This window comes from Streptomyces sp. NPDC092369 (assembly GCF_044755245.1).
Lineage (GTDB): Bacteria > Actinomycetota > Actinomycetes > Streptomycetales > Streptomycetaceae > Streptomyces.
On sequence record NZ_JBIVQP010000010.1, the window covers coordinates 1 to 55,815 of the forward strand.

Annotated in this window: 54 protein-coding genes and 5 pseudogenes; 34 read left to right on the forward strand and 25 right to left on the reverse strand. The window is 68.0% G+C overall.

Going from position 1 to position 55,815, the window contains the following annotated elements:
* Together ACIQI8_RS41975 and ACIQI8_RS41980 are read left to right on the forward strand one after the other, a co-directional pair.
* Positions 1–216: hypothetical protein (locus tag ACIQI8_RS41975; protein ID WP_402363448.1), on the forward strand; the 216-nt coding region annotated here is incomplete at its 5' end.
* A 616-nt stretch (positions 217–832) separates the two neighbouring features.
* Positions 833–2,758 carry a pentapeptide repeat-containing protein gene (locus ACIQI8_RS41980; protein WP_402363451.1) on the forward strand — a complete coding sequence of 642 codons (1,926 nt, stop codon included), beginning with the start codon at positions 833–835 and terminating at the stop codon, positions 2,756–2,758.
* Positions 2,759–2,932: 174 nt separating this feature from the next.
* On the opposite strand, the gene ACIQI8_RS41985 is transcribed toward ACIQI8_RS41980, so the two are convergent.
* The 3 genes from ACIQI8_RS41985 to ACIQI8_RS41995 all read right to left on the reverse strand — a co-directional run bounded on the left by ACIQI8_RS41985 (position 2,933) and on the right by ACIQI8_RS41995 (position 5,238).
* Positions 2,933–3,103: a hypothetical protein gene (locus ACIQI8_RS41985; protein ID WP_402363453.1), complete on the reverse strand. Its 171-nt coding sequence runs from the start codon at positions 3,101–3,103 to the stop codon at positions 2,933–2,935.
* A 127-nt stretch (positions 3,104–3,230) separates the two neighbouring features.
* Positions 3,231–4,190, reverse strand: a complete 960-nt coding sequence (locus ACIQI8_RS41990; protein WP_402363456.1) for a pentapeptide repeat-containing protein — start codon at positions 4,188–4,190, stop codon at positions 3,231–3,233.
* Between the two features lie 913 nt (positions 4,191–5,103).
* Positions 5,104–5,238, reverse strand: coding sequence for a hypothetical protein (locus ACIQI8_RS41995; RefSeq protein WP_402363458.1), 135 nt, complete (start codon positions 5,236–5,238; stop codon positions 5,104–5,106).
* A 640-nt stretch (positions 5,239–5,878) separates the two neighbouring features.
* Between ACIQI8_RS41995 and ACIQI8_RS42000 the strand changes: the two genes are divergently transcribed.
* The 9 genes and pseudogenes from ACIQI8_RS42000 to ACIQI8_RS42040 all read left to right on the forward strand — a co-directional run bounded on the left by ACIQI8_RS42000 (position 5,879) and on the right by ACIQI8_RS42040 (position 11,806).
* Positions 5,879–6,202, forward strand: a complete 324-nt coding sequence (locus ACIQI8_RS42000; RefSeq protein WP_402363460.1) for a hypothetical protein — start codon at positions 5,879–5,881, stop codon at positions 6,200–6,202.
* Entirely contained in the window at positions 6,199–6,780 is a 582-nt protein-coding gene (locus ACIQI8_RS42005; RefSeq protein ID WP_402363463.1) for an RNA polymerase sigma factor, read from the forward strand. Before ACIQI8_RS42000 ends, ACIQI8_RS42005 begins: the two co-directional genes overlap by 4 nt.
* Positions 6,777–7,781, forward strand: coding sequence for a hypothetical protein (locus tag ACIQI8_RS42010; protein ID WP_402363466.1), 1,005 nt, complete (start codon positions 6,777–6,779; stop codon positions 7,779–7,781). Before ACIQI8_RS42005 ends, ACIQI8_RS42010 begins: the two co-directional genes overlap by 4 nt.
* Before the next feature lie 55 nt (positions 7,782–7,836).
* A pseudogene (locus ACIQI8_RS42015) lies at positions 7,837–7,893 on the forward strand (hypothetical protein); the annotation flags it as partial.
* 15 nt (positions 7,894–7,908) lie between these two features.
* Positions 7,909–8,622 carry a helicase associated domain-containing protein gene (locus ACIQI8_RS42020; protein ID WP_402364060.1) on the forward strand — a complete coding sequence of 238 codons (714 nt, stop codon included), beginning with the start codon at positions 7,909–7,911 and terminating at the stop codon, positions 8,620–8,622.
* Positions 8,623–9,025: 403 nt separating this feature from the next.
* Entirely contained in the window at positions 9,026–9,223 is a 198-nt protein-coding gene (locus ACIQI8_RS42025; protein ID WP_402363468.1) for a hypothetical protein, read from the forward strand.
* Between the two features lie 239 nt (positions 9,224–9,462).
* On the forward strand, positions 9,463–10,755 hold the full coding sequence (locus ACIQI8_RS42030) for a pentapeptide repeat-containing protein (RefSeq protein WP_402363471.1): 1,293 nt from the start codon (positions 9,463–9,465) through the stop codon (positions 10,753–10,755).
* Positions 10,754–10,951, forward strand: a pseudogene (locus tag ACIQI8_RS42035) (Helicase associated domain protein); the annotation flags it as partial. The gene ACIQI8_RS42030 and the pseudogene ACIQI8_RS42035, both read left to right, overlap by 2 nt.
* A 66-nt stretch (positions 10,952–11,017) precedes the next feature.
* Positions 11,018–11,806 carry a hypothetical protein gene (locus tag ACIQI8_RS42040; RefSeq protein WP_402363474.1) on the forward strand — a complete coding sequence of 263 codons (789 nt, stop codon included), beginning with the start codon at positions 11,018–11,020 and terminating at the stop codon, positions 11,804–11,806.
* Between the two features lie 52 nt (positions 11,807–11,858).
* On the opposite strand, the gene ACIQI8_RS42045 is transcribed toward ACIQI8_RS42040, so the two are convergent.
* Positions 11,859–13,043 (reverse strand): pentapeptide repeat-containing protein, encoded by a 1,185-nt coding sequence (locus ACIQI8_RS42045; protein WP_402363477.1) that lies wholly within the window; start codon positions 13,041–13,043, stop codon positions 11,859–11,861.
* Positions 13,044–14,002: 959 nt separating this feature from the next.
* Between ACIQI8_RS42045 and ACIQI8_RS42050 the strand changes: the two genes are divergently transcribed.
* Complete coding sequence (locus tag ACIQI8_RS42050; protein ID WP_402363479.1) at positions 14,003–14,287, forward strand: hypothetical protein; 285 nt, start codon at positions 14,003–14,005, stop codon at positions 14,285–14,287.
* Positions 14,288–14,351: 64 nt separating this feature from the next.
* Here ACIQI8_RS42050 and ACIQI8_RS42055 read toward each other — a convergent pair whose 3' ends face one another.
* Positions 14,352–14,525, reverse strand: a complete 174-nt coding sequence (locus tag ACIQI8_RS42055; protein WP_402363482.1) for a hypothetical protein — start codon at positions 14,523–14,525, stop codon at positions 14,352–14,354.
* Between the two features lie 115 nt (positions 14,526–14,640).
* Complete coding sequence (locus ACIQI8_RS42060; protein WP_402363485.1) at positions 14,641–15,132, reverse strand: hypothetical protein; 492 nt, start codon at positions 15,130–15,132, stop codon at positions 14,641–14,643.
* A gap of 267 nt (positions 15,133–15,399) precedes the next feature.
* Between ACIQI8_RS42060 and tpg the strand changes: the two genes are divergently transcribed.
* A complete protein-coding gene (gene tpg, locus ACIQI8_RS42065; protein ID WP_402363488.1) occupies positions 15,400–15,954 on the forward strand; it encodes a telomere-protecting terminal protein Tpg in 555 nt (184 codons plus the stop codon).
* 68 nt (positions 15,955–16,022) lie between these two features.
* On the opposite strand, the gene ACIQI8_RS42070 is transcribed toward tpg, so the two are convergent.
* The 4 genes from ACIQI8_RS42070 to ACIQI8_RS42085 all read right to left on the reverse strand — a co-directional run bounded on the left by ACIQI8_RS42070 (position 16,023) and on the right by ACIQI8_RS42085 (position 21,116).
* Positions 16,023–17,132, reverse strand: a complete 1,110-nt coding sequence (locus tag ACIQI8_RS42070; protein WP_402363491.1) for a hypothetical protein — start codon at positions 17,130–17,132, stop codon at positions 16,023–16,025.
* A gap of 13 nt (positions 17,133–17,145) precedes the next feature.
* Entirely contained in the window at positions 17,146–17,889 is a 744-nt protein-coding gene (locus ACIQI8_RS42075) for an AAA family ATPase (protein WP_402363494.1), read from the reverse strand.
* Entirely contained in the window at positions 17,889–19,712 is a 1,824-nt protein-coding gene (locus ACIQI8_RS42080) for a Mu transposase C-terminal domain-containing protein (RefSeq protein WP_402363497.1), read from the reverse strand. The genes ACIQI8_RS42075 and ACIQI8_RS42080 overlap by 1 nt, the downstream gene beginning before the upstream one ends.
* A 78-nt stretch (positions 19,713–19,790) precedes the next feature.
* Positions 19,791–21,116 carry an AAA family ATPase gene (locus ACIQI8_RS42085; protein WP_402363500.1) on the reverse strand — a complete coding sequence of 442 codons (1,326 nt, stop codon included), beginning with the start codon at positions 21,114–21,116 and terminating at the stop codon, positions 19,791–19,793.
* Positions 21,117–21,317: 201 nt separating this feature from the next.
* On the opposite strand from ACIQI8_RS42085, the gene ACIQI8_RS42090 reads away from it, so the two are divergent.
* The 3 genes from ACIQI8_RS42090 to ACIQI8_RS42100 all read left to right on the forward strand — a co-directional run bounded on the left by ACIQI8_RS42090 (position 21,318) and on the right by ACIQI8_RS42100 (position 27,375).
* On the forward strand, positions 21,318–23,456 hold the full coding sequence (locus ACIQI8_RS42090; protein WP_402363503.1) for a P-loop NTPase fold protein: 2,139 nt from the start codon (positions 21,318–21,320) through the stop codon (positions 23,454–23,456).
* Positions 23,457–23,827: 371 nt separating this feature from the next.
* Positions 23,828–25,900: a DUF2637 domain-containing protein gene (locus ACIQI8_RS42095; protein WP_402363506.1), complete on the forward strand. Its 2,073-nt coding sequence runs from the start codon at positions 23,828–23,830 to the stop codon at positions 25,898–25,900.
* A gap of 1,265 nt (positions 25,901–27,165) precedes the next feature.
* The gene (locus tag ACIQI8_RS42100) at positions 27,166–27,375 is read left to right on the forward strand and encodes a hypothetical protein (RefSeq protein WP_402363509.1); all 210 of its coding nucleotides are present in this window, start codon (positions 27,166–27,168) and stop codon (positions 27,373–27,375) included.
* A 236-nt stretch (positions 27,376–27,611) separates the two neighbouring features.
* On the opposite strand, the gene ACIQI8_RS42105 is transcribed toward ACIQI8_RS42100, so the two are convergent.
* The 3 genes from ACIQI8_RS42105 to ACIQI8_RS42115 are packed head-to-tail and all read right to left on the reverse strand — an operon-like array spanning position 27,612 to position 28,315.
* Positions 27,612–27,830, reverse strand: coding sequence for a transposase (locus ACIQI8_RS42105; protein WP_402363511.1), 219 nt, complete (start codon positions 27,828–27,830; stop codon positions 27,612–27,614).
* 8 nt (positions 27,831–27,838) lie between these two features.
* Positions 27,839–27,970, reverse strand: a complete 132-nt coding sequence (locus ACIQI8_RS42110) for a hypothetical protein (protein WP_402363514.1) — start codon at positions 27,968–27,970, stop codon at positions 27,839–27,841.
* Positions 27,971–28,030: 60 nt separating this feature from the next.
* Entirely contained in the window at positions 28,031–28,315 is a 285-nt protein-coding gene (locus ACIQI8_RS42115) for a hypothetical protein (protein WP_402363517.1), read from the reverse strand.
* 523 nt (positions 28,316–28,838) lie between these two features.
* On the opposite strand from ACIQI8_RS42115, the gene ACIQI8_RS42120 reads away from it, so the two are divergent.
* A complete protein-coding gene (locus tag ACIQI8_RS42120) occupies positions 28,839–29,351 on the forward strand; it encodes a hypothetical protein (RefSeq protein WP_402363520.1) in 513 nt (170 codons plus the stop codon).
* Positions 29,352–29,470: 119 nt separating this feature from the next.
* Positions 29,471–30,279, forward strand: a protein-coding gene (locus tag ACIQI8_RS42125; RefSeq protein ID WP_402363522.1) for an IS5 family transposase whose coding sequence is annotated in 2 segments (ribosomal slippage) — positions 29,471–29,960 and positions 29,960–30,279 — 810 coding nt in all. Because the reading frame shifts where the segments join, the coding sequence is not laid out codon by codon here.
* Between the two features lie 242 nt (positions 30,280–30,521).
* On the opposite strand, the gene ACIQI8_RS42130 is transcribed toward ACIQI8_RS42125, so the two are convergent.
* Together ACIQI8_RS42130 and ACIQI8_RS42135 are read right to left on the reverse strand one after the other, a co-directional pair.
* The gene (locus ACIQI8_RS42130) at positions 30,522–30,983 is read right to left on the reverse strand and encodes a DUF6924 domain-containing protein (protein ID WP_402363525.1); all 462 of its coding nucleotides are present in this window, start codon (positions 30,981–30,983) and stop codon (positions 30,522–30,524) included.
* Positions 30,984–31,024: 41 nt separating this feature from the next.
* Positions 31,025–31,450: pseudogene (locus ACIQI8_RS42135) on the reverse strand (lipid II flippase MurJ); the annotation flags it as partial.
* A gap of 676 nt (positions 31,451–32,126) precedes the next feature.
* Between ACIQI8_RS42135 and ACIQI8_RS42140 the strand changes: the two are divergent.
* Both ACIQI8_RS42140 and ACIQI8_RS42145 read left to right on the forward strand, forming a co-directional pair.
* Complete coding sequence (locus tag ACIQI8_RS42140; RefSeq protein ID WP_402363528.1) at positions 32,127–34,139, forward strand: hypothetical protein; 2,013 nt, start codon at positions 32,127–32,129, stop codon at positions 34,137–34,139.
* A 185-nt stretch (positions 34,140–34,324) separates the two neighbouring features.
* A complete protein-coding gene (locus ACIQI8_RS42145; RefSeq protein WP_402363531.1) occupies positions 34,325–34,609 on the forward strand; it encodes a hypothetical protein in 285 nt (94 codons plus the stop codon).
* A gap of 323 nt (positions 34,610–34,932) precedes the next feature.
* Here the strand turns inward: ACIQI8_RS42145 and ACIQI8_RS42150 are convergent, their stop codons facing one another.
* On the reverse strand, positions 34,933–35,226 hold the full coding sequence (locus tag ACIQI8_RS42150; RefSeq protein ID WP_402364063.1) for a DUF2283 domain-containing protein: 294 nt from the start codon (positions 35,224–35,226) through the stop codon (positions 34,933–34,935).
* A 24-nt stretch (positions 35,227–35,250) separates the two neighbouring features.
* Positions 35,251–36,009: pseudogene (locus tag ACIQI8_RS42155) on the reverse strand (transposase family protein); the annotation flags it as partial.
* 293 nt (positions 36,010–36,302) lie between these two features.
* Between ACIQI8_RS42155 and ACIQI8_RS42160 the strand changes: the two are divergent.
* Both ACIQI8_RS42160 and ACIQI8_RS42165 read left to right on the forward strand, forming a co-directional pair.
* Positions 36,303–37,004 (forward strand): 2-phosphosulfolactate phosphatase, encoded by a 702-nt coding sequence (locus tag ACIQI8_RS42160; RefSeq protein ID WP_402364066.1) that lies wholly within the window; start codon positions 36,303–36,305, stop codon positions 37,002–37,004.
* On the forward strand, positions 36,965–37,282 hold the full coding sequence (locus ACIQI8_RS42165) for a hypothetical protein (protein ID WP_402363534.1): 318 nt from the start codon (positions 36,965–36,967) through the stop codon (positions 37,280–37,282). The genes ACIQI8_RS42160 and ACIQI8_RS42165 overlap by 40 nt, the downstream gene beginning before the upstream one ends.
* A gap of 596 nt (positions 37,283–37,878) precedes the next feature.
* Here the strand turns inward: ACIQI8_RS42165 and ACIQI8_RS42170 are convergent.
* Complete coding sequence (locus ACIQI8_RS42170) at positions 37,879–38,289, reverse strand: hypothetical protein (protein WP_402363537.1); 411 nt, start codon at positions 38,287–38,289, stop codon at positions 37,879–37,881.
* 650 nt (positions 38,290–38,939) lie between these two features.
* On the opposite strand from ACIQI8_RS42170, the gene ACIQI8_RS42175 reads away from it, so the two are divergent.
* From ACIQI8_RS42175 to ACIQI8_RS42210, 8 genes and pseudogenes are all read left to right on the forward strand, one after another.
* Positions 38,940–40,697, forward strand: coding sequence for an ankyrin repeat domain-containing protein (locus tag ACIQI8_RS42175; RefSeq protein ID WP_402363540.1), 1,758 nt, complete (start codon positions 38,940–38,942; stop codon positions 40,695–40,697).
* Positions 40,698–41,193: 496 nt separating this feature from the next.
* Complete coding sequence (locus ACIQI8_RS42180) at positions 41,194–41,403, forward strand: hypothetical protein (protein WP_402363543.1); 210 nt, start codon at positions 41,194–41,196, stop codon at positions 41,401–41,403.
* Between the two features lie 245 nt (positions 41,404–41,648).
* Positions 41,649–42,893, forward strand: a complete 1,245-nt coding sequence (locus ACIQI8_RS42185) for a hypothetical protein (protein ID WP_402363546.1) — start codon at positions 41,649–41,651, stop codon at positions 42,891–42,893.
* Between the two features lie 287 nt (positions 42,894–43,180).
* Positions 43,181–43,747 carry a Ku protein gene (locus tag ACIQI8_RS42190; RefSeq protein WP_402363549.1) on the forward strand — a complete coding sequence of 189 codons (567 nt, stop codon included), beginning with the start codon at positions 43,181–43,183 and terminating at the stop codon, positions 43,745–43,747.
* A 129-nt stretch (positions 43,748–43,876) separates the two neighbouring features.
* The gene (locus ACIQI8_RS42195) at positions 43,877–44,332 is read left to right on the forward strand and encodes a hypothetical protein (protein ID WP_402363552.1); all 456 of its coding nucleotides are present in this window, start codon (positions 43,877–43,879) and stop codon (positions 44,330–44,332) included.
* Positions 44,333–44,478: 146 nt separating this feature from the next.
* Positions 44,479–44,759, forward strand: a pseudogene (locus ACIQI8_RS42200) (IS5/IS1182 family transposase); the annotation flags it as partial.
* 188 nt (positions 44,760–44,947) lie between these two features.
* Entirely contained in the window at positions 44,948–45,091 is a 144-nt protein-coding gene (locus tag ACIQI8_RS42205; protein ID WP_402363555.1) for a hypothetical protein, read from the forward strand.
* Positions 45,092–45,407: 316 nt separating this feature from the next.
* Positions 45,408–45,668, forward strand: coding sequence for an ANTAR domain-containing protein (locus tag ACIQI8_RS42210; RefSeq protein WP_402363558.1), 261 nt, complete (start codon positions 45,408–45,410; stop codon positions 45,666–45,668).
* On the opposite strand, the gene ACIQI8_RS42215 is transcribed toward ACIQI8_RS42210, so the two are convergent.
* On the reverse strand, positions 45,628–46,080 hold the full coding sequence (locus ACIQI8_RS42215; protein WP_402363561.1) for an ATP-binding protein: 453 nt from the start codon (positions 46,078–46,080) through the stop codon (positions 45,628–45,630). The genes ACIQI8_RS42210 and ACIQI8_RS42215 overlap by 41 nt on opposite strands.
* A gap of 226 nt (positions 46,081–46,306) precedes the next feature.
* Here ACIQI8_RS42215 and ACIQI8_RS42220 point away from each other — a divergent pair, with 226 nt between their 5' ends.
* A complete protein-coding gene (locus ACIQI8_RS42220; protein ID WP_402363564.1) occupies positions 46,307–46,669 on the forward strand; it encodes an STAS domain-containing protein in 363 nt (120 codons plus the stop codon).
* Between the two features lie 518 nt (positions 46,670–47,187).
* On the opposite strand, the gene ACIQI8_RS42225 is transcribed toward ACIQI8_RS42220, so the two are convergent.
* Both ACIQI8_RS42225 and ACIQI8_RS42230 read right to left on the reverse strand, forming a co-directional pair.
* On the reverse strand, positions 47,188–48,027 hold the full coding sequence (locus tag ACIQI8_RS42225) for an SDR family NAD(P)-dependent oxidoreductase (protein WP_402363567.1): 840 nt from the start codon (positions 48,025–48,027) through the stop codon (positions 47,188–47,190).
* A gap of 75 nt (positions 48,028–48,102) precedes the next feature.
* A complete protein-coding gene (locus ACIQI8_RS42230) occupies positions 48,103–48,456 on the reverse strand; it encodes a nuclear transport factor 2 family protein (RefSeq protein ID WP_402363570.1) in 354 nt (117 codons plus the stop codon).
* A 278-nt stretch (positions 48,457–48,734) separates the two neighbouring features.
* Between ACIQI8_RS42230 and ACIQI8_RS42235 the strand changes: the two genes are divergently transcribed.
* Positions 48,735–49,841 (forward strand): DNA alkylation repair protein, encoded by a 1,107-nt coding sequence (locus tag ACIQI8_RS42235; RefSeq protein ID WP_402363573.1) that lies wholly within the window; start codon positions 48,735–48,737, stop codon positions 49,839–49,841.
* Here the strand turns inward: ACIQI8_RS42235 and ACIQI8_RS42240 are convergent.
* The gene (locus ACIQI8_RS42240; RefSeq protein WP_402363576.1) at positions 49,836–50,336 is read right to left on the reverse strand and encodes a winged helix-turn-helix transcriptional regulator; all 501 of its coding nucleotides are present in this window, start codon (positions 50,334–50,336) and stop codon (positions 49,836–49,838) included. The genes ACIQI8_RS42235 and ACIQI8_RS42240 overlap by 6 nt on opposite strands.
* 725 nt (positions 50,337–51,061) lie before the next feature.
* Here ACIQI8_RS42240 and ACIQI8_RS42245 point away from each other — a divergent pair.
* On the forward strand, positions 51,062–52,801 hold the full coding sequence (locus ACIQI8_RS42245; protein ID WP_402363579.1) for an MFS transporter: 1,740 nt from the start codon (positions 51,062–51,064) through the stop codon (positions 52,799–52,801).
* Between the two features lie 163 nt (positions 52,802–52,964).
* Entirely contained in the window at positions 52,965–53,591 is a 627-nt protein-coding gene (locus ACIQI8_RS42250) for a TetR/AcrR family transcriptional regulator (RefSeq protein ID WP_402363582.1), read from the forward strand.
* Positions 53,592–53,973: 382 nt separating this feature from the next.
* Here the strand turns inward: ACIQI8_RS42250 and ACIQI8_RS42255 are convergent, their stop codons facing one another.
* The 3 genes from ACIQI8_RS42255 to ACIQI8_RS42265 form a co-directional block, all read right to left on the reverse strand.
* On the reverse strand, positions 53,974–54,099 hold the full coding sequence (locus ACIQI8_RS42255; RefSeq protein WP_402363585.1) for a hypothetical protein: 126 nt from the start codon (positions 54,097–54,099) through the stop codon (positions 53,974–53,976).
* Positions 54,100–54,133: 34 nt separating this feature from the next.
* The gene (locus tag ACIQI8_RS42260) at positions 54,134–55,054 is read right to left on the reverse strand and encodes a ferric reductase-like transmembrane domain-containing protein (RefSeq protein WP_402363588.1); all 921 of its coding nucleotides are present in this window, start codon (positions 55,052–55,054) and stop codon (positions 54,134–54,136) included.
* Between the two features lie 339 nt (positions 55,055–55,393).
* Positions 55,394–55,663: a DoxX family protein gene (locus ACIQI8_RS42265; protein ID WP_402363591.1), complete on the reverse strand. Its 270-nt coding sequence runs from the start codon at positions 55,661–55,663 to the stop codon at positions 55,394–55,396.
* Positions 55,664–55,815: the final 152 nt, after the last annotated feature.

Sequence of the window (55,815 nt, forward strand, 5' to 3'; positions counted from 1 at the left end):
AAAGATCAGCCAGAAAAGAAATTAAGAACAAACTCAACTACAATCAATTTCGCAAGCGCAATTCAAATTCCGGCGCAAGCGCCGGAATGGAATTCCGCAAGCGGAATTCTAAAGGCAAGACAATTCGCGCAAGCGCGAATTGCAGGCACCCGCGCAAGCGCGGTCGCCAAGGCTGGCAGCAAGAGGGGGTGCATCACGCGCGGGCCTGTGTGGTGACTGGGATTCCCAGTCACCACACCCGCAACGGATGTGACGGGCCGTCGGTCCGTCACGCGCCGGCCCCGCCATGGTGAACGGGCTCCGCTGCGCTCCACCCGAACCGCTCCCCGGCATCCTGGCCCGCTCCGATACGTCCATCAGACCGGATCGACATACACCACAACCAGCCACAGCAAGGCGAGAATCGGTCGTGCGTCATCCTGGAGGACGGAAGTTGCGGCAAGGGCTATGCATCATGGAATCAAACTGTGTAACTCCTGGGCCATGACAGCACACCCCAGGGGCTCACCTCATTGCGCCGGGAATCTCTTTCTCATTGCGTGCCGCATTACGCGAAAAGGAGAACACGGGAATGGCCGGGAAACTGCGTGACCATCAAATCGAGGCTGTCAGTGCCATCGTGCGCGGTCTCGATGTCCCGCCGGGTGGTATTCCGCGGGTGGCAGGTTCGTACGCCTCAGCGCCCCGTGCCTGACAGATCTGCGGGTTGTACGGGCACGTTCGCAAACACGAGAGCCGATCCTCTGGCGCTGCCCTTTCTTCATCGAGCCTGAACCGTTCGCGGCCCCGGGGCGTCCCTTACGAGGACCTGACACCGTGGAGTCGCCGCGTCATGAGCACATCTGAACCGCCGGCCTGGCCGCACTGCGCGCGGGGCGCAGACCCTGTTGTCGACCCCGTCGGCTGTCGCGGCATCCACGTCCCCGGGCACACTGCGTGCCTCGCTCACCTGGCCGAAGTCCATCGTGACGCCTACCTGGCCAGCCTGGCTCCCGGCGCCAGGATCGACCACCGGGGCACCACGTTCACCGAGTCCCTCCTGGCTGCCCTACTCAACGCCCTCCGTGACCTCGCGACAGGCCACGCCCGCTTAGGCGACGCCGGGTTCGGGTCGGCGACCTTCGAGAGCGACGCCTGGTTCAGGTCGGCGACCTTCGAGGGCAACGCCTGGTTCGAGTCGGCGACCTTCAAGAAATACGCCGAGTTCGGGTCGGCGACCTTCGAGGGCGACGCCCGGTTCGAGTCGGTGACCTTCGAGGGCGACGCCCGGTTCGAGTCGGTGACCTTCGAGGGCGACGCCTGGTTCGACTCGGTGACCTTCGAGAGCGACGCCTGGTTCAGGTCGGCGACCTTCGAGAGCGACGCCTGGTTCGACTCGGTGACCTTCAGGGGTTATGCCGGGTTCGAAGCGGCGACCTTCAAGGCCAACGCCATGTTCGGGTCGGCGACCTTCGAGGGTTACGCCGTGTTCCGGGTGGCGTTCTTCGAGGCCAACACCTGGTTCGGGCTGGCGACCTTCGAGGCCGAGGCCGAGTTCGAGGCGGCAACCTTCGAGGCCGGCACCCGGTTCGAGTCGGCGACCTTCAAGGGTTATGCCGGGTTCGAGTCGGCGACCTTCAAGGCCGACGTCAGGTTCACAGCAGCCACGTTCTCGAATGCCACCGCCGTGGGGCCTCTCGTGTGTGCTGGGCGAATTTGGCTGTCCGGGGCGGTGTTCGGTGGCCCGGTGACCCTGTCGTTCGCCGCGCGCCGTCTGGAGTGCCGCCGGACTCGCTGGTCGGCCACGGCGGAGATACGTCTTCGCTACGCCACGGTCGACTTCGCCCACGCGGTGTTCGAGTACCCCCTCACAATCGCTGCGGAGCCGGACCCGTTCGTGCTCACCGACGGTTCCGAGGTGGCGGATGCCGCCCTCGCGGGCGCGGCCGGCCCGGGTGTGAGGCTGGCGTCGCTGCGCGGTGTGGACGCGGCGCATCTGGTCCTGGCCGACGTCGACCTGTCGGGCTGTCTGTTCGCCGGCACCGTGCACCTGGACCAGCTGCGCCTGGAGGGCGCCTGCACCTTCGACACCGCCCCGTCCACGGTGCGCTGGCGGCGCTGGCCGCCCGTGCGGTTCACCCAGCGCCGTGTCCTGGCCGAGGAGCACCACTGGCGGGCCAGTCAGCCGGGAGCGGTGCGGGGCTGGAATGTGGCGGTCCTGGGCGCGGGCCGGGTGGGGCCGTTGCAGCTGGCTCCGGTCTACCGGGCGCTGCGCAAGGCCTTCGAGGACGGGAAGCACGAGCCGGGGGCTGCGGACTTTTACTACGGGGAGATGGAGATGCGTCGCCAGGCCGGCGACATCCCCCGCAGTGAGCGGGGGCTGCTGAGCGTGTACTGGGCGTTGTCCGGGTACGGTCTGCGCGCCTCTCGGGCCCTGGCCTGGCTCGGGGCGGCCATGCTCCTCACCGTCGTCCTGTTGATGGCTTTCGGCCTCGCGCAGGACACCCCGAAGCAGACCGCGACCGGCACCGTCCCGGCCGGCGGGGGCACGGTCACCTTCGAGATCGACCAGGACGATCCCCGCAACCCCACCGGCAACCGGTTCACCGGCGTGCGCTTCGAGAAAGCTGTAAACGTCACCCTCAACTCGGTGGTGTTCCGCGCCTCCGGCCAGGACCTGACCACCGCCGGCACCTACATCGAGATGACCTCCCGCCTGACCGAACCCGTCCTGCTGGGCCTGGCCGTCCTCGCCGTCCGCAACCGCGTCAAACGCTGACGACCCCGCCCCGGCCAGACCGAGTCGACGACTTCGCCGGCGCCGACCCCGTCGACGACTTCGGGTTGATGTCACTGCCGTCGACTCCCCACGGCGGTGCCGACCAGCGGATGATCACAGGGGGCACGTGGCGGGCCGCTGCGCGTCCGACGGACACCGCCGTGCTGCACGTGCTCAGGTCAGCGCCGGGTGCGTGGCCAGGGCGCGCAGGAGGGTGTTGGGGGTGGGGGTGGTGCCGGTGGCGAGGTGGTGTGTCTCTGCGCCGTCCGCGGGCCATGCTGCGCCCCGTCCCAGCGGGTGTCGGCGCGAGGTGGCGGTGCGCCAGCTGTAAGCAGTCGTTCCCATGACAGCCGATCAGCTATATGCCGGTCGATGAGCTACTTGGTCATCTCATGACAGCGGACCAGGCTGGCCTCCACACACATGACCAGGAAATCGACAACAGAACGCGGCTGACGCGCAGCCGCTGCCATCAGCACGCCCGCTCACACCCTCGCACACTCGTCATGGTTGCGCCGGTCAGGTTCGTTCCGAATAGAAGCGCGCCGGTCAGGTTCGCGTTGCTCAAGTCCGCGTATCTCAAGTCCGCGCCGGTCAGGATTGCCGCGCTCAGATCCGCGTATCTCAAGTCCGCGCCGGTCAGGTGTACGTAGCCCAGGTCCGCGTAGCTCAGGTCTGAGTTTTCCAAGACCGCGTAGCGCAGATTCGCGGTGCGCAGATGCGCGTGCCTCAGCTGCGCTCTGTCTAGGTGTGCGTTGCTGAGATTCACGTCGAGTAGGAGAACCTGGTTGAGGTTCGCGCCCTCCAGATCTGCATTGGACAGGTTTGTGTAGGCCAGACCCGCGTTGCGCAGGTCTGCTTGGTGCAAGTACGCGCCGTGCAGGTTTGCGTTTAACAGGTTCGCACCGGTCAAGTCCGCGTTGTTCAGGTCCGCGTTGCGCAGGTACGCGCCGTGCAGGTACGCGCCGTGCAGATCTGCGCCGTGCAGGTCCAACCCACTGGTGTGATCGGCGCTGAACAGGACGGTCAGGGCGGCGGCGACGTCGTTGGCCGGACCGTCCTGTTCAGTACTTTTGGAACCTCTTTTGGAAAAGGGTGCGTGGCTGCGGATGTAGGCGCAGACGATGCTGATGATGGTGGTCTGATCGCGCGGGGAATCCTGCATGATGCGCTGCAGGGCGTAGAGGCCGCCGAGTCGGACGTCTTCGCTGTCATCTCCGAGGTTGGTGACTGCTGCGGTGTAACGGTCGGTGATTTGCCCTTCGCGAGTCAGCTGCTGATCACTGTTGACCTGCCGGATGGACACCGAGGTGAACCCGAGAGCCGCCAGGGTGGAGATGCTGACCAGCAGCGCTATGGATCGCTCGAATCTCGCCCACCACCCGGTCCGCTCAGCAGACTGCGGCGTATCCGCCGCAGCGATCTGGGCCATCGTGGTGGAGGAAGTGGGAAAGGCCGTACGTATCCGCTGAGTGGCGCCCTGCCGAGTTCCTGGCCTACGTGAACCAAGCGGCCACTGTTCGCGCCGCGCGCGTCGCCGGCGTCCGACAACCCGATGCAACTGCCTGATGCGCGCGCCCGCTCTGGGCATTCCCCTCGCCATGGCCCCATTTCAACCCGATTACCCAATGACGGCGGGGCGCTGCACTGGTTTGTGACCATTCCGCTACAGGTAGTACGGCGGTGAGCGTGGGCGCAATGCCGCAGCCAGGACACGCCTGCATGGGTGGCTATCCGAGCCAGACGACTGGTGAAGAGGCAGTGTTCCCACCCTGCACTATTCGGGCTGAAACAGCGCACTACCTCGTCCTCACCTCAGGCGAGACCTTGAGGATCACTGGCCGCCGGGTTAGCGTTCGGAGACCTGCCAGCACCAGCACCTTCAGGAAGTCGACATGCCTCGCCGGACACCGGGCGAGATCAGGTCTCAGCTGCCGCTTCGGGACACAAGGCACGCCAGACGGACCGTCATACCAGGGCTGTCTGCGTCGGCGAACCGACAGATCCTCCAGTTCGAGCGCGAGCGCGGCCTGTCCAGGGGTGATGTCGCTCTCGCATTCCGACGCTGGACCCTGCGGGCTGGCCGACCCCGTGGTGCCGACGAGTGGCACTACGGGTATTCAGACGTCCCAACCGGGCATATCCGCACACTGCTCGAAGTGGCGACATGGAACCTGCGGGCCCGGGCTCGACGAGAACTGCGAGCCGCGCTGGACCCTGTCGACGCACGCGTCCTCAGGCGAACGGTTAACGACCCTTTCGCCCCAGAACATCTGCACTGGTGGCTCCGGCGTATCGAAATCTGAGGCAGCCCGGAGGCGGCTGGCCCGCCGAGCGCTCTCGGACTATCCGTCTCCGTCTTCCTGGCAGGCGGCGAGGTAGTCCGCCCAACTGTCCTGCGCGAACCGAGCCCACTTGTGCGCCGTGCCCGGGTCGATGCCGAGGAGATCACTGACGACGATCGGGGGCAGTTCCGTCATGAACTCGATCATGGCAGTGTTCCGCGCGCTCAAGCTCGGCCGGATGCGAGCCAGAGGCGCCGCCCGTCAGGCCGGCGCCCTCGCCGTTGACCCACGGCGGTTACCCGATGCGGGTCTCGCCCATCTTCAGGCTCATGGTGATGTTCTGAGGCCGGATGTCGGGTGTCTTCTCGGTGGCGGCGATGTTCGCCATCTCCGTCATGATGCGTCCGAAGTCGACCTCGGCTGTACGCCTTCTCCGTCCTCGTCGCTTCCTACCTGAGTTGCTCGGCAGTTTGACCAGGCGGCGTCTGCCTGTGAGGTCGTCGATCACCACGACGCGGTTGCCGTCGATGCTCGCGACACCTGGGAGGTTCGACCCCACGACTCGTACGTACTCGGCCGCCGGCGGGAAGGACGTGGGGTTGTCCTGCTCTTTTTCGTGACGCCAGGCCCGGGTCCACGCCGACTCCCAGGCCGGCCAGTCCGCTTCTGGGACCTCGCAGGCCTTCAGGTACGCCTGGAACTACTGCAGGCTGTGCGGCACCGCCTGCTTGTTCACTATGCGGTGCGCGGTGCTGCGCGGCAGTATCCCGAACCGCCCGCTCGCTGCTCCATCGTGCGCAGGGAGGGAAGTTCCTGCCGCCGGGAGTTCACGATCATGGCCCTGTCCGCCTCTTCACTGCACAAGACTCGTCCGGGGGACCCCGGCGACGCAGGGGAAGGGCAGGAGATGGACACGACCACGGCCGTCATCACCATCGGCTCGGTCATCACCACCAAGGCTTTCGCGCTGCTGGGACTCTGGCTGCGCCTGCGCTGGCGTGCACGCCGCGAGCGGGACCGCCACGGCTACCTTCTCCGCGTCGCTGAGAAGCTAGCTGGCACTGGCCTCGTGGAGATCGACGACCAGCACCGTGACGGCCACCGACTGCGGCTGAAGCTCTCCCGCACCCCAGAAGAGGCGAAAGAGAAGGCAGCATGAGCAGCAGCCCGGAACCGGCGGACGGCATCGACCATTCCGCTACCGCACCCGCGCCACCGGACCAGCCGGACGTGCAGCAGTTGTTACGGCAGGCGAAGGACGCTCAGTTCAGCGCCTTCTACCAGACCACCGTCGGCCGCCTGGTGGGCTTCCTCGTCAACCAGGGAGCCGGTGTGGAGGTCGCCGCGGACATCGCCCAGGACACCATGACCGCCGCCTACCGGAGCTGGGACGACATCAGAGAGCCCCGGGCATGGGTGCACACGGTCGCCTCCCGCTCACTGGTCCGCAGGATCGCCTCCACCAGTGAGCAGAGCGTGGAACAAGTGCCGGAGCCGACATCGCTGCTGGCCTGCCCGGATGACGTCGCGGAATTCGAGACCCGCCATGATCTGCTGCCCCTGCTGCGCCGCCTGCCACCCCGGCAGCGCCAGATCCTGGCCTGGACCCTGGCCGACTTCACTCCTGCCGAGGTCGCCGGAGAACTCGACCTGACCGACGAGGCCGTACGCGCCAGCCTCTACAAAGCCCGCCGCACTATAGCCGCAGCCCTCAAGGAACGGGAGGGAGAACAGTGACCGACCACCACACCGGCAACTCCTGCGACCAGGCCGTCACCAACCGGATCGAGCGGCATCAGCAGGCTCTGGAGAGTGCTCTCGATGGCGTCCTCGACATCGAGGCGGGTCTGCGGGAGATCCTCATCCACTCTCGCCACGACAGCGCTGTCGATCGGCTCGGCACCCTCCTGGGCACCGAGGCCGGACTCGCCGCGATCCTTCCCCCCGCCGCTTCCCGGCTCCCAGCCCCCGACACGGGTGATCCCGCCAGTGCGGAGGAAATCCCGCTCGCTCTCAGTCCGGCAGGCCGCATGACCCTGCGTAACAACCCCGACGTCAAAGCAGCCAGCCTCGCCCTCACCCGCGCCCTCACCCGCGACCTCAACCTCGACCTCAGCCTCGACCTCGCCCTTGACCTTGCCCGCGCCCTCGACCGCGCCCTCGACCTCCACCGCGACCTCAACCTCGCCCGTACCATCGCCCGCGACCTCGGCCGTGACCTCGACCGCGCCCTCGCTCTCGCCGGTGACCTCGACCTCGGCCTCCACGTCGGCCGCGACCTCGACCACGCCCTCAACCAAGCCCTCAACCACGCCCGCACCCTCAGCCGCGCCCTCAACCACGACCACGGCCTGGACCTCGCCCGCGACCTCGACCGCGCCCTCACCCTCACCCTCACCCCCGCCCGCGACCTCAACCGCGACGTCGTCCTCCAAATCCGCGCCAGAGAGGTCTGCCGGGCCATCGGTTGGGTACTGCGCCGGGAGCCACCCGTGCTCGACACGGACTCGGTGCACACACTCCTGGACGACTTCACCAACGCCGACCTCCGCACCGCCGACCTGACCGGCATCGACCTCAGCGGGGTCCACTGGTCAGAACACACCACACAGTGGCCGCCAGCCGTAGACATCGAAGATCTCAAAAGCCACTCCGCCGAAACACCACCCGGCAGCGGAACCTGGATCATCCGCTCCGGCACCGCAACCATCCGCGACCACGCCGCGTACCTGAAATGAACCTCTCGCAGATCCACGCGAAAGACCGGCCTGCCGTAGCCCCGTGCGCCGTACGGTGCGCAGCGGAAGCGGGACTCCACTCGGGCAGTGGATCGCGGAACAGCGACGGGCATACGGTGCGGGGCAGATGACCGGTCAGCGAGCCTGGCGGCTGGAGAAGCTGGGCATGGTCTGGTCGGTGGCCGATGAGAAGTTCCAGGAGAACCTGGACGCCGCGAAGGCCTACTACGACCAGCACTGGACGCTGTGCGCTCCCCGCACGGCCACCATGCTGGACCGGCCGGTGGGGCAGTGGCTGTCCAACCTGCGACGTCCCGGCACCCTGGACGGCCACCCCGAGTGGGAGACCGCGCTACGGGAGGTCGACCCGGACTGGAACCCGGTGTGGCCGGCGGATTGGCAGCGGCACTACGCGGCCGTGCGTGAGCTGCTGCGCGATGAGGACCGGGCCGACGTCCTGCCGGGCGTCACCGTGCACGGCCAGGACGTCGGACGGTGGCTCAACAAACAGCGCCAGCACGCCACTTGGGCCGGGCTGACGGACAGGCAGCGCGAGCGCCTGGAGGCGATCGGCGTCGCCCCGCTGCCACCAGAACCGGAGGCACCCGCGAAGACCCCCCAGGGCGCCCTGAGCGCCTTCGAACGGGGCGTTGCAGCTCTGGCGCAGTACAAGGCCCGCACCGGCTCTGTGGCGGTTCCCCGGGGCCACGTAGAGGTGCTGGAGGACGGGTCGGAGGTGAAGCTCGGGGTGTTCCTGTCCAACACGAAGACCAGGCGCACCAAGCTCGGTGCCGACAAACTCCAGCAGCTCGCTGCCCTCGGACTGACGTGGGCCCGGTAGGCGTTCGGCCACCCCACGCCCCGCGAAGGCCGCCTGTCCGCCACGAAAGCATGTCGAGACGACCGGACGGCCTGGGGCGGGGACGGCAGAACAATGAGAGACCGTCAGGCTCCAGGGCTCGGCTGGCTGGTGCCTGCCGTATGGCCGCGGGAGATTCGCGAGTAGCACGGCGGGGAGATGGATGTGCTGGTAGGCGCCTGGGCGCCTGGTGGTGGCACGCCTCGCGATCGGTGTGTGCGGGGCGCCAGACTACCGCGTACGGCATTGTCATGCAATGTCTTTGCGCAGGTCAGAGGGGGTGTAAGGCTGTTTGATGCGCTACTGTGACGGTCGTCGATGCACGTCTCTGGCGTGGTGTGTGGGCCCTGCTTGCATGCCCCTGAGCCATGAAGGACCCATTCCGGTGACCTCACGCCCGAACCGCGATCCGAACGTGCTTGCCTTACTCGGCTTGATGGCTGTGTTGGTCATCCTGGCTATCAGCGGCATCGTCATGTACGTGACGTACCAACACCCCGCCCTTGCTGAGCCGTTCAGTGTGGCAGTGGGCGTCGCAGCGGTGCTGCTCACGGCTGTAGGGCTTGCCGTCACACGCCGTTGACGTTGCACGTTCATCACTGTCGCCGTCCGGGGCCGGATATTGGCGGGCCGCCGGGTCGGACCTCGATGTAGGCGAGGACGATCACAGTGCGCGGGGCGGTGACGAAGTACAGGACGCGGACCTGGTCGGCGTTGTCGGTGTACTCCCTCAGCTGCGGGCCGGAGTCGGTTATGGAGCTGTTTTCAGCTTCCCAGTGAGGGGCCGGAACCGGTGGTGGGGCTGGGTTGTCTTGAGGGAGCATGAGCGCATTTCTGCCCCGGCGCCGTGCGGAGCGGCGTGGTCTGCGGTTGTGGCCGGTCGGCCCGGTGTTGGCCGTGACCTTCGCCGCGGCGATCGTGGTGGCGGCCGTGGTGTTCTACGCCGGCTGGGATCTGCTGGGTGCGCGGGGGTTGAAGGCTGAGCGGCGCCTGGATTCCCAGACGCTCTTCGATCTGGTGAAGCTGTCTTTCGGTGTGGTAGCCGGTGCCGGCGCGCTGGTTGCTCTGGTGGTGGCTTACCGACGTCAGCGGGTGGATGAGGACGGTGCTTTGCGGGAGGCCACGCGGCTGCACACGGAGCGTTTCACCACGGCGGTCGCGCAGCTCGGGGATGACTCCGCCGCGGTCCGGCTGGGTGGGGTGCACGCGCTGGCCGGCCTCGCCGACGACGCCCCCACCCGTGGCCTGCGGCAGACCAGCATCGACGTGCTGTGTGCCTATCTGCGGCTGCCCTACACCGCGCAGGCCGACCTCCCGGACGACGATGCTCCGGCCCGGCACGCCTACCTGGCACTGCGGGAGGTACGGCACACGATCATCCGCCTCATCCGCGACCACCTTCGCCTGGCGGCCGACCACCCCCACTCCTGGCAGGGACACGACTTCGACCTCACCGAAGTCGTCTTCGATGGCGGCGACCTCTCGAAGGCGCAGTTTTCAGACGGCACGGTCAGCTTCGGCGGGGCGCAGTTCTCCGGCGGCACGGTCAGCTTCTACGGGGCGACGTTCTCCGGCGGCACGGTCAACTTCAGCGGGGCGCAGTTCTCCGGCACGGTCAACTTCAGCGGGGCGACGTTCTCCGGCACGGTCAGCTTCGGCAGGGCGGCGTTCTCCGGCGGCATGGTCGACTTCTACGGGGCGACGTTCTCCGGCGGCACGGTCAGCTACAGCTCGGCGAGATTCTCCGGCAGTACGGTCAGCTTCCGCGATGGGCAGTTCTCCTCCGGCTGCCAAGTCCACTTCATCCAGGTGCAGTTCGACGGCGGAACGGTCGACTTCACCGGGGCTCAGTTCTCCGGCAGACCGCTGCTCACGGGCGCCGTGGCCGACTTCCGGCTGGCGCGATTCGACGGCGGAACGGTCGACTTCAGCGGGGCGCAGTTCTCCGCCGGCGCAGCCGCCGACTTCAGCGGGACGGCGTTCGCCGGCGGCACAGTCTGCTTCGACGGCGCGAATGGCGTGGCGCCGGCCGGCCTGGTTCCGTCCGACAGGGCGGCCCTGCCTTCCGGGGTGAGCCTGCCCGCCGCATGGTATCCGGGTGAGGGTACGTCTTGAGCGGCGCGTTGCTCTCCTAGCGCAGTACAAGGCCCGCACGGGTTGTGTGACGGTCCCCAGGGGCCACGTGGAATAGCTGAAAGACGGGACCAGGGTCAAGCTTGGGGTGTTCCTGTCCAACACGAAGACCAGACGCGCCAAGCTCGGTGCCGAAAGACTCGCTGCCCTCGCCGCACTCGGGCTCGACTGGGCATAGTGGGCGCCGAAGTGGACTTGATGTGAGCTGGCCCGAGATTCGGTTGGATCACCTTACGCTGGGCGGGTGACAGAGTGTGTTGATAACCCGGCTGAACGACTTCACGCGGTCCTCGTTGCGTTCTGCGTCGCGGGCAAAGAGCTAGGCCCAAACCAAAGCAACTGGCACGCATGGGCCAAAGCGCTCAGCTATGAAGACTCGGTAGTGGCTTCAGGAGATGCAGAGTTCTTTCGTCGTCTCGCTGAAGTGAAAGATCTACCGGGCAAGGTACGCCAGGCTATTTCCCTCGTTGTGACCGACGTCCAGCATCGGGAGTACCTGCTAAAACCGCTGCTCGGAGTCGATGCGGGGCTGGAGGCAGCGTGGCAACCCAGCCACAATATCGCCCAGGTGTGGCAGCACTTCAGCGACGGCGGTAACACGGACAGCAGTGCCGCGATCTACAGCCTGCAAGGTTGCGCCGGTGAACTTCGCAGAGCGCAAGTGGAGGCTGGCCTGACCGAGGCTGAAGGGCGGGATCTCACCGCTCTCATCAACGAGCTTACGGAAGCGGTGATCGCTTCCGAGCTTGATGAGACAGACAAACAGTTCCTGCTCGCTCGCCTGAACGAGATGCTTGCAACTGTCCAGCAGGCACGACTGCGAGGCCGCTACTCAGTCGAGTCGGCTACTGATGCAGCTATGGGGGCCCTGTCACGCCGCCCGAACCTCATCCAACGGATGATCGACGCGAGCTTCTTTGACCGTGTCACCGCCTTCTTTACCAAGGTCAACGCTCTGCTGGTCCTCGTGAATCAGAGCGAGCAGTTGACGCAGGAAACGGTACGCGCGATCGAACGCGGTGTCGGCGGCTAGAGCAGGTCACCCTGACTGTCAGCGGCATCGGGGCGGTCTTTGTGAAGGGCCTTCAGCGGCGGAGCGCGGAGGTCGATCCGACAGTGGGGTAGAGCCAGGCAGGCATCCTGGTTGATTTGTTCGTGACTGCCGACACCGCTTGTTCCACCGTGAGACCGCGTACGCGCGAAAGATCCGTCATCCGCAGGTCAGTCTCCGTGAGGATCGCCTCGGACAGGTTGGCCTCCGTGAGCGCCGCACCGCACAAGCGGGCCCGTGTAAGCGTTGCCTCGGACAGGTCGGCCCGTGTGAGCGTCGCACCGAGCAGATCGGCGTCCGTGAGCGTCGCACCGGACAAGTCGGCCCGTGTGAGCTTCGTCTGGAACAAGTCGGTCCGTGTGAGCCGCGCCCCGCGCAGATCGGCACTCATGAGCATCGCCTCGGACAGGTTGGCCTCCGTGAGTGTCGTCTCGGACAGGTTGACCTCGGTGAGATCGGCCTTGTTGAGTTTGGCGCGGGCGAGGTGGAGCTCGCGGAGGTCGAGTTGTTCGCGGGGGTCGACGTGGGGGCGTGATTCGGTGCGGGTGAGAGCGGTGAGGGCCGCCTGGACGTCGGCGGGAAGTTCGTCGGCCCGGTCGTCGCTGTCCGGAGTCGAGACATCCGAGCTGGAGGTCGGGGGGTCTGGGCTGCCGGTGGGAGGGTGGGTGGGGAGGGCTTTGGGTGTGCGGTCGCGGATGAAATGACCAAGGACGCGGGCGGCGTCGGTGGCGGCCTGTTCGGGGGCGTCCTGGACGATCTGTTCGAGGGCGAGGATCCCGCCGATCCGGACGTAGATTTCGGTGGAGCCGAGGCGTTCGAGGGCTTTGGTGAAGCGGTCGGTGATCTGGCCGCGCCGGGTCAGGCGGTAGGTGCGGGCCGTGTATAGCAGAGCGATACTGGCGCCCAAGGCAGCGGCGAACGCGACGACCGCAGTGCGCAGGCCCGTCACTAGGGCCGCCGATCCCTTGGCCAACTCCCCCTTGTCGATGTACTTACCGTCGATGACATAGGGACCGCGCACCAGGAGCCAGGGCAGCCCGACCAGCAACACTCCCACCCCGGCCACGATCAGCCCGCGCATAGCCCATCTGCGGGCGCGGTCCCTCCGCTGGACCCGCGCCCGGCGTACGTCCAACGCGTCTGAGGGCTGCGGGCCCTGCAAGAACTTCAGCCCGACGTAGGTCCGCCAGAGAGCGCGCAGCGGGTGTGGTCGTCTCATGCTCCGTACATGCCGCTCCGGTGATGGTTGGTTGCAGACACTCGTTGGCCGGCACGAGTGCCACGGCGACACCCCTCAGGGCTGTGCCGTGCGGCGCCAGCCGGGCGGCACGCCGACCCGGCGCCCCGATCCCCTCGCCGGCCGCCCGCGCTCCCGCCCCACCTCCCTTATTTCTTCCTGGTGTCTTGGGCGGGCGGGGGTGGCGTAGAGGGGATGTCAGCCCAACCGGAAGCCCGCGACCACGATGCCTGACCTGGCATGACAGCAGGCCGCGGAATCTGGTCTGCGCAGGAGAAGGCGCAACCGATGACGCAAGAGATGGTGCGCCCTGACCACGGGTAGCCGCGTGTACCGGGGCTCCCCCGTCACATCCTCGCTCGATTACGACATAACGATGTAGGGGCGCAGCGGCGGCGCAGCGTCAGACGTGCGAGGCGAGGCCCGCACCACCGCCATGGTCCGGGCCTCGCTCACGCCGAAGAACAGGCAGCACCCTCCGGCTAACCGACTCGACAGACCCCTCCTGCCGCGCAGGAAGTCGCAGGTCGCCGCCCACTGTCGCCGCCCGCAGCTGTGATAGCTGGTTCTTCACCCCAGGGGGTTGCGCCGCTAACCCCGCCTTCGCCGACGCCTCGCGCGACAACAGGTCTCTTCGCCGACGGCTCTTTCGTGCCGTGCTGCGGCCCCGACCGTCTATGTGGTCGGGGCCGCAGCACGGCATGCCCGAGGAGGGGACCTGACATGCCGGACGTCATGGGTGGCCGCAGAAAGTCGCAGGTCACCACCCAGTTCAAAGCCTCGCAGCCGTGGTGGAGTTCTCCGCAGCCGGCAGTTGCGCCGCTAACCCCCGCCCGGGTGAAGGTGCCAACCAAAGAAGGTCCGCCGCCCCTGCTGCTGTCCTGCCCCGCCGTCCCGCAGCAAGGGGCGAAAGAACCCTGACCAGAAACCCGGAGTCGGCCGTGACCACCTCTGCCTTCGACGTCCTGATGACGCTCTCCAGCGGGCCCGCTTTCGTCGGGGTCATCCTCTGGCGTCTCTTCCCGGATGGAATCGCAGGCGTGCTCAGGGAGTGGTCGGCCAGCCGCACCGCGGTATGGGCACGCAAGCTGCCCGACACCCGCCCCGACGACCAGACCGCACTCGCCGTCCTTCGGCTCCTGCTCCCTTCGGGCGGGGCACCTGCGGATCAGACCGGCCCGGACCCGCAAGAACGACCGCCGACCCCGGCCGAACCTCCGCCCTGAACGGCCAGGCAGCACAGACGTGGTCGTGGCAGCCGGGGGCGCGCTGGTCACGGAGCCGCGGTGTTCACAGCCAGTGCTCCGCCCACAGGAAGATCAGGCCCGCGGCTCCGGTGCCGGCGCCGTAGCAGGCGCCGCGCAGCACCTGCGTGAGGGCAGTGCGCCGCCGTCGCGTGATCCACTTCCACGTAGCGGTGAGCTGTTCCCGCCCTGTGCGGGGCGTGTCGGGACCAGGGTTCATGGCAGACGTACCTTTCTGGATGGCGTCCTGACGGGGAGTCCGTCCGGCCGGTGGCCTCGGAACCGGTGGCCGGTGAGGGACTCCCCTTCGTCGTATCGCGGATGGAGGGTCCGGGTCAGCGGCCTTCGGTGAACTCCTGCAACCGGGCCACGAGTTGGCCATCGGGCCGGGCGACGATGACGGAGCAGTGGGGGGCGCGGGCGGCGAGCCGTTCGATCTCGCTCTCCAGGCGGCCGGTGGGCGGATGCGCGCGGGAGCCGTTGACGCGCACGTACCGGGCGAAGATCTCCAGGCCGTCCAGGAACGCGGCGTCCGGCGGGGCGGTGTCGGCCATGGAGTGGGTGAGCTGGTGGAACCAGTGCCGTGCCCGCCGTGATTCGCCCAGGCACAGGTGGTGCAGGTGCAGGCAGTAGGCGGCAGCCCGGCTGCTGGCACCGGCGGCGAGCTGCCACCAGAACTGCGCGGACTCGGGGTGCCCGGTCAGGTGAAGCAGGCAGGCGAACACCAGGGCGCCGTCGACATCGAGTTCGTCCTCGGTCATCGGCCCGTGGTCGGGGCCTTCGGCGATCTTCGCGACATGCGCGGCGGCGTCGGGTTCATTCAGCACCCACCGGCACACCACGCTCAGGCGCTGCCCGGCCTGGGCGGCGCGGGTGACGCCGGTGGCGGGGGTGCGGCGGGCCGCATCGGACAGCAGTTGGCCTGTAACCGGCCCGTCGAGGCGTAAACGACCTCATGAGATGGCGCACCTAGCCCAGTATCTGCGGGGGTGTCCCGAAGATGCCGGAAGTGGGCGGAGCGAGCGAGTGAGCGTGAGAGAACCAGAGGGCGCAGGCGGCCGCTGGGGCAGCGTTGGAACGGCTCGGGAGCAGGTATGGGCGGGATCGCTGAGGGGCTTGAGCGAGCGTTGCTGACCCGTCCCGTACCCACCGGTGACGCAGCTGTGCGTTTCCTGTTCCGGGTGGAGCAGGGCTCAACGAAGCGCGTGGCTGCCCTCCTTGGTGTCTCCCAGCGCACGGTGCAGCGGTGGGTCACCGCCCGGGCGGGAATGCGCCGCCGGCCCAGTGCCGTGCACTCGGGGCTGATCGATATGGCCGTCAGGGCCCGGTGGCAGCCCCGGGTGCGTGCCCGTCTGCGGGCCCGGGCCGAGGCCGACGGCTTTGTCCTGCACACCAGGGCGCGGTTCGGATTCGCCGCCCCGGCAGGCTCGTCGGACGACCCGCGCACCCGGCTGATCACCCAGCACCTGTCGGGAGAAGTGGCCCGCGAGCTGTTCGCCGCCCGGGACGCCGACGCGGGCGAGCAGCAGCAGATGGTGATCCTCGCCCGCGCGCTGGGGCATGCCTACTTCCGGGACGGAGGCCGTCATGCCCACGGTCTCGGGATCGCCTTCACCGACGTGGAGTTCGCCGATTTCTCCATCGGCTGACCGCATCGCCGGCCCGTCGTAGCGCGGCACTACCTCCTCGTGCGGGCTTGAGGTGTCGGAGTCCGGGCTCAGGGGGCGGGCGGGGTCTGGTGCGGTGTCAGCATCGTGTCGTAGCGCTGTGCTTCCTGGCGTTCGCGCCAGTCCCACTGGATGCGGCCGGCAGGACCGCGCTGGCCGGTGGGCGGCTGGGGTGGACGCAGCCTGGCAGCCTCCGCTACGCGCAACAGGTGGGCGCGGTCGTAAGGGCCGGTCAGCAGGTACTCGTCCTGGCCGGGCGCGAGCCGGGCAAAACAGACGGTGGCTGTCAGGAAGACGCGTGCCCACGGCGGCACGCGGTAGGTGGCGCAGCCGTCGGTGTAGCGGGCGCGGTCGTGCAGGGCCAGGGTGGCCGCGGCATCGTCGTAGTCGCCGGGGCGGGCGGTGGCCAGCTGCTGGAGGGAGGCGCCGGTGAACAGCGCGGCCGCGAGAGCGGCGGCCAGGCGGGGATGGGCGGTCACGGCGGCCAGACGCCGGACGGCTTCCCTGGCTGCCCGCTCAATGAGGGGTGCGGGTGGCAGGCGGTGCCGGAAGATGATCGCTGGCGGCGTGCACGGGGCGGTACAGGGAGCGGGACTGTCGTAGGAAACGAGGCGGTCCAGCACGGGCAGGGTGAGCCACCGGTTGGCCGAAGGGGCGGGTTCGTCGACAAACTCGGCTACGGGAGCGGTCGTGCCGTAGTAGTGGCGGCGGGCGGCCTGGAAGTCGGCGGTGAGGGTGTAGTCGGCCGTCTGCAGCGCCTGGTGCAGGGCGGCGGGCAGATGGGGGCGGTGGCAGACCAGGGTCAGGTGGATGCCGGTGAGGGCGCGCAGCTGCAGGAGACGCATCGTGCGGCGGGCGGTGAGGCGGTGGGCACGCAGGACGGTCAGCCGGGTGACGGGCAGGGCGGTGATCCAGGCGGAGGCGGCTTCCCAGGCGGGCTGACGGCCGCCGGGGAAACGCCCCGGGAGCAGGGGCGGTTTGCCCAGGGCGGCGAGAAGGTCGTGGGCGAGGCCGGTCTCGCTGGTGGTGCCCGGCCCTGGGTGCAGGGTGATCCGGCCGGACGGCACGTGGTGGGCGGCCAGGGCGGTGTGCGTGTGAACCGCATCGTCGCCCGGGTCGATGACCACGGCGACCGGCGGCGGGGGCGTGGCGGGCAGCATGGCAGCGTGGTGGTCAGGCGAGGCGGCTGAAGGCCCAGCGCAGCAGTTCCTGATCGACACGGGAGCGGCCGGTGCGGGCCAGCGCGGTACGGATGTGGGCGGTCAACTGGGCCCAGGCGCGAAAGTTGCCATGGGCGGCGTGGCTGTCGGCGAAAGCGATGTCGTCGGGGTCGGCGTCGCCCCACACCGGATGGAACAGAGGGATGACCTGCTGGACTTCGTCGGGGGTGAGGCGGGTGAAGTGCTGCCAGATGAAGATGCGGGAGGAGAGCATCGGTTCGCGGCGCAGCACGGTGTGGCAGCCCTCGCCTCCGACGAAGACGACCGCGAAGCGGGTGGCGGGCTCGTCCCACAGGTAGCGGAAGTACTCGAACGCCTCCCCGTTGAGCCACTGGGCCTCGTCGACCAGGAAGGTTCGGGGGCGTTCGGCCAGGGCGTTCTTCAGCAGGCGGTCGAACTCGCTGGGGTGGCGGGGCGGTTCGCCGGGCAGGTCGAGGGCGGTGAACAGCTCGTAGCGCACGGCCCGGGCGGTGGGGCGGGCTCGGAAGGTGACCCGTCGGACGTCCTCGCCCGGTTCGAGTTCGCGCAGGCAGGTGTTGACTGCGAGCGTCTTGCCGTGGCCGGCGACGCCGTGGATGCACATCATGGCGCGTGCGGCGACGGTGTCGGTGATGTTGTCCCGGGCGGTGAGCAGGGCGCGGGTGGTGACGACGGCTGCGTCGGGCAGGTCGACGTACTGGTAGGTGGCCGCGGTCATCAGGCGTCTCCTGCGGGTCGGAAATCGGGTTCCGGCGCAACGTCCGCCAGCGGGTCGGCGGGAGCGGAGGCGGGCGGGGGCGGCGCTGTGCCGACCGCAAGGGCGGGCGGGGTGCGCCAGTGCGCCGGAGGCGGGGCGGGCGGGATCAGGTCAGGCAGTGCCAGCCGTGCGACGTCGGTGTAGTCGGCGGCGGTGAGTTCACGCTCGGCCTGGGCGGCCGTGACGGCTCCCAGCCGCTGGGCGGGCTCCGCACTGGTGGTGGGGGCGAAGCGCTGGCGGCGCAGGCGTTCGGCGGCCTTCGCGTCGGAGCGCAGGCGCCGGGCGCGCTCCGCGCGTGCCTCGCGCAGCGCCTGCAGCTGCTCGGGGGTGGCCGCGTCCGCGAGGTGCGCCGGGCCGAGGTGGCGGCCACGGGCGTCGCAGACCTCGATCTCGTGGTCGTGGTGGGGCATGTAGCGCACGCGGACCTGGCGCCCGGCCTGGCCGGTCATCCACGCGGCGGTGTAGGTGCGGCCGCGCCAGCTCACGCCGTGGCTGGTCAGCTTCCGGGGCCGGCCGTCGTCTTCGAGGGTGAAGGCCCACAGGTCGGCGGCGGGGATGTCGGTGACAGGGGTCGGATCGGCCTGCCACGCCTCCAGTGGCGTACGGCCCGACAGGGCTTTCGGGCGGTGCGCGGTGTTCCACCAGTTCGTCCATGCCAGGACCTCCGTGGTGAAGTCCTGGAACGACAGGGCGGACACCGCCCCTGCGGTACGTCCGCGCCGCTCCGAGCGGGGCCCGGTGGGAGCGGCGGTGTAGCCGGGCAGGGCGGCGAACAGCATCCGGTCCGCAGCCCGGTTGAGGCTTTCCACCGTTCCTTTCAGATGCGGGCTGTAGGCGGGCAGGTCCTTGACCGTCACGCCCATCGCGCCGAGCGCGGTGGTGACGGCGGCCGACAGGAAGTCCTTGCCCCGGTCCATCCTCACCAGTTCCGGTACTCCCCCGGCCGGGCCGTAGGGTTCGTCCCGCACCACTGCGGCGCGCAGGGCGGCCAGTACCGACGCGCGGGAGGGATGGCCTGGGGTGACAGCGGTACCGGTGATGACCTTGGTGGCGGTGTCGATGAACCAGGTGATCCATGGGCGCACCAGGTCGCCGTCGGCGTCGACGAGCAGCGGGGCCTGGACGTGGTCGGTCTCCCAGGCGTGGTTGCGCCATGACAGCGGCCGCTTGCCGAACACGTCATGGGCGCGGGCTGCCTCCGGTCCGATGGCGAGACCGGCGCGTTCCCCTGCCGTCAGGTCGCGGCGCAGCGCGCGCAGGAACGTCGACAGGGACGGGACCGGATCCAGCAGCGGCACCTGCGACAGGGCTGCCCCGCCCGGAACAGCCACCAGGTCCGGCGGGACGGGCACGGCAGTGCCGGGCGTCTGCGCGCGTACGCCCCCGGCCTCGGCCTCGGCGCGCTCCATGAGCTGGCGGTGGACTGCGGAGGCGTTGCCGTGCCAGTACGCCAGCAGCACCCGGATCTCCGCGGTGATCTCGAACCTACTCGTGTGGCGGGCTCCGGGGTGCGCAGCCGCCGCCGGGCTCTGGGACGCCTCGGCCAGCCACCGCCACACCGTGCGCTCCGATGCCCCCAGGCACTCCCCCGCCAGCCGCACGTGCTGCCGCGAAAGACCGCCCCGGGCCCGCAGCGCCAGCAGACGACGCACGGCAGGCGCCCGCAGCGCGACCAGCGACTGCTTTCCGAGCACGCCGGCCGGATCCCCCGGCGGCGGCAGCCACTGCCCTCCCGCGTCAACGCCGTGGCCGCCGTTGGTGTCCTGCGGGCTGCTGTCCGTCATCGCGCCGTCCCTCCTCGCCGAACGGGATGAGGCTCTCTGCCGTCGGAACCGGTGTGCTCCGGGCGCGTGAGAGGGCCGTCATGCGTACGGGCCGAGCCGGGCGCAGGCCTGGTCGATCGCGTCCCGCCCCACACCCGCACCGGGGTCGCGGCCCCGGGCGGCGCAGACATGCGAGGTGATCTTCGCCCAGGTACGGAAGTTGCCGCGGGCGGTCTGCTCATCCGCCCGCACCAGGCCGGCCGGGTCAGCGTCCTCCCACACCGGGTGGAACAGACCCAGCGTCCGCGGCACGTCCTGCGTGTCGAGGCGGCTGACCTGGTGCCAGGTCAGGACCCTCGAGCGCATCGCCGCTGCCCGGGCCAGCGCCCGCTCGCTGCCCGCCCCGCACAAGACCAGGGCGGCCACGCAGCCCGGCGAGTCCCACAGCTGCCGCAGGTAGTCCAGCACCGGCGGCGACAGGCGCTGCGCGTCGTCGAGGAACAGCACACCCGGCTCGGCCAGCGCCTCCGCCAGCGCCTGGTCGGCCGGTCCGGCCCGGTGGGTCAAGGACCCCGACGGCAGCCCCAGCGCCTCGCACAACGCGGCCCGCACCTGCGGCAGCCCGGGCCCGACCCCCACCACCGCCCGCCACACCGGCACCCGGCCGGGCAGCAGATGCAGAGCCTGCTCGACCGCGACCGTCTTCCCCAGCCCTGTATCCCCGTACACGCAGCCGATCCCCCGCGCGGCGACCGTGTGCCCCACCGCCTCCACCACCCCGGCCACCTGCCGCGTCGACACCAGCCGCGCTCCCGGCGCGTACAGGCGTACACCACCGGACACCCGGGGACGCGTCACCGCGCCGGGCCGCTGTTCACCGCCCGTACTGGACGTCTCGGTATCCGGGCCGTCCGCGACCGGCGGGCCGTTCGCGCCATCTACGAAGCCGAGTTCGGCCAGCGCCCGGTCATACCGGCTCGGCTCCACCCGGCCCGACGCCGCGCGGGCGACGTGAAGCACCCGGCCCGCCCGCAGTTCGTCCTTGATCGCACGGTGCAGCGTCGCCAAGGACGGCACCAACTCCGCCCCCCAACGCTCCAGCACGCCCTCGTCCTGCGCCCGGAGCATCCTGCGGCGCAACTCAGCGACGTTCCCGCCCACCTGGGTGAGCACCTCCCACAAGGCGTCGCCCACCATGAACCCGCCCTGCTGCGGCCGCGCCTCCACCCGCCCCTCGCGTCCCTCGGCCAGCCACCGCCACACCGTCCGCTCCGTCACCCCCGCCAAACCTGCCGCGATCCGCACATGCAACGACGACAGACCGCCCTCACCCCGGTCCACCGCCAGCAGCCGCCGCACCACCACCGCCCGCTCCACCCGCCCGGCCACCGCCAGAACAGCCGGACCCGGCGCCGTCTCCCCCACCGGGGTTCCCGAACCCGTCACAAGGCCAACCCCACCGCCCCGGCCGCCCCTCCACACGAAGACCGGCAAACCCAACACAGCCGGACCGCGATCTGCTAGCCGCACCGTGACAGCCACCTGGTCACCCCATGACAGCAGCCGGTCTGCACGTCGTCACCGACCCCAGACCGGGGCAGCTGCGCTGTCGGGCAGGATGGGCCGATGCCTGGTGAGCGCTTCTTCAACGATGACCCCGTCGACGGGAGCGCCGACGCTCCTGACCTGCTGGGGCGCCGGCAGTACGCCCGACATGCCGTCGAACTTCTCCACCAGGTGCGCGAGCAGAGCGAGTCCGGGGTCCTCGCGCTCATCGGGCCCTGGGGGTCCGGCAAGTCATCCGTTCTGCAGATGGCGATCCAGCACCTCAAAAACGCGGTCGCCGGTGCCGACACCAGCGTGTGGTCGGTCGCCGAGCTGAACCCGTGGATGTACTCGGACCTCGAATCACTGACGCTGGCGCTGTTCAGCGAGATCCGCGCCGCTCTCCCCGACGATGGCCAGTGGTCCGAACTGCGCAGGAAGGTCGGAGCGTTCGGCCAGGCGGTCAGTCCGCTGGGAAAGCTCACGGGACTGCTCGGTCTGGACTCCTCGGAGCTGATCAAGCTCGTCGCCGAACGCGTGGCCGGGGACACCAGCGCCTCGGCCGCCAAACGCACCGCCGAGACGGCCCTGCGGCAGGCGGGCCTGCCGGTGCTGGTGGTCATGGACGACCTGGACCGGCTCGCCCCCGAGGAACTGCTGGTCGTCTTCAAGCTCATCCGCCTGGTCGGCCACCTGCCGAACGTGTACTACCTGATCAGCTTCGACGAGCAGACCCTGCTGGACGTCTTGCAGCGGACCGACCTCGTCGGCTCGAACGACCAGCGCGCCCAGGAATTCCTGGAGAAACTCATCCAGGTCCGGCTCGATCTACCGGCCTTCCGTGACCGCGACATCGCCGCCATGACCACGCGTCTCCTCAACGCACTGCTGGACTCCCACGGGGTGTCCATGACCCCGGACCAGGAACGGCGCTTCTCCGAGGCGTATTTCCGCCACCTCCAGGACCGGCTGAGGACCCCGCGGGCCATCAAGCGCTACTTCGGACAGGCCGGCGCAACGCTCGGCTCACTGGCCGGGGAGGTCGACATCGTCGACTTCCTGATCGTCACCTTCCTGCGGACCAGCGAGCCAGGCGTCTACCGGATGCTGGGACGCCACCGCGCCGAACTGACCGGCACCAGCATCGACCCGGCACTGCGCCGCGACTCCAGGCCCGATGAGCACGCCGAGCGATGGAAGGAACGCCTGGTCCAGGCTGGTGTTGCCCCGGACAACATCGACGGGATGCTCGGACTGCTTGGCCTGCTGTTCCCCGCAGTCCAACAGGCCGTCGGCAACGGCGGCGACCCTCGAGCCGCGGCGCGCCGACGCGGGATCGGCAGCCAGGACTACTTCGACCGGTACGTCGTCTTCACCGTCCCCGCCGACGACCTCCCAGAAGCCGTCTTCCAGCAGGCCCTCGCCCAAATGGCATCAGGGACTGAAGGCGATGAAGCCGCACAGTTGCTGCTCCGGCTCAGAGACGACACCCACCGCATCGTCCGGCGCATCGACCAACTGCGCGCCGACGGCATCCCCGTCCCCTCGGCCGCACTGCTCCAGGCCATGGCCGACAACTACGGCCAGCTGACCGCCGACCCGGAAGCCATGGGCCTGCTGGGCGCTGACAGGAGAGTGCGCGCCTTGGCCCCGAGCCTCCTCCTCGACCTGCCTCCCGACCAGCGTCCCGCCGTTGTGGCGGCCATGGCAGCCACACCCGATGGAGCAGTCCTCGCCACCCGAACCCTCCACAGCGCCACCAACCCCGACGACACCGCCTCCGAACACGTGACGACCACCGAACCGTGGGCCGCCCAGGCCCGCGACGCCCTCACCGGCCGCCTGGCCGAACACCTCACACCAGCCGCCGGACGGCCCACCTCTGACCTCACCGACCAGGACGACACCCTGATCTGGATGTGGCGCCACACCGACCCCGCCGGCATCCGCACCTGGCTACGCGACCGCCTCGACCACGGATGGGAACTCCTGCCACTCCTGGCCGCACTCATCACACCCCAGCAGTTCCCCTTCCCCCTCATCGACAACGACACCTGGGCCGGCCTCGACGCCATGTTCACCCACGACGACCTCTACACCCGCCTCACCAACTCCCCCGACACCCCGCCCCCCACCGACCCGCACCAGGCCAACATCCTTCAAGCACTCCGCGACCGCCGACCCGACCCACACCAAACCACCCCCGACACCCCCTCCTAAACCCACCCCCCCCACCCCCAGCCCGCACAAAGGAACAGCCACCCCCACAACAGCCAACCCACCCCACCCAAGTCAGAAAACAGCAGCCGCTTGGTCACTCCATGACAGCGAACCCACCCCCACACGAGCCCCCGGACCAGGCACTCAGCACCCCCACCCTGCTGACACCCACCCAATGCCACCAACGCGCCCACTCACACCGAACAACTCATCACCACACTGCTCCACGCGTCCCGTCCAGGATCGGTGCAGGGCTGATGTCCGCCTCCACCCGGCACAGCACCACCCCGTCCACCCAGCGGGGAGCGGCACCAGAAGCCGAACCCGTGCCGGCCGCAACAACGGCACCAGCTCGCCGGGCGTCCGAGGCGATGCCAGCCTCGGATTTCAAGGGCTGGCAGAGGCTACTGATCGGTGCGGTCACGTGCGGCGCCGTGGTCATCGCCGGCATCGGCTTCGCCGGTTCGTACGCGGCGGTCCGCGAGTTGGCACTCAAGAAGGGCTTCGGGAACTTCGCGTACGTGTTCCCGATCGGCATCGACGCGGGCATCTGCGTCCTGCTCGCCCTCGACCTCCTGCTGACCTGGATCCGCATACCGTTCCCGCTGCTGCGCCAGACGGCGTGGCTGCTGACGGTCGCCACGATCGCCTTCAACGGCGCCGCGGCCTGGCCCGACCCGCTGGGCGTGGGCATGCACGCGGTGATCCCCGTGCTGTTCGTCGTCTCGGTCGAGGCGGCCCGGCACGCGATCGGCCGCATCGCCGACATCACCGCCGACAAACACATGGAAGGCGTCCGCCTCACCCGCTGGCTGCTCTCCCCCATCCCCACCTTCCTCCTGTGGCGCCGCATGAAGCTGTGGGAACTGCGCTCCTACGAGCAGGTCATCAAGCTGGAGCAGGACCGCCTCGTCTACCAGGCCCGCCTCAACTCCCGCTTCGGCCGCGCCTGGCGCCGCAAGGCACCGGTCGAGTCCCTGATGCCCCTGCGCCTGGCCCGCTACGGCGTCCCGCTCGCCGAGACCGCCCCCGCCGGCCTGGCCGCCGCGGGCATCGAGCCCGTACTCCTGCCCCCGGCCCCGCAGTTGGAGGCCGCACCGGAACCGACGGCCCCGACGGTCATGCAGAACACCCAGCCACCGGTACGCGAGGAACTCCCCGCACCCGAGCAGCCGCAGCAGCAGGCCTACGCCGACCAGGTCGCCCCCGAGGAGCAGAACCCCTGGCTCCACTCCCGCGACCCCCAGTCCATCGCCTACCAGGGCGGCTACGACCCGAACTTCGACCCGGACACCGCGGACGCCCAGTGGTACGAGGAGCAGCAGCAGGCCGAACAGTTCGACGCCCAGCAGCAGTTCCAGTCCCAGCAGCAGTACGACGAGCAGCGCCGCTTCGAGGAGCAGCAGCGCTTCCAGGAACGCCGGCGCTTCGAGCAACAGATCATCAAGGACCCGTCGGCCCCGGAGCCCTCTCCGGAAGACACCGGCACATTCCCGATCCCGGCCGACCCCGGCCGCACCCGTGAGATGGGCGCGGGAGGCGGCACTGAGCCGAGTGAGGACGACTACCCCAGCGACATGGAAGCCAGGCCCACCACCCCCTTCGCCCAGGAACAGGCGCAGCCTTCACCGGACAGCCTGCAGCAGCAATACCAGCCTCGCACCGCGCCCTCTGCTTCTCCACCAGCAACCGGGCTGGCAACCGACGAGTGGTACGACTACTTCCACAGCGCCTGGCACGCCCACCAGCATGAGCACGGCGTGTTCCCCGACGCCAACACCCTCGCCGCCTACGTGTCCAAACGCGACGGCATCACCAGCGGCTACGGGCGCCCCCTCACCGGCAGCGACCTGAACACTTATGTGTCCGCCTTCTTACATCATGAAGAAGCCGGCCTGGGCAGCCCTCACGCGCTGGAACCCGACCATGAACAACAGCAGAAGCACGCCGCCAAGCCCAACTCCTCAACGGCCGGCGCACACAAACCCACTGGTGACGCCGAGACCTCGGCCAGGCAACAAATTCCCGTGCCGCTGACCGAGAAAGAGATCACCAAGGTTGCGCGGCATACGCAACAGCAGGGGGAACTCACTGTTCCTGACCGCTACTACCTCGCCTGGATGGACTACCAGACCGAGCACGGCCACGAACCCAACGCCGAGCGGCTCTCCCTCTACCTCGCTGCACAAGGGCTCCTCGGACGAGGCGACAAGCCCGTCAGCCCGGCCAATCTGCGCCGTCACCTCCTGCGCTGGCGCGTCTACAACATCTGGGCCCCACTGCGCGAACACACCGACAGTCCACACAGCGACGAGATCGCAGCGAAGTGCGCGGCCCGCGGCATCACCGGGCAGTACAAGCGTCCAGTCACCGCCACCTTTATCGCCGCCGAAACCGCCGACTTCGAACGACGCTGGCTCTTGCTGAAAAGCGCGCAAAAGTGATGTCGACCCCACCACGCCGTTCAAGCCGTCGCCCGCATGCTCAACCGGGTCACCACCGCCTTCCTCAGGCGTCAGGCCTCCCGGTTATGCCGCCAAGGATCCCGTCGTCCAGAGCCGGCAGCGATCTGTCGGACATCCTCCTGCCTGGAGTCGTGCAGGGCGTGCCTCGCTCGCCGGCAAGCCGTGCGCCGCGTGGGGCGTGCGGCGGCCGTCGGTCAGTCGCTCCCTAGAGCTTCGCCGTCTGGCGGAGTGCGGGCCCATTCGCGGGCGTGCATGGTCTCTGTTTTCGGGGAGCTCTCTCACAGCTGTATGGAGGCTGTGTCGGAGGCCGATCCGGCGTCGGAGATCGGATGGCGGCGCAGCTTTCGACTCGCCCTCGCCCACGTCTGCGGCCGGAAGCTAATTCCCGGCCGTGGATGGGGACTTGGTGACGCGCATGGGGGCCGAGCTGGGCTCGGCTCCCATGCATTTCTCGATCCGCATTTGGCACATTACGGTGAAGTTGAGCAGAAATACGGCGACTGCGCAGCAAGCGGCCGAGTCCGTCTCCGAAGCTGTTTAGGCTCAGCGGGGCCTAAGGTTTTTCTCTGACTGCCTAGGGCTGCGCTTGCTTCGCATACCTGAGGGTGAGAAAGAGCCCCGTCCACATAACGGCAGCGAAGACAACCAGTACCCACCCTGCGGCATTGCCCATGACCGCGAGTGCCACTCCGGCAATCGCAAGCACTACCGATGCAATTGATGACCAGACATAGAACATACGCGACTTACCCTGCTGTTCCGCAGATGGACCAAGCTGTCCCACGATGGAATCTCCCTGCATCGAGAAGCTGTGGCGGGCGGCGGCGCCGCCTGGCTGTGGGGCCGTGTCATGGTTTCCCGGGCGCACACCACCCATGCCGGTATCGGGCCAGCCGCGCAGATTCGCTATGAACACACCGAGCCCGGGACGCCGACGTGGCGAGACCTCGCGGCTGCCGTCTCGACCGACTTCATCGACAGGTCTGCACGAGGTGGTCGTGCTCGTCGTACGGTTCTGCTCCTGCCGACCTTGGGAGCGCACGCTGACGTACCGAGTCGACCTGCCTGTCGGCGTGGAGGACGCCAATCGGGCTGTGCGAACGGTCTCAACGGCAGGCGGTCATGCAGGCGACCCGGCGGCCGGGCACTCTCTCGCTCCTCAACAGGAAGATCCTCGCCAAAGCCGAAGAAACCATACACAAAGCCCCATGAACGCCAGTCCAGTTCCTACAGTTACTGACCTCGTGGGGGTTGAGGGTCAGGCCGGTTTCGGTGAGGCAGCCGTCGATGAGTTCCGGGTGGTGTTGGATGCACTGTGCGTCTCGACCGTGCAGGAGCTCGCGCTGACGCGCTTCGTACAGCGGTTACCGGCGAGCACGGCGCTCGGCCGCGAGGAGGTCGTGGACTCGATCGGACCCACGGTCCAGCGGTATCTCACCGCACCCGCGCCCTGAAGAACGCGTCGAGGCAATCCACCACGTCCTCGGTCACGGCTGATGCCCTCAAAGGGAGGTCCGAAAGGATCAGCTCTGTTTCTGCGGCTTGCGGGACTTGCCGCATGCTGGTCGTACAGGGCCGCAGCAACGACGCATCTCTGGAGACTCCAGCGTCGAGCGCGTCGAGGTCGATGGCCTGCGGGTCACGCAGTGGCCGCGACCTGACGACCGGCTCGCCCCCCGTCATCGTCAGCTCAGCTCGGAGCGCCGGCTGACTCGCCGTGTGGACTGCGCGGGCCGGCCACTGTGGCCTCGGTGGCCGCAAGGTCCAGGTCGAGGCGGCTGTTCATATCAAGTTCGAACCGGCCGTACGGGTTCACGTGGGTCCAGAACAGCGGCGACAGCTCCCGCCGGTCTGCCTCGGTGAGCGTGTCCGCCCACTTCGGGTCGGCCAGAACCTGCTGGACCAGCAAGGTATTACCTATGCGAGGCTGCTCTGCAAAGGGTGCAGGGCGAGCATGGAGACCTCCTGGCTCTCCTTGTCCGCGCCCGTCAAGTCGCCGTCCTTGCCGTGGAACAGGTCGGAGTTCGCCGAGTTCCAGTGCTCCACCACCTGCAGGCCCTCGCCGATCTCTCACGGCGCTGGTGTCGTCGCGTGAGTGGCAAGCAGGGGTCACCCGGTGGGCTTGACGGTGTGGCCGACGACAGTGATGCCGAGCCCGATGATGAGCGGCGTCCATGAGAGGAAGGCAAAGCTGGAGACCATGAACAGCATGCCGGTTCCCCAGAGTCTGGGGTTTCGTACTGTTTTGCCGAGCAGTCGTCCAGGCACCCGGTTGCAGATCAGGGCATAGATACCGAGCCCACCAACGGTCATTCCCAGAACTGCCATGGTGAGGAGCGAAAGCGTCCAGAGTTCGCCGTAGGCCATCGTTTCCCCCAAGTTCGGCTGCTGCAAAGTTACTCGTCGGGTCACGCGAAGGCGGCAGGGGGGTGCTGTTGCGGGCCCTGTGAGGGCGTGTTTCCCTCCAGTGGGCTGGAGAGTTGATCGGACATGTCCGCACGACCCGTGATCAGTGATCAGTGATGCAATGTGGGACCGGATCGAGCCGCTGGTGCCGGCCGCCGCGCACGCGGAATACCGCACACTCAAACAACGCCTCTTCACCAGTCCGTCAGCTGCAACTGGCGCCGTCCCGATCACCGCGATGCGCCACTCGGCTGCCCCGGCCTCTGCCGCAGGACTTCCGGACCCCGACCCATGCGCGGGGTCCGCGACCTGGGCGGCGTGACACACAGCACCAGCACGGCAAGGACCGGTCCCCCAGCGGACTCGCAGGGTTACGGGCGAGCTCGTAACACGATCTTTCGGTGGGACTGGACGCTTCAGTTGGCACTACTTTGGGCGCTGGCCCCGCACGCGATGCTGGCCAGAAGACGCGGACACGGTTCTGTAGCGGCCAGTTGAGGGGACAGTGCAGGTGAGTGCACGCGAGGAACGGCTGCGCTGGGAGTTTCTGCCCGAAGTCGGTTTGGGGCCTCTGCGGTTCGGGATGGGCCCGGCCGAGGTCGCCGACGCGCTCCAGGTCTCTGGGCCGCACGAGCAGGTGGGCGCACCATATGGGCAGGAAGACTTCGCCGATGGGGTGAAGGTGTTCTACGACGCGGGCCGGCTGGCGTGCGTTGCACTAGATGCAGTCACGGGTCCGCAGGTCTTGCTTGAGGGTTTTGCACTGGCGGGGCGCGATCCCGCGCAGGTGCAGCAGTTCCTCCTTGACTACGCCGCCGAGCACGGGAGCAGCCTGTTATACACCCCCGACGGCTCCCTCTCACTGACCGATCTGGGGCTTCTTCTGCGTTCACAGAAGGTCGGGGACGTGTGGCTTTCGCGCCCGGTCCTCGTGATGGAGCAGTGGTTGGAATCGGAGTACTACCGCGACCGCCTACCGCTGGAAGGCACCACGACCACGGCTGAATCGCCCCGGTCGTCATAAGCGCGCGAGGTGCTGCCGTGAATGGGCTGGGCACTTGAGTCAGCGAGCGGCGCCAACCGAGCTGCCCAGTTGCAGTCGGTTGGGTGTGACCAGTGTGACGATTCGGCCGTTCAGAGGGTGTGAGTACTCGGCCGTGGATCGTGGACGACGACTTGCGGGCGTTGATCGGGCCGCTACTGCCGCCCTGGCCGGAGAAGTCACCGGGCCCGCAACCGGTACCGGACCGGCTGTGTCTTCAAGGCATCCTGTACGTCCTCTACAACGACATAGCCTGGCAACTTCTGCCGCCGGAGCTGGGGTTCGGTTCCGGACAGACCTGCTGGCGGCGCCTCGATTGCGGGCAGCAGGCCGGTGTCTTCGATCAACTGCACCGCCTTCTGCTCGCCGAGCTGAACGCGGCCGGCAACCTCGACTGGTCCAGGGCGTGCGTGGACGGCTCCCGCATCCGTGCGAAAAAAAGGGGAGCCGACACCGGTCCGTCGCCGGTCGACCGGCGCAAGACGGGCAGCAAGCACCATTTGATCTGTGACGGACGCGGTACCCCGCTCAAGGTCATCACCACCGCTGCCAACGTCAACGACGTCACCCAGACCCTCGCCCTGATCGACGCATCCCTCCCGTGGCCGGACAGCCCGGGCGCCCACGCCACTGCCCCGCCTCGCTGCTCGGTGACAAGGGCTACGACTCCAACCCCAACCGCGAAGAGGTGCGCAAGCGGCGGATCCTGCCGGTGATTTCACGCAAGGGCGCCCCGAACATCAGAGGCCTGGGCAAGCTCCGTTACGTCGAGGAGCAGACCTTCGCCCTGCTCCACCAGTTCAAACGACTCGCCGTCCGATGGGAACGTCGGACCGAACTCCACGACGCCTTCGTCTCGCTGGCCTGCAGCCTCATCTGCTGGAGACGCCACAAGAAAGCCCGCTCATGATCGTGTTCTGAGCTCTCAGGGCACTGTTTCGCCAGCCGACGACAGCCGAGCTCGTAGTCGGCGCGGGAAGTCGTCGTCGACGGCACCGTGGCCAAGACTCACGCCGGCCGACTGACCCACGAACCCTGACCACCGCTTCTGCCAGGCCGGGATGAACGCGTGCATCAGCTCCGGCCGTTGGCGTCGCGTCTCAGCGAAGCTCGATCGGTCACATCGATGTTTGACCTCGCCGTGGTGAGTTCCTAGAACGACCGGAAGACTCCTGCAGGGTCGCTCTGAGCGGCATCGACGACGTCGGCGAAGTCCAGGTTGGCGATCGACAGGTTCGCGTGGATGTCGTGGATGCCGATGGGGGCGGCGCGTACTGATCCGCCGTAGATCTCGAACTCCTCATCGCTCTGGCACTCCTCTCTGGTCAGGACCGCCACCGCTAGCAGCGCGTGGTCGTTGTCCCGCATGGTGGTCCAGTCAGCGATAAAGACGACGCTCAAGTCCTCGTCCGCTGATACGGCAGCGATCACTTCATCGGCCGTGGCACCGGCCCAAGCTGGATCATCGATGATGTGGACGGCCGGCTCGTAGTCGCCGTTGCCCCAGGGCCTCGACAACTCCTGACACACGGCCAGCCAAGCCGCCGAGTCACCGAAGTCAGTCCTGATGACCAGCGCGGAGAACTCCTCGCGGTCGGTAACAGAGGGCAGCATGGGGGGCTCCGGTCTCCATTGGGCGCGGGTACGGCATACAAGATGCTGATGATCTGCGGCGCCGCCCAGACGGCCAGCAGCGTGCCGATCCCCAGCACGGACATCGTGAGGGTGACCAGACGCTGCTCGAAGGCACGTCCGCCATCTGGCTGTTCCATCCTGGCCCTCACCAGCTGCGGTACCAGTACGGAGTTCAGCGCGCCGCCGATGAGCAGGAAGTACAGGCTCGCCGGCACCACGTTGGCCTGGTTGTACGTCGTAGCGAGCAGGCCCGTCCCGAGTGCCCCGGCCTGTAGGACTGTTCTCAGCAGGCCCGTTGCCCGGGACACCACTGTCACTGCTGTCATCAGCATGGACGAGCGCATCAGCCCGCTCTCTGCCGAGCGAGACTTCGTAGCGGCGTGCCGCCCTCGCTTCTGTTTCCCCGGTAACCGCGTTCTCGCCGTGCCCGGCGTCCCCTCCACCATGCGCCCAATCTACGGCGTAGAGATCATCATCATGGCCACTACCCCGGGTTCTCAGGTCGGCCCGCAGTCCCCAGTCGATGCACTGCGTCGAATGGACCGAGCAGACCGCACTCACCGACATCCTCGGCCCGTGCTCCAACAGCCCCATCGAGGTCACCCTCGCCCGCTGAAACGGAACTCCTGCCCGTCGCTGCGGGGGTGAGAGATGGCCTCGGCGAGGGTCTCAGCGAGTTCTGGCTGCTTCCCAGGCGCATACCTGGCTTGCCATCATGGAGCGAGCCGAGTGGGGGTGAGAATGCGGCGGGCTGATGGATGGGGTTTGATCGCGGCATCAGCGGTGTTGGGCGGAGCGTCTGCCGGGGTGTCGACGCTTTGGCTGGCGGGCGCCTGGGCCTCGGGGATTGGGGCGGTCGGGGCGGTGTTGGCGGGAGTGTGGTCGGCGCTTGGCATCGCTCAGCGGGAGAGGAATCAACTAGAAGCGACTTCTGCGCCACGGCTGTTGCGGCTGGATGCCCGGAACCGTCTTCCCCGGGTGCACAGTTGCACCGACCCGTTGTCCATGGGGGTCCATCCGGCTGAACAGGAAGCGGGCAACATCTCGTGTCCGCGGGTCCCTGCCTTCGTTCCACGGGACACGGACGGCGCCTTGGCTCGTGCGCTGACTGATGATCGATTCGTGGTGCTGGTCGGGGAGTCCACAGCGGGCAAGAGCCGAGCGGCTTTCGAAGCCGCGCACACATCCCTGCCCAACTCGTTCCTTGTAGAGCCGGTCGGCCGCCACGCCGTCACTGCTGCCATCGACGCTGTGGCAACGGCCTCAGGACCGTGTCTTCTGTGGCTGGACGATTTGGAACGATTTCTTGGCACAGGCGGCCTTACCCGGCACGACCTGACGCGCCTGCTCAACGCGTCTCGGCATCGCCACCGCGTCCTGGCTACGATGCGTGCTGAGGAGTACGCGCGCTTCACCCGTCCTGACCACGTCGGCCCTGACCACCTCGGCGCGGAGACCCGCCGTGTCGGAGAAGAAGTGCTTCGCCTGGCCACCCGGATCGAGCTACCCCGTGCCTGGTCGTCGGCGGAACTTTCGCGCGCCGGGAACCACAACAGCGATCCGCGGATCGAAGCCGCCCTCGCGCATGCGGACCGCTTCGGCGTGGCCGAGTACCTCGCGGCCGGTCCGCGCCTGCTCTACGACTGGCACCACGCCTGGGCGCCCGGCACCCACCCGCGCGCTGCGGCCCTTGTCGCCGGAGCAGTGCTGGCCCGCCGTGCGGGTATCCACCGTCCGCTGCCCTTGACCGTCCTTGACCATCTCGCCCGCCCGTACCTGGCTGAGCGAGGCGGCCACCTACTGCGTCCCGAGTCCCTGGCCGAAGCCCTTGCCTGGGCAGTCATGCCACTGCATGCCACCAGCAGTCTCCTCCTTCCCGTGGGTGACACCGGCTCTGTGGCGTTCGACTACCTCATCGACGCTCTGCCCAAGCGCGTGCCCCCGCCGGAAGCTGTCGATACCCTCGTCGCCTTCGCCACCCAGGACGAGGCAATCGACCTCGCTGACGCAACATGGGGCTGGTATCTGTTAGACCAGGCCGAAGCCGCCTTCCGCCGTGCACTGGACCACCCCGAGCCTGATCGCCGCGACTACGCCCTGAGCATGCTGTCCTACGTGCTTGCGGACCGGCACGGGGGCGCGTCAGCTCTGCGTTTCGCTTCCGAGGAAGCACGAGAGCGTTCCTTGCGACTAGGTCCGGAACATCCAGACACCCTGAAGGCCACGATGCTGGTCGCCTGGCACACCCATCACAATGGCGACACGCGTGCTGCCAGCCTGCTGGCAGAGCGGATGCTGACGATAGCCAGACGGGTCTGTGGGGATTCCTCACTTCCCGTGCTGAAAATCCGCCGGGACCTCGCCTGTTTCCGGGAGGTCCTTGACCCCGCCTCTGCGGCGGAGGACTTCCGGCAACTCGCGGCCGACTACTGCGAATTCGCGGGGCCGACCTACCGCTGGACACTCAACTGCCGAGCTGCGCATGCTGCGGCTCTGGAAAAATCAGGGGACAGCGAGATGGCCCGCGAATTGACGCGTTGCCTTCTCAATGACCCCGATATCCTGGCGGAAAGTCAACTGCGTCAAAGCATCCAGGCGAGGCAAGCGGATCGCGCATCCCAAGCCGGTGATTTCACGACGGCCATTGCTCTTTGGCGAGAATTGCTCTCGGAGGCCGAGCAAACTCACGGCCTGTCCCGTGCACAGTGTCTCCACCTCCGCTCGGAATTGGCCAGCTGCACCGGCCGCGGAGGCGACCCACAGGCGGCGGTGCGCCTACTGCAAGAGGTTGTCGATGAGCGTACACGTATCAACACCGAGTGGGACTCCGATGCCATCAGATTCCACCGCCGCCTGGCGACCTGGACCGGAATGGCCGGCCGTCCTGCCGATGCCCTCTGTCAACTCCGAGAACTTGTCGGGATCAGCAGCCGCGTAAGGGGTGCGACAGATCCCATCACATTGAATTGCCGTAGCCGCGCAGCGCATTGGACTGCGGTCATGGGTGACATCCCCGACGCCATTGAGCAGTTTGAAGCGGTCCTGACCGTCTTCGAACTCTCCATGGGACCGGCGCACGAACTCACTACGGAGTGCCGCGAACGTCTGGATCACTGGCGAACTGTGGTGCATTGAGAGGGTGTTCCCGCATCGAGGCTCGTGACACGTTCGTTAATGGGATCCGTAGACCCCCCGAGTTCACGGAAACTGAAGGTATTCCAGCACGAACCCGAAGGCGTAACCCCTTGATCGCGGGGGATGAACCTGCGGGTTCGTACTAACTCCTTCACGGCCTCTGTAGTTCTTGATCACGGCTGGTCGTGACGGTGGTGCCGTTGCTGGTGGCAGGTGGTCGCAACGGCTTGGTGATGGCGTTGCCGGGCGGTCTGATGCAGGACGTGCTCGCGGTCGCGGACGAGTGGCGGCAGCACGAGGGCTTCCAGGAGCCGAACGAGTTCGGGGCAGCTCAGCGGGACAAGCGCGGGCTCGTCCTCGGCGGCGTCGTGGACGGCGGTGGCCGGGAGAGCGAGGACGGCGGCGGCGATCAGGGAGGAACAATGACCAGCGCATCCAGGAGTTCCAGCAGGTCACCTGGCCGTGGTTGAGTCCGGCGAAGATCTTGGCGAGGTGGAAAGTTTCCTCGATCCGCCACCTGCGACAGATCGCTTCCACCAGCCTGCCGAGCGAGACGTCGCCGGGTGCCCAGCAGCGGAAGTAGGACAGCTCACCGGTGTAGCGGTGCCGGCGCGCGACCAGCACACTCGTCCCGGGCTCCTTCTCGTTCCGGTTTTTCTCGGGAGGGTCGTGGGGGCGGACATCGAGCCAGGCCCAGTCGTACTCGCGGGTGCCCTTGGTGCCGTGTCCGGTCTGCCCGCGCATCCAATGAGCCCTTTCCAACCTGTTCGCCGCAATCGTGGTGCGCGGCTGGTCATGCACCTTCGGTGTCAAGTCGCTCCGCGGACTGGAGCAGGTACTCGGGCAGTTTCGAACTGGCCGCCAAAACCTCGATGCCGATGAGGCGGCCCCGCTCGTCGAAGTCGAGGTTGATCATGCCGTCGACGTCCACTGGATCGCAGGGATACATGCGTGCGGACGTCACCCGGGCCTGCGGTTCGGTGAGGTATACGTACGCTGCGTTGACGGTCTTGTCGTAGGTGACTCTGACGTCTGTCACGGTGAGCGGTCTTCCTTGCTGTCGTTGATGGGCGCTGTCCTTGTCCATGCCTCCGGCCGCAGCGATCTCAGCTGCCGTGCCGAGGTGCAAGGCCAGGACGGCCTTGACGATGTCGGTGATGCGGGTGGTGCTGCAACGGAGTTTGCGCAGGAGCCGCCAGCTCTTCAGGGTGGCGTTGGCCTGCTTTCCGACGGCTCGGATCCTGGCGTGGGAGGAGTTCACCGCCCGCTTCCCGGCTGGGAGCGTGCTCCAGCGGCCCCGGTAAGGCACCCGGATCGTCCCCGGAGCTCCCTGATATCCCTTGTCGGCCCACGTACGGATGCCGGCTTGGGTGGGCGCTTCGATGATGCCGTGGGTGCGTGCGGCCTTGATGTCGTGGACGGCACCTGGCAGGGCAGGTGAGGCCCAGAGCAGGGGTCCGAACGCGTCGGCGATGACCTGGACGTTCATACCGTGGCGCTTGTGCTTGCCGGAGTAGTAGGGGCGGTTGGCGGCAAGGCGGTCGATGTGCAGCAGGGGGCCGTCGAGGATCACGAATGCCTTGTTGGCGGCGACGGTCATGGCCTGCTGGAGGGTGGGAGCGAGGGCAGCCAGGACCTCAACCGCCTCGCCGATGTACCGGTAGACGGTGGCCAGCCCGATCCCGAAGCCGGCCGCGAGCTGGGCGTACGTGTGCCCGCAGCGCAGATGGGCCAGCGCGAGCAGAGCCTGTCGGTCCGCGGTCAGGCGGCGCCAGCGCGTGCCGCGCTCACGACGCCGGGCTCTCAGCCGGTCGGACAGGTGGCGCAGAGTCGAGTTGGACAGGTCGATCCCTGATGGGTAGACAAGCATGTGAAGCTCCGGGCGGGCAGGTTGATCTTGGTCGACAACCCATCTACCAGGAGCTTCACCCTTTCTTCAGCATCGCCCTCAGCCAACCGACGTGCTACGCAAACCGGTTGGAAAGGGCTCCTTGTGTCCGCAGAGGCCGTGTGCGGGTGACCCCATGTGGCGATTGAGCAGGCGGGTCATTGCGGACCACTTTCACGACGCAGACAGCCGGAGGTGTTGCATTCCGGGATCGTGGATATGACGCGTATCACTCTCTGAGTGCATCGTGTCGGGCATGCATGATCATGATCGGTATGGACTCCCGTTTCCTTGGCATCCCTGAGCTGGTCGAAGCCCCGTCCGTGGCGGTCGTAGTCGACGTCATGCGTGCTTTCACCGTGGCTGCCTGGGCCTTTGGCCAGGGGGCGGAAAAGATCGTTCTTGCTGAGTCGCTGGACGAAGCCCTGGCGCTGAAGGCACGGCATCAGGATTGGGTGGCGCTCAAAGACGGTCCACCCGCGCCGGGGTTCGACACCGTCAACTCGCCGGGCCTGCTGCGGTCTATTGACCTTGGCGGACGGACCGTTGTGCAGAAAACCACGGCAGGGACGGTCGGTGCATTCGCGGTCAAGGAGGCATCGCTGGTGCTGTGCGCCAGCTTCGTGGTGGCGGAGGCAACGGCTCGGCTCTTGCGAGCACGTAAGAGTGGCAGTGTCACGTTCGTGGTCACTGGTGAGGATGGGCAGGCCGATGAAGATCTGGCGTGCGCTCAATACATCGCTCGGAGGGCCACCGAGGCCGGGGCAGATGCTGCCGAGTTCGTCCGCCGCGCTGCTGAGTCGCGCGCCGCCGCCGAGTTGGCGGAGGGTGTGCGTCAAGGAGTCCATCCTGATGACGTCGCACTCTGTCTTGAGCTCGACCGGTTCCCTTTTGCCATGGTGGCGGCCTTGGAAGACTCGCTCATGGTCCTGCGTCCGTGCGCCGTACCTTCGCTGGCCGACGAGGCGTCGATCTGATTGCTGGTGAGGTCCAATTCTCGCCATGCGAGAGCCGGCATCCGGTCGGGGATGCGGCATCAGCTGCAGGTCCCGATGACGGTGGTTCGGGGTGGCGGCAGGCGGCTGACCCGAGCGGTGCCGGCGGCGGCTTCGCGGAGCCGGATGATTTCTTCGTGCTGGGCAGCGAGCCGGGCCAGAGCCTGGCCGCGGAAGTCGGTGAGTCCTTCGACCATCTGCTCCGACTGGGCCAACCGTTCTGGAGTTTGGTGGTCTCTGCCTTGAGCCGGGTGATCTGAGCCTCGCGAGGGTCGGGGATCAATCGCCGCCCACGCGTCCGTCCTGGGCCTGTCTCCGGGTGAATGTGTCCGCCGGACCGCCGCCGAGCGGGCTCTTAACTGGCAGGGCGAACGCGAAGTCTTCCACACCCTGGCACGGCGGCAGGGATGCACGGACGAGGAAATGGTGCTCCGCGGAAGCCTCACCAGCAACGACCTCTGACCAGCATCCCTCCACGCGGCTAACGGCACTGCAGGATCAAGCCGTTGGAGCTCCCAGCCACTGGATAACCCGGCACACCACCACCGAAGAGACAGCATGGCGGGCCCAACTGCCACCTGGTGTACCGCATGCCGTTTCCCTCCCCTTCGTGCCGGTGGGGTCGCCGCCGCGGAAGCCCTGTCTGCTGCGGCTTGCCGTCACCCGGCCGCAAAGCCGTGGGGGCCCGGTCGGTCCAGCCGAAGATCGTGCATGCAACCGGTGCCGTCACTTTGCTGCGCCAAGGCGCCCGGCTCACACTGTCGGGGCGTGCCCCACCCAGGCTTTGGGATGCGACGTGCAGTCCCTCGCGCCGCCGACCTCCCAGAACACCGACCCGTGTTCTGCCCTCCAGGACCTAAAGACCGCTGTCCGACGGAGCCAGGAGCTGTCGGTCAATCAGGATCGGCGGGCGCATCCACGTCCCATGCTCTTCCCAGCGACGCCCGACCTCTGCGCGGCGCACTTCGACCCAGTGCACAGGGTGCTCGGCAAAGTCCTCGATACAGCCGGCATCGGACGCTCCGGTCGGCATCTCGTCGAAGTCCGCGGCCGGAATCATCTCGAGCCGCCAGGTGATCTCGCGTAGGTCGATGCCACCGTAGTCCCGCACGAAGGAGTCGTTGTCACCGTGATCAAAGAGGAACTGTTCGACCACGTCGTCTGGCCACTGAAGCCGGATCAGCGCTGGGTCGACGCGGAAACGGTCGAAGCTGAGACCGCCGTCCTCGCGGCGAGCCATCAACGTAGTGAGGTTGGTTAGCTTCACGTCGCCATGTGTACAGCACATTCACCACGCCGTTCCCCCAAAACTGCAGGATGACGAACACGAGCGGTCACCAGATAGCCCACCCAGTACCCCAGAAGCCGCGATTACCTCCCCATATGGCCAACTACCGCCCGCCTCACGGCACTTCCACTCCAGGGACCCCCAGCCAGCTCCAGGACATCTGGGCTATCCGCTTTAACCGCCACTACCGGCGACTCCCCCACACCGAACAGCTAACGCCCACAATGAGCAGGGCCGCCAGATACTCCAGAACCCGCAGGTCGCAAGCACTCAGCGAGAGCAGCTCCAACACTGACCATCGGTCAACTTGGCTGCGACCCGCTCTCCCAACTGAGCAATCCACAGGTCAGTACTCCAAGATCTGCTCACCTGGGAAGGGCCGGGACACCAAGAGCACCTGCGCACACCACCGCGCCCCGAACTGGCAGCGCCGTCGACGACAGCCGTCCTGTGGCGGCAGCCCACAGGACGGCTGTCGGGAATCGGTCTCGCCGGAACGATCTGGACCATCGGCCCGACGAAGCGGCCGCGGCCCGAAGTTGTCGACGGCGCCTGGACCGCGCACCGGACCCCGCCCGCCCCCGCCGCCTCTCCGCAGCTTTGTCAGTGCCCTGTGCAACGCTCAGCGCATGGGATTCTTCGATGACCTCGTGCTTCCGGAAGAACCGGCCACTGATCAGGCCGTGTTGGCCCGGTTATGGCCGCCGCAGGAGGACGAGGGGAAGTACGCCCCGCCGGTGGACCGGTTCGTGCCCGAACGGCTGTCACGGACCGAAGTGGTCGGCACCGCTCTGGAGGTGCGCCTCGTGCTGACGGGATGGTCGGTGTGGCCGCGATCGGCCACGCTGCATCTCGCGGTCTTCCGCAACACCCGCCGGCAGAACGCGAGCGGGAACAGACAGTCCGGGCTGCGAGTAGGGCTGCTGCTCTCCGACGGGCGGAAGGTGACGACGCTGGACGGCACTGTGACACGGGGCATTCCCGTCACAGGACCGCAGGGACAAACGAGCCTGGCGGCGACAGAACAGGCAGTCGGACTGATTCCCTTGGACCCGGGCATGCAGCACACCCGAAGGTCCTTGTTCAAGACGGACGTCGATCTCTATCTGGCCGAACTCCCGCCCCCTGGTGACACAGAGTTGGTCGTCGAGTGGCCGGACGAGGACATGGTCGAAACACGCACCCAGGTCGATGTGTCCGCACTCCGTGCCGCGTCACACCGTGCCCTCGAAGTCTGGCCGGAGCTTCAGCCTCCCGACCAGGAAGCGCAGCAGCCCGGCACGTTCGCGGTCCTGACGGTGAGTGGTCCTCCGACGCTCCTGGCGCCGCCACTGACCAGGAGACAGCGCGAGAAGATACGTCGCGAAGAGGAGGCCCGGCAGCGTTATGTCCCGCGTGCCGACTGGCAGCAGATGGGTTACCGCGACTGGGGCGATGCGGTGCTGGTCCAAGCCCGTCTGGAGGCAGGCGCGTCGCCCGCAGCCGCGGTCGGATGGCGCGGCACCGCCCCGCTGCACCTGGTGGCGGAGCAGGGCGCGGTCGAGGCGGTGGCGGCGCTGCTGTCGCACGACGTGGACGTCGACGTGCGCGACGAGGACGGGCATACACCTCTGTGGTATGCCGTCCACGCCATGGACGAGGCCACCGTCCGCGCCCTGATCGACGCCGGGGCGGACGTATGGACCCCGCAAGCAGGGCCCTGGTCCCCCGGCCGACTGCTGTCGACCACCTCACTCGCACCGCTGGCCCAACACATTCCGGGAGCAAGGGAATTGTCTCCCGAGGAGATCGCTTCCCAGCGGGCGGCCGACGCGCTCATCGCCGCCTTCGGCAACGGGCCGTTGCGGACGGAGGGGCTCGGCATCTGCTTCGTCCGGGGTCTGGCCGAGGACGAGTTGATCCGTCGGCTCGGCGCCGATCCGGCCCGGTGCCCAAGAGTGGACGCCGAGAACGCGCCCTTCGACCCTTCCGACTACGAGGCTTCCCTGCGCTACGTCGGTGTCAGGAGTGTGGACGGCGTTCCCGGAGGCTGCGTGATCACGCAGGACGGTTACATGCCGAGTGACAACGCCGTCCTGGAAGCGATATCGGCGGGCACCGCCGCGTACGGGGTGTACTTCAACCCCAAGGGCGGCACATTCGGCACCTTGGCCCGGGACGGCGCAGTGGTCGCCTCCGACGAGATCGGCATCTCACCGCACGACTCGGACCCGGAGGCTTACTGGACCTTCCGGTTCTGGCAACGCAATCACCCCTTCCCCTACGGCGCGGACGTACTCGCCTACGCTTGCGCTGCGGCAGGTCTGAGCATCAGCCAGGCACATGACGCCGCCGACCGGCACACCGCACGTCGTTGGGTGGAACTGCCTGCGCGACTTCAACGCTGACCATCTGGCCGTGCCGGACGACGTTCGCGGGCCGGGTCCCGAACAACTATCGGGCGCCCAAGGTAGTGGGGCACTGCTCTGAAGGGAGGAAGGGCTGTTCCAGACCTGAGGCTGTCTCCTGAGTGGTACCTGGGTGGAGGTACGGGCTAGTCCGGCCAGCAACACCGGCGGATGCGCCTCGATGGCCGATGGGTCAGACCTCGATGTAGGCGATGACGATCACGGTGCGATGGGTGGTTACGTAGTACAGGACGCGTACCTGGTCGACGTCGTCGGTGTACTCGCGCAGCTGCGGGCCGGTGGTGGTGCCGGGGATCGGGTGGCAGGCTTCGGGGTCGACGGAGAGGACGACCAGGATGTGGCCCAGGCCGTGGATCTTGGTCGGAAGTGCCCGGCTCCTTCTCGTTGTCCCTCCCGACGTTGAAAGGTGAAGTCCGCGGCCGTCTTGAGGGAGTTGGTCATGGCAACGGTCTAGGGCATCGGCTTGGGGAGCTTCATGGCGATGGGCACGGAGGCGTTGGTGGAGGCCTTCGTCGTGGTCGACGTCCCTGCGTTGCCGGAGCGGATCGACCCGCGCGGCTACACATCAGGCGACGTCCACCGCTGGCTCCACCACCTCACCACCCACCTCGACCCCACCGACACCCTGCACACCACAACCCCCGCGAGCGCGGAGAGCACCGATCTCGTCCTGCACGAACTGTGACCGCTTGCCGGACGCACCCGCGTCCGCGCGACCGACGCCCTCCTAGCCGCCGCTGCCGGGTTCGCCGCGCTTCCTCTCATCTGGACCTCTCGCCAGCCCGACTTGGGCACATGTTGAGCCAGCCGTGGAGGTACGGAGCGGCTCTGTGAAGGTCGGTGGCCCCTGGCTGTGGCTGAAGGTTGGGTTAAGGCTAGTCACGCCGGATATGAAAAATGTGCGGTGCGATATTGCGATCGGGGGAGCGCATGGCACAACTCGACATCCTGCAGCCGCAGTTGACCGGCGCGATTTTCCGTGCGTGGGAACCTTTCGGGATCCGCAGTGCGATGCGTGTGCTTCGCCGACTGCCGCGTCCCGTGCGGCGCGCGGCGCGCCTGCTGGTCCGTCTGTGCTACACGCCCTGGACTCCCAAGACCAGGTTCCTGTTGATCAGCCTGTCTTCTTCGATGGCGCTGCTGGGTCTGGCGGATGCCGGAGGAGTGCTGGTGTCGCCAACTGCCGACGGCGCGCGGCCGGCCCTCAGCTACCTCTTCTCCGTGCACGCCGAGCCGGGCGCGGTCAGCCTGTCGCTGCTTCAGGATCCTGCCGGCCTGATCATCCTGGCCGTCATCTTCGTCACGCCGATGTTCTACTGCCAGCAGGTGCGGGCGATCTCCGACTTCGTACCGATGAATGAGCGCAACGGGGGTGCCTCTCAGCTTTCAGGACGCCGGATCAAGCAGCTCAATCGGCTGACTGCCAGAACCAACAGGGCGTTTGCGAAGCTCGGTCGCAGGGACGTTTCGGCAGCCATCATGGCTTCCGTGGCGGTCGGTACCGCCTTGCTGTACATGTTCGTCAACGACCATGGTCTCCTGGAGGGCTGGAATTCGACGACGCTCCCGGACGCGGTATGGCGGTCCGAGGTGTACGACGGCTGGTGGGCCAACCGGTACACCCACCCAGAGCTGGCGATGGCGCTGTGCATGGCGGGCGCGTACGCCTTCTACTTCCTGGCGAAGCAGTTGGCGATGGGCGTCGTCTTCACCATCTACCTGAAACGGTCCTCTGAACTCGGCTTCGGTGTGACACCGAACATGGCCTACGACAGTGACGGGTTCCAAGGGCTCCGCACCCTCAGGCAGTTCATGCTGTGGAGTTACGGTTCCGCCCTCGCTCATCTGGCTGGGCTGCTGGTCTTGTTCGTGATCTGGCTGTCCGCCGCACCGTGGACGCTCTTCGCAGTGGTGGTGGTGATGATGGTGGACGCCCTCGTGATCATCTACCCCTCCTCGATCGGCTACCACTCGGCCCTGGACGTCAAGAAGGAGTACGTCGCTTCGCTGTCCACGACTGACATGTCTGCGAACGACCGTGACGCAGCGATAGCCCAGGTGTGGTCCGTGTCAGTGCTGCCCATCGGGACGCGCAAGGCCATCACCGCGATCACCGGGTACCTGCTGGTGCCCGCAGTCATCGCGTTGCTCCCGCAGGTCGTCCAGAGACGGTGACGGCGAATTCACCGAGCGTGGTCGGCCTTCGGCTACGTCATCGCTTCGGGTGTAGAGGGTCATGGAGAACACGACGTCGAGGAGTTCGTCGCGAACGCCGCCACGTCCTCTGCAGCAGCCACCGGTCCTCACCCGTCGACATTCCGCTGCGCGCCCCGGCGAGCAGTAGGGCCAGCAAGGCACGCGATCGAGCTGGTCGCGTTCATTCGGCCGCTGCCGTCGACCCGGTCCGGATCGGTGCCGGCTACTACCTCAAAGCGCAGGGCACCGTCGCGGCGAAGCCGTACGTGCTGCTGCGCCAGGCTCTGGAGCGGTCGTCCAAGGTGGCCGTCGCGAAGTTCGCCTGGCGCGGCCGCGAGCGGCCTGGCCTGCTGCGCGTGCGCGGCGAGGCGATCGTGCTGCACAGCATGTTCTGGCCCGACGAGATCCGCGACCCCGCAGCCGTCGCCCCCGCCCCGGTTCCCCTGGACGACAGCGAGATCGACCAGGCCGTGACCCTGATCGAGACCATGACCCGCGACGACATCACCGGTCCCGAATTCACCGACGGCTACACCACGGCGCTGCGCGCCGTCATCGAGGCCAAGCAGGAAGGCCACCGCCTGCCCGACGCCCCCGAACCGGCCGAACAGCCCGGCCAGCTGGTCGACTTGATGGCCGCACTCCAGGAGTCCGTGACCAAGGCCCGTACCGCGCGCGGAGAAGGCACTGCGGACGTCCACGACCTGCCCGCCACGAGGAAGAAGGCTGCGGCCGGGAAGACCGCGAAGAAGACGCCGTCCAAGAAGGTCCCCGCGGATGCCCCGCAGCGCGTAGAGCCACATCGTGCCGCCCGGCTCCGGTCGTGGCAATGAACCTGTGACATCTCGTGGTGGCTCTCTTGCTCGCAGGCCCCGCCCCGTGGCAGGGCCTGGCCCTTCCACGGGGCGGGGCCTCACTCATGGCACGATGCCCCCTCAGGCCGCATCACCAGTGGGGGAACCATGCGCACCACCGCCGTGCTCGCAACCGCTACCGCGCTCCTCGCGCTCACCGCCTGCTCGTCCAGCAGCGACGACAGCGCTGACCCCGCGCCGAGCAACCCGACCGCCGCCGCCGAGGCGCCCAGCAGCACCCCGACGCCGGCCGCAGTCGCCGAGGTCGACCTGGAGCGCGTGGCGGAGACGTACACGGACCTCTACTTCGCAGGGGTCGGCGAGAGTGCGTATGCCTTCCTGTCGAAGCGCTGCCAGGCCAAGGCAGACCCGGCGGTGTACTCGGCCACGGTGGAACGGGCCGCGAAGGACTACGGGCCCGACCACCCGGCGACGGACGTGCGCGCCACTGTCTCGGGGGAGATGGGGCGGGTCTCGTACAAGGTGAAGGGCCTGCCGAAGTTCGACCAGCAGAGGCAGCCGTGGACGCTGGAGGGCGGCTCCTGGAAGTACGACGCCTGCTGACCGGAGAGTCCTGTGGGGCCTTCGTGAGATTCAGGATCCGTGCGGAGTTTTGGCAGCAGTCCGGCTTAGTGGGCGAGGTTGTGACGGTTCCGTGACTGATCGTTCCCGTGATGAGACGGGTTGAGAAGCGGTGTCACATCCTCTTTCCGCAGGGGCTGGGATTCGGCTCGGGCATGACCTGCTGGCGGCGCCTGGCCGCGTGGAACGAGGCGGGTGTGTGGGATCAGCTGCACCTGGTGCTGCTGAAGAAGCTGCGGGTGGCGAAGAAGCTGGACTGGTCGCGGGCGGTGATCGACTCCTCCCACGTGAGGGCCGCTCGGCGCGGCCCAAAAGCGGGCCCAGCCCGGTCGGCCGCGCGCGGCCGGGCAGCAAGCACCACGTCCTCACCGACGCCCAGGGCATCTCCTCGGTGGCGGGTGTCGTCGGCCGACCCCGGCGCTGACCCGATGCCCTGCCCGCCGACAGCTTGAGGAGGCAGGACGGCCAGAGGGGCACACGCCAGCAGGTGGCCGGGTTCCGGCAGCAGCAGGCTGATCATGTGGACTGGCCCCTGGACGTCGCGCTCGCGCATCCCGTGACGCAGCGGCCGACCGGCCCGCATGCCTGCGAGATTAAATGGCCGATACCACCGCCGCCGAACTACGCACGGTCCGGGTGGTCGGCATCGACACCGTCATCGCCTGCCACGACACCCTGGAGCAAACCCTCGTCGCCCCTTCGCCATTTCCGCTCTCAGAACCTGAACCCCTGCCGGAGTAGTCCTCTTCGGCACTCGCGGGTGTAGGCGCGCGCCCCCTGGCTACCCGGCGCTGACGGGGTTCGGCCAGCAGCCCCTGCACGGGTCGCGCACGGCCCTGGCCGGCGCGGCCCGTGTGTGGTGCACGGGCGAGTCCGGGTGGATGCTGAGGGCGTTACCGGGCAAAGGACAGACGTGAGCGCACATCACATCCCTGAAGGCCCGTCGGATGGACCGGTGCCCCCCTCAACAGCTTCGGGTCCAGTTCCCTCAGCAGCCGAAACGCCGTCCGATGAAGTACAGGAGCTGCGGGCAGAAAATGAGCAGCTGGCGCATGCTGTGGTCGATCAGGCCATCGGCGTGCTGAGCGTGCTGGGACCGCTCGCGCCGGCCGAGGGCTTCATCGCGCTGCGGGAGATCTCCCAGCACACCAACACCAGGCCCATCCACATCGCGGAACAGGTCCTCAAGCACGGCCAGGGCGCCGCTCTGCCCACCGTCCTGCAGACGGAACTCCAGGCGGCACTCGCCCGCCACACCACCCCGCCTGCCGGCGGCTCTACCGAGAGGAAGCCGTCACAGCGCCGTCGGAGCCGGTGAGGACGATCCGCACGGTGATGCGCTTGCCGACCCGCTCCCTGCGTGCCTCGAACTCATCGGCCACGGCCATCACGATCTCCAGACCGTGCTGGCCCACCCGCTCCGAGTCCGCCGCCCGCGCCTGCGGCAGCACCGGATCGCAGTCCCACACCGACACCACGACCGCCTCCCCATCCAGGAGAAGATGCATCAGGACCGGGCCGGGAGCGTACTTACAGGCATTGGTGACCAGCTCACTGACCACCAACTGCGTCAGATCGATACCGCGCCGACTCGCTTTCAGCCCGTACTCGATGCGCCCGCGCTCCAGGAAATCAGCCGCGAGATGACGGGCTCGCGCGATGTCCGCACCGCCGCCCTCCAGCGCCACCGTGCTCTGCCACACCGAGCCTGCCGGCCCGTGCTCGGGCAAGCCGCTCCCGCCTTGCGGGTCTGCCCCCGTCTCATCTGTCACCCCGTGCCTCCCCCGTTGCATCCGCTTTCGTATCCTCGCTACCGGCGCCTACCCCCGTGGATACAGCCAAGGCCCGACAGGGCCCTCCTCACGGAGCGCAGATCACCCCTACGCTGCACACCGGCAGGCGAGGACACATCAGACCGTCCCCCGCGCCAGTATCACCGAGGGACCAAAGGGAGACATGACCCAAACCCAACATTCTGCACCACGAGGCCAGTTGACGCTCACCACCGCCGCCAGTGACGGCATCCGCGTGATCACCCTCAACGGGGAGGTCGACCACGACACCGCCCCCGCACTACGCCACGCCCTCACCCACCACGCCGCCGACGAACCCCGCGTCGTCGTGGACATGCGGGGCGTGAGGTTCCTGGACTCCGCCGGCATCAACGCCCTCATCAACGGCTACCACGCCCTGAACACCGCCGGCGGATGGCTGCGCCTGGCCGGCACCCCCGACGCCGTCATGTTCGTCATCAAAATCGTCGGCCTCCACACCGTCATCGACTGCCACACCACCCTCCAACAGGCCCTCAACGCCTGAGAAGCGCACCCGCCATCACAGGACAGGCGGCCCCGTACTCGCCTCTGTCTCGCCTGTGTGGGTGATGACAGCCCCGCGGTTCTGCGGGACGCTCAGCCGAAAGACGGCAACCCCCAGACCGCACCAGAGCCCGGCTTGCAGTGCGCGACTGGGCTCGCGCCGCGCGGCGCGGCTGTCCCGCAGCAGCTGTGCCGCCGGGCCGCCTGCCGGCCGCGCGGGAGTCGACCGGCAGGCAGCGGGCGCGCGGCAGCCGCAGACTGATCATGTGGAACGGCCCGTGGACGTCGCGCCCGCGCGGCCTGTGACGCAACTGCCGACCGGGCCCTGCGCCAACGAGATCAAACTGGACGGGCACCGGACCGTGCTGTGGCGCACCCAGGACGGTGCCAACGCCTGCAGTCGCGGTCCGACCGGGACGTCACCGCGCAGTGGATGGACCTCGCCCTGGCCGCCATGCGCCTGCCGCCCATGATCCCCTCCCCTTTCCTCGGGCTTCTCACGGATCTCCGGGTAGTCAGTCAGCCGGTGGGGAAGTCCGCGCTGCGCGAGGCGCCTTCGTTGGCCCGCAACTCGTCGAGCATGTTCTCCAGGTGGGCGTGGACGGCGTCGTAGCCGGCCGTCCCGAGTACGAGGCGGAGCGGAGGCTTGTCGCCCTCGATGGCCGCCACGACGGCTTCGACACCGCGGCGGGGATCTCCGGGCTGCTTGCCGTCGTGAGCCACCATGACGTCCCGGACCGACTCGACGAACGGGACATAGGCGTCGATCGTCTCGGCCAGGGGCTCGTCGGCGAAGGAGGCGTAGGCGTTGGTGCGGAAGGGGCCGGGCTCGACGGCGAGAACGTTGACGCCGAAGGGGGCCAGCTCATGGCGCAGCGTCTCCGTGAGCCCTTCGAGGGCGAACTTCGCGGCGCTGTAGTAGCCGAAGCCCGGCTCGCCCCGCAGGCCCGCGACCGAGGACATGTTGATCACCCAGCCGCTGCGGCGGGCGCGCATGCCCGGCAGCACGGCGCGCAGGATCTGCGTGACGGAGAAGAAGTTGAGTTCGAAGGACCGTCTGGCGTCGGCGTCGGCGGTTCCCTCGACGGAGCCGTACCAGCCGCGTCCGGCGTTGTTGACGAGGACGTCGATGCCGCCTAAGCGCTCTTCGGCGGCTCGCACAGTGGCCTGGACCTGCTGTGCGTCGGTGACGTCCAGCGGCAGGACGAGCGCCCGGTCTCGGTGGCGTTCGGCCCATTCCCGGAGGAGTTCGGGGCGGCGGGCGGTGAGCACAACGTTGTCACCGCGTTCGAGGGCGACGTCGGCATAGACCATGCCGAAGCCGCCGGGGGTGCCACCGGTGATGAACCAGGTCTTCATGATGTCTCGCAGTCTGCTTGCGGGGAACGGGGGTTGAGGGGTGAGTGCGCCGGGTGCGGTCGGCGCGGGGCGTGCTCAGCGTGCGAGGTCGATGGCGAGGTGGGCGATCGCGTCGAAGTCGTCGTCTGTGCCCTGGAACCGGAAGAGGAACGGCAGCGGGCTGCCGTCGAACTTCCCGGCGGCCTGAGCGGTGACGACGGCCTCGCGGCCCTGCCGGGTGGCCTCGGTGACGGTCAGGACGATCTGGACGTTTCCGGACTCCTTGTCGCTCCAGTCGCGGATCTCCTGACGTCCGCGGTAGGTCTTCCCGTCGTCCTCGACGCGGGCCCCCTCGGTGAAGGTGCAGGCCACGGCGTCGGCGTCGTGGGCGTTCTTCGCGGCGAAGAAGGCGTCGACGGCCGGGGGCAGGCCGGAGGGTAGGGCGGTCATGGGTGTCTCCTTGGGTGGAACGGGTCGAATCACCTTGGGGGCCGGGCACCGCCAGGCCGGGGGCGCCGATCGTGGCACGGCGCCTCAAGTGACTTCTAACTTAGCACCAACAAGGTTCGAAAGTAGAAGTCTCTCGGGTGACACACCCCTAAGCACCAGCATTCGAACACCTGAACGCTAGAGTTACTGCTATCCAGAAGTAACCCGGTCGCATCGATCGCCTCCTCTGCCTCCGGTCGTGCGTGCGCGGCCCGGAGGAACCGGAAAGGAAGCCTGCTGTGCCATTCGCGGAACAACTGCTGGGTCATGCGGCTGCGGCGGGGCTTGTTTCCTGCCTGGAAAGGGCCCAGCCGACGCGGGGCGCGACCGCCGTGCGCTCGGCCGCGGGCCGGCTGGACGGGCTGGCGCTGCGCGAGCGCAGCGACCTCTTGCGGGATGCCCTGCTGGAGGACCTGCCCGCGGGGTATCCGGCCGCCGAGGCGGTCATCCGCGCCGCGTTGGAGGCTCCGGAGTTCACCGGTTGGATGATCTGGCCCGTCACCGAGGCCGTCGTCTCCCGTGCCCTGGAGGCGACCGAGCCCGACGCCTTCGAGGCGGGGCTCGCCCTGCTGGCTGACCTCACACCGCGCCTGACGGCGGAGTTTGCCATCCGGCGGGTGCTCCTGACCAACCTGGAGCGGGCGTTGAAGGTCGTGAGCCTGTGGGTGGATCACCCGAACGAGCACGTCCGGCGGCTCGCGACGGAGGGCACCCGCCCCCGGCTGCCCTGGGCGATCCGCGTCCCGGCGATCCTCGCCCGCCCCGAGGCCACCCTGCCGATCCTCGACGCCCTGTACCGCGACGCGTCCGAGTACGTGCGGCGTTCCGTGGCCAACCACGTCAACGACATCAGCCACGCGGACCCGGACCTCGCCGTCGCCGTGATCACCCGCTGGTCGAGGAGCCCGGACGAGAACACGGCCAAATTGGTCCGGCACGCGCTGCGCACAGCCGTGAAGAAGGGGCACCCCGGGGCCCTGGCACTTATGGGCTTCGAGCCGGCCGCCCATGTCGTCGCCACCCGGCCGGAGTTGAGCACGAGCCGGGTCACGGTCGGCGAAGAGCTGGTGTTCGCCTTTGAGTTGGAGAACACCGGTGACGCACCGGCCCGGCTGGCGATCGACTATGTCGTCCACCACCGCAAGGCCAGCGGCCGTACCGCGCCGAAGGTGTTCAAGCTGACGACCAGGACACTGGCGCCGGGGGAACGACTCGCGGTCAGCCGCCGTCATTCCTTCCGGCAGATCACCACCCGGGTCTACCACCCCGGCCCGCACGCACTGGAACTTCAGATCAACGGCGTGCCGCAGGGGCCGGTCGAGTTCGACCTCGCGCTGCCGTCATGACGACCGGCCGCCGTGCGTGTCGGCGTAGCGGGCGCGCATGGCGTCGCTGGCTGCGGGGCCGTAGGTGAAGACGTAGTCGTCGGTGTCGACGCGCCGGCCGGTGGTCCGGTCGACCACCACCGGTTCGACCTCCTCGCCCGACTCCCGGTCCACGAGGATCATGCTGCGCTTGCCCGGGTCGAGCCGGGAGTTGCCCCAGGCGGCGAGCGCGACGATCACGGGGCGCAGCGAGCGTCCGTGCTCGGTGAGGACGTACTCGTAGCGCGTGGGGTTGGTCTGGTAGGGGCGGCGCTCCAGCAGGCCGTCGGCGACGAGGGACTTCAGGCGGCTGGTGAGCATGCTGGACGAGATCCGCAGGTTCTCCTGGAACTGGTCGAAGCGCGTGAAGCCGTCGAAGGCGTCGTGCAGGATCAGGAGGGTCCACCACTCGCCGACATGCTGCGCCGTCGTCGACAGGGGGCACTCCCTGTCCTCCAACCGGACCCTGGCCGCCATGGCGTCCACCCTCTCCGTGGCCTGTCACCACACGTCACTTCTATCTTAGCAGTTGCCTGGGATGTGTCGATCCGATCATGATCGCAGCGCCTCTCGCCCTCGTTCGGCCACCACCGGCGCCTCACCGCGCCCGCCCCCTCCTCAACAGGTCCGCGCTGCCCCGCCGGACCAGGAGAACGGGGCGCGCGAGCGGAACCGGCTCGGCCCACCGGATGTTTCACCGGGGCGTTCGCGGACAACGCGACGGCGCTGTCCGGACCCACGACGGTTGAGGTCGCTACAACATCACCGCTATCCAGGGGTTCACGTCACCACGGCGACTCGGTAGCGGCCACAACCGCACGTCGACACCGAGGCGTTTGACCCGCCCCGACCATTAATGAAAACATCGTATCCGTTAAAGCTTTGGGGCTTGCCCTGATTGATCGATCCCGGCCCGTTCCGGGGGAGTGTGCGGCCCGGCCCGGTTGCCGCACTTCTGTACGCCGCCGTCACCACATTCCGCTCCGTGCCGATCACCGGGTAGTGACGCGATGCGGAACTCCCTTGCTCCCCGTAGGGCTCGGCAACATATGGGGCCGGCCGACCGTGGGAGCCGGTACTGCGTGCCGCGCGGCATGGTCGACACACGCTCTCATCGCTGCCTCTGAACTGACGGGAAAGAAGTGACGTGAGAACTCATCCACAGGCCGAGACACACACTCACCAGGCTGCGGGAACGGCATATGACTGTATCTCGCTCGCGCGCCCGCCTGTCCGAAACTCCCCCACGGGCAGGTGAGCCTCCCCGCCGGTGGACGGTTCGGAGTCGCACTGCGCTCTGGCTGGTCGCTCTGGCGTTTCACATCACGATGCTGGGTACGACCCTGCCGACACCGCTCTACCTGCTCTACCAACGGCAGATGAGTTTCTCGACCCTGACGACCACGGTGATCTTCTCGGTCTACGCTTTCGGAGTTCTCACGGCACTGGTGCTGTTCGGACAGGTCTCGGACAGTGTCGGCCGCCGGCGAACTCTGCTGGCCGGACTGGCATGCTCAACCCTCAGTGCCGCGGTCTTCCTAAGCGCGCATGATCTGACATTCCTGCTGACAGGGCGGCTGCTGTCAGGGGTATCCGCGGGAATATTCACCGGCACCGCAACCGCCACGCTGGTCGACCTGGCCCCGATGGGCGGGAGCGAGCGGGCCACCCTGGTGGCTACCGTGGCGAACATAGGCGGGTTGGGCGCGGGCCCCGTCCTCTCCGGGACACTGGCCCAACTGTCCCCGAATCCAACCCGGTTTCCTTTCCTCGTGCACCTGACTCTGCTGGCCGCCGCGGTGGTGGGTATCTGGCTGATGCCCGAAACCGTGACGACGGCCAGGACTGGCCCGCGCCTGAGGGTGACACGGCCTCGGGTACCAGCAGCGATGCGGGGCACTTTCACACGGGCGGCCGCGGCCGGGTTCGCCGGATTCGCGGTGCTCGGGCTGTACACCTCCGTCGCGCCGTCCTTTCTGAGCCGACTCCTAGGCCTGTCCTCCCCTGCCCTGGCCGGAGCCGTGGTCAGTACCGTGTGTGCGGCCTCAGCGCTCGGACAGATCACCCTCGTACAGCCACTGGGCCGCGCCGCCCTGCCCGTGGCGTGTGCCCTACTCGTCGTCGGTATGGGCCTGCTCACCGCGGGGCTCACTCTAGGATCGCTCGCGCTGCTGGTGACCGCTGGTGTCGTCGCCGGACTTGGGCAAGGCATAGCATTCCGGGCGGCCCTGACCATGCTCAACTCAAACACGCCCGACGGCCAGCGTGCCGAGGTCGCCTCCGCCTTCTTCATCGTGATGTACGTAGCGATCGCACTGCCCGTGATCGGTGTTGGACTGGCCGCCGACCTCGCGGGCCTGCGGGCAGCCGGGGTCGGCTTCAGTCTGGCCGTGGCCTTGCTGGCCGCGAGTGCCCTGGTCGCCCTGCGAGGGCAAGACGGCGGCAGGGGAAGGAAGAATCATCTGACGGGCAAGTTGGGGGTGATTTCGCCGGTTCATGATGGAGTCCGAGAACGCGGAGCGGAGCGCGACGCGCGGAGCTGGACGATCTGGAAGACCAGCTGGTCAAGCAACTGGACCACGTGCGGGCCGAGCGCAAGAACTCGCCGTCGGGGAACGGGGCTGGAAACGGATGGCCGAGCCCCACCGGCTGCGGCGCAGGTCACGGGCCACGCGGTGCTGCTGGTGCCGCACCGCGGCCGTAACGTGAACGTGGACTCGCTGCCACCGCACCACCAGCGCATCCTCGCGCTCGTCCGGGGCGCCGGCGGCCGGTCATGGTCGAGCAGGTCGGCGAGGCACTGGGGCTGGAGGTGGCGGTGCGGGGCAAGCTGGAGCCGCTGCGTGGAACGCTGTCCAAGCTCGCCGGGCGGGGCCGGCTGCGCAAGCTGCCCGACGGCCGCTTCACCACGCGCCTGTGACCTGCAGCGTTGCGATGTCTGAGCCGTAACTGCGGTGCCCCCGGCGGTCCACGCCCAACCGGCGATCTCCAAAGTGGATACGGTGTTGCTGTTATGGTGCCGACCGAGGAGGTGGACGTTCAGTGGCAGCAGCTGGTCCTGTGCGAGCGACCGCGGCATCGGGTCGGGGCCCGGGGCGTCCGCCCGTGCCGCTGGAGCGCATCGTCTCTACCGCACTGCAGATTGTGGACGACGAAGGGGCCGACGCTCTCTCGATGAGGACGCTGGCCCAGCGCCTGGGCTCGGGCACGGCGACGCTGTACCGGCATTTCGACAATCGGGCAGCGCTGGTCGCCCACGTCGTGGACCGCATGTTCGGCGCCGTGGAACTGAACGGTGACGAACTCCTCGCGATGGGCTGGCAGCAAGCGCTGCGGACGGTCGCGCACACCATGTTCGAGGCCCTGGCCCGGCACCGGAACGCTGCGCGCCTGATGGTCGAAGAGATTCCCCTGGGGCCGAACGCCATGGCGTTGCGGGAGCACTGTGTCGCGGTGCTGCTCGACAGCGGCTTCCCCCCGCGACTGGCCGCGCACGCTTTTGCCACCCTCTCCCGCTACGTCCTCGGATGCGCCATCCAGGTCAACGGTCATGGCGGCGGCGGGCAACTCGACGACGTACAAGTGTCCGCCGTCTTTCAAAGCGTCGATCCAGCCTTGTTTCCGGCAACGGTCACCGTCGCCAGGTCGATGCCCGTTCCGATCGAGGACGAGTTCTCCTTCGGACTCGAACTCCTTCTCAGCGGGCTTGCCCACCTGCGCGACGACACTTGACCAGCCAGGACGATGCGAACCTGAGGCCGCCCGCCTGCGGAGTAATCTCGGTCGGCATGGAGCGTCGCCACAGCTGCTGGTGCTGAGCGCGTGATCTCGTGTGGTCGACGGCTCGTCAGCGGAAGGCGAAGTGCTCGGCGTGGAGATGCTGTCGGGTGACGCCCTGGCCATGGAGGGCGCGAGTGAGGTTTTCGATCATAGAGACTGGGCCGCAGAGGAAGACGTGCGTGTCGGGGGTGATCGGTCCGGCCTGGGCCTGGATTCTTTCGGCGGTCAGACGGCCGTGGCTGCGGCTGAACGTCGGGTGGAGCCGGAACTCGGGGCGGTGTGCTGCCGCTGCGGTGAGTTCCGGGAGGAACGGTGCGTCTTCGGCGGTGGGGGCTCAGTAGAACAGGTCGGTGCGGGGCGGCTCTGCAGCGGTGTGGGTGAGCCAGCCGAGGAAGGGCGCGATACCGATGCCCCCCGCGATCCATATCTGCCGGGGTCCGCCGAGGGTGTGGTCGAACATGCCGTAAGGACCCTTGAGGGTTGCGGGGTGTCCTTCACTCAGGTCCGTGCAGGGGCGGCGTGTACCGCGGCCCAGGGCACGGATGGTGAGGCGCACCGAGCCGTCGGCCCTGCGTTCCCGCGACGCTGAAGGGGTGTTCGTGCCAGCCGCCGACCCGCAGGTAGACGAACTGGCCCCCTGTCACGGGAAGCGTCGTCCCGCCGGTGGGCGTGAGGGTGAGGTCGAGGATGTCGGCTGTGGGCCGCTCAACACGGTGGACGGTGTGGTCCGCCCGGGGCTCCCTGTGTCGTAGCACCAGTTCGTCGTACCTGTAGGCGGCCATGCCGATGGTGGCCATGGTGACGTAGATCGCCAGGAGGGGCGTGGATCCGTTGATGACGAGATCGAGGAACCAGCCGTGCAACAGTGCCGACAGGAGCAGCAGGCCGGTGAGGCGATGCAGGAACAGCCAGCGCTCGTAGGGCAGTCGGAGGATGCGGCCGACCTGGCCGAGTGAGATGAGGACGAGCAGCAGGCCGATGGCGGAGACGGCACCGAGGAGATGGCCCATCCCTACCGACGCGGTCCGGTCGGCGTAGCCGTACCGGCTCCCGTCGAAACCGGAGAAGAAGTGGAGGAGCAGGTGGGGGGTGAGCAGGAGAATGGACCATACGGCGTACAGCTTGTGCTGACGGTACATGCGGTCCAGGCCGCCGAACCACTGCTCCTGCCGCATCAGGCGGGTGGCCAGCACCAAGGTGCAGGACATCAGGTAGACGGACAGGACGCCGGCGAACTCGCCGATGAAATAGACAGCGCCGAGGCCCTCGGGCCTGAGCCAGTCCCAGGCCAGATAGAGCATCACCGTTCCGGTCGTGACCGACAGGGGTCCGACGTGGCGCTTCTTCAGGCGCGAGTCCAAGGGGGCGCGCGCGATCCGGATGGCGTAGATCGCTATCACGATCAGGACGGGCATCGTTCAACCCCTCGGGGGTCGGCGCGGTGGACGAAGGGGCGCCGGTGAAGGCAGGGCGGACCGCGCGGTCCCGGTTGGAGCGCCCTCGATCCCAGGTGGTTGCGTTTCCTGCGACCTCTAATATTGGCTACAACGTATCCGTTTAGCTGGCTGTGGTCCAGTGTCGCATTCGGATGCCCGTCGGCCGGCCCGGAATCTGCCCTTCGGGAGCGTGGCGGTCCGACGCCATCCCCGTCGGCCAGCTCTTCGAGGTGAAATCACAGCTCGGGGCCGCATTGCTTACAGGGCGAACTGCCGCAGCCGCCCATCCGTGGAGGCGCGGGCTCGATCCGCAGCGCTTCAGACGAACAAGGCCGCGAGGTATGAGGCAACGAGCACCGCGCACACGACGGCGGGCGCGAGTTTGGCAACCGGGTCACCATTGCGCAGGTGCACGACCACAGCTCCGGCGAGCAGCAGGAGAAGCCCCGTCCCCGCGAGGCCGCCGAACGGCGGCTCGCCGAGGCCGAGCGCCACGCCGGCGACTCCTGCCAGTTGCAGCACGCCGATACGGCGGTAGGCGGCGACGGAGAAGCCGACCTCGGCGGCCAGCTCGCGCGCCTTCGGCAAGGCGAGTGCATTGAAGCACTCCGATCGCCCCGAAGATCAGGGCGATGGCGCAGGCGAGGGTGACGCTGAGGATCATGAGGTATCTCCAGGGTGTCGACGTCGTTGCGGCGCGGGCGTCAAGGGTGTCGACCTGACGGCGGGCGGCTCGTGGC

Bases quoted from the DNA above. Each gene is read 5' to 3' on its own strand.
- ACIQI8_RS41980 (WP_402363451.1), top strand. From the start codon at position 833: ATGAGCACATCTGAACCGCCGGCCTGGCCGCACTGCGCGCGGGGCGCA.
- ACIQI8_RS41985 (WP_402363453.1), bottom strand. From the start codon at position 3,103: ATGGGAACGACTGCTTACAGCTGGCGCACCGCCACCTCGCGCCGACAC.
- ACIQI8_RS41990 (WP_402363456.1), bottom strand. From the start codon at position 4,190: ATGGCCCAGATCGCTGCGGCGGATACGCCGCAGTCTGCTGAGCGGACC.
- ACIQI8_RS41995 (WP_402363458.1), bottom strand. From the start codon at position 5,238: ATGACGGAACTGCCCCCGATCGTCGTCAGTGATCTCCTCGGCATCGAC.
- ACIQI8_RS42000 (WP_402363460.1), top strand. From the start codon at position 5,879: ATGGCCCTGTCCGCCTCTTCACTGCACAAGACTCGTCCGGGGGACCCC.
- ACIQI8_RS42005 (WP_402363463.1), top strand. From the start codon at position 6,199: ATGAGCAGCAGCCCGGAACCGGCGGACGGCATCGACCATTCCGCTACC.
- ACIQI8_RS42020 (WP_402364060.1), top strand. From the start codon at position 7,909: ATGACCGGTCAGCGAGCCTGGCGGCTGGAGAAGCTGGGCATGGTCTGG.
- ACIQI8_RS42030 (WP_402363471.1), top strand. From the start codon at position 9,463: ATGAGCGCATTTCTGCCCCGGCGCCGTGCGGAGCGGCGTGGTCTGCGG.
- ACIQI8_RS42045 (WP_402363477.1), bottom strand. From the start codon at position 13,043: ATGAGACGACCACACCCGCTGCGCGCTCTCTGGCGGACCTACGTCGGG.
- ACIQI8_RS42055 (WP_402363482.1), bottom strand. From the start codon at position 14,525: ATGAACCCTGGTCCCGACACGCCCCGCACAGGGCGGGAACAGCTCACC.
- tpg (WP_402363488.1), top strand. From the start codon at position 15,400: ATGGGCGGGATCGCTGAGGGGCTTGAGCGAGCGTTGCTGACCCGTCCC.
- ACIQI8_RS42070 (WP_402363491.1), bottom strand. From the start codon at position 17,132: ATGCTGCCCGCCACGCCCCCGCCGCCGGTCGCCGTGGTCATCGACCCG.
- ACIQI8_RS42075 (WP_402363494.1), bottom strand. From the start codon at position 17,889: ATGACCGCGGCCACCTACCAGTACGTCGACCTGCCCGACGCAGCCGTC.
- ACIQI8_RS42080 (WP_402363497.1), bottom strand. From the start codon at position 19,712: ATGACGGACAGCAGCCCGCAGGACACCAACGGCGGCCACGGCGTTGAC.
- ACIQI8_RS42090 (WP_402363503.1), top strand. From the start codon at position 21,318: ATGCCTGGTGAGCGCTTCTTCAACGATGACCCCGTCGACGGGAGCGCC.
- ACIQI8_RS42095 (WP_402363506.1), top strand. From the start codon at position 23,828: ATGCCAGCCTCGGATTTCAAGGGCTGGCAGAGGCTACTGATCGGTGCG.
- ACIQI8_RS42130 (WP_402363525.1), bottom strand. From the start codon at position 30,983: ATGCTGCCCTCTGTTACCGACCGCGAGGAGTTCTCCGCGCTGGTCATC.
- ACIQI8_RS42150 (WP_402364063.1), bottom strand. From the start codon at position 35,226: ATGGACAAGGACAGCGCCCATCAACGACAGCAAGGAAGACCGCTCACC.
- ACIQI8_RS42160 (WP_402364066.1), top strand. From the start codon at position 36,303: ATGGACTCCCGTTTCCTTGGCATCCCTGAGCTGGTCGAAGCCCCGTCC.
- ACIQI8_RS42175 (WP_402363540.1), top strand. From the start codon at position 38,940: ATGGGATTCTTCGATGACCTCGTGCTTCCGGAAGAACCGGCCACTGAT.
- ACIQI8_RS42180 (WP_402363543.1), top strand. From the start codon at position 41,194: ATGGCGATGGGCACGGAGGCGTTGGTGGAGGCCTTCGTCGTGGTCGAC.
- ACIQI8_RS42185 (WP_402363546.1), top strand. From the start codon at position 41,649: ATGGCACAACTCGACATCCTGCAGCCGCAGTTGACCGGCGCGATTTTC.
- ACIQI8_RS42195 (WP_402363552.1), top strand. From the start codon at position 43,877: ATGCGCACCACCGCCGTGCTCGCAACCGCTACCGCGCTCCTCGCGCTC.
- ACIQI8_RS42205 (WP_402363555.1), top strand. From the start codon at position 44,948: ATGGCCGATACCACCGCCGCCGAACTACGCACGGTCCGGGTGGTCGGC.
- ACIQI8_RS42220 (WP_402363564.1), top strand. From the start codon at position 46,307: ATGACCCAAACCCAACATTCTGCACCACGAGGCCAGTTGACGCTCACC.
- ACIQI8_RS42225 (WP_402363567.1), bottom strand. From the start codon at position 48,027: ATGAAGACCTGGTTCATCACCGGTGGCACCCCCGGCGGCTTCGGCATG.
- ACIQI8_RS42230 (WP_402363570.1), bottom strand. From the start codon at position 48,456: ATGACCGCCCTACCCTCCGGCCTGCCCCCGGCCGTCGACGCCTTCTTC.
- ACIQI8_RS42240 (WP_402363576.1), bottom strand. From the start codon at position 50,336: ATGGCGGCCAGGGTCCGGTTGGAGGACAGGGAGTGCCCCCTGTCGACG.
- ACIQI8_RS42245 (WP_402363579.1), top strand. From the start codon at position 51,062: ATGACTGTATCTCGCTCGCGCGCCCGCCTGTCCGAAACTCCCCCACGG.
- ACIQI8_RS42255 (WP_402363585.1), bottom strand. From the start codon at position 54,099: ATGTTCGACCACACCCTCGGCGGACCCCGGCAGATATGGATCGCGGGG.
- ACIQI8_RS42260 (WP_402363588.1), bottom strand. From the start codon at position 55,054: ATGCCCGTCCTGATCGTGATAGCGATCTACGCCATCCGGATCGCGCGC.